The 57,671-nt window shown below is 70.4% G+C and carries 47 protein-coding genes (1 of these 47 running past the window's edge); 28 read left to right on the forward strand and 19 right to left on the reverse strand.

Annotated features, from left to right (window positions below; genetic code table 11):
• The coding region (locus ACT4N7_RS22310; protein WP_444830767.1) for a PA14 domain-containing protein at nt 1–2,890 on the reverse strand (2,890 nt) is incomplete at its 3' end.
• Nucleotides 2,891–3,555: 665 nt separating this feature from the next.
• On the opposite strand from ACT4N7_RS22310, the gene ACT4N7_RS22315 reads away from it, so the two are divergent.
• The 6 genes from ACT4N7_RS22315 (at nt 3,556) to ACT4N7_RS22340 (ending at nt 9,037) form a co-directional block, all read left to right on the forward strand.
• Nucleotides 3,556–4,119: a DUF5987 family protein gene (locus ACT4N7_RS22315; protein WP_444830768.1), complete on the forward strand. Its 564-nt coding sequence runs from the start codon at nt 3,556–3,558 to the stop codon at nt 4,117–4,119.
• A 5-nt stretch (nt 4,120–4,124) separates the two neighbouring features.
• Nucleotides 4,125–5,765 carry an FAD-dependent oxidoreductase gene (locus ACT4N7_RS22320; RefSeq protein WP_444830827.1) on the forward strand — a complete coding sequence of 547 codons (1,641 nt, stop codon included), beginning with the start codon at nt 4,125–4,127 and terminating at the stop codon, nt 5,763–5,765.
• A gap of 130 nt (nt 5,766–5,895) precedes the next feature.
• On the forward strand, nt 5,896–6,462 hold the full coding sequence (locus ACT4N7_RS22325) for a hypothetical protein (RefSeq protein ID WP_444830769.1): 567 nt from the start codon (nt 5,896–5,898) through the stop codon (nt 6,460–6,462).
• 50 nt (nt 6,463–6,512) lie between these two features.
• On the forward strand, nt 6,513–7,136 hold the full coding sequence (locus tag ACT4N7_RS22330) for a DUF6239 family natural product biosynthesis protein (protein ID WP_444830770.1): 624 nt from the start codon (nt 6,513–6,515) through the stop codon (nt 7,134–7,136).
• Between the two features lie 99 nt (nt 7,137–7,235).
• Entirely contained in the window at nt 7,236–8,324 is a 1,089-nt protein-coding gene (locus tag ACT4N7_RS22335; RefSeq protein ID WP_444830771.1) for a carboxymuconolactone decarboxylase family protein, read from the forward strand.
• A 107-nt stretch (nt 8,325–8,431) separates the two neighbouring features.
• Nucleotides 8,432–9,037, forward strand: a complete 606-nt coding sequence (locus ACT4N7_RS22340) for a response regulator transcription factor (RefSeq protein WP_444830772.1) — start codon at nt 8,432–8,434, stop codon at nt 9,035–9,037.
• A 3-nt stretch (nt 9,038–9,040) separates the two neighbouring features.
• Here ACT4N7_RS22340 and ACT4N7_RS22345 read toward each other — a convergent pair whose 3' ends face one another.
• From ACT4N7_RS22345 to ACT4N7_RS22360, 4 genes are all read right to left on the reverse strand, one after another.
• On the reverse strand, nt 9,041–11,368 hold the full coding sequence (locus tag ACT4N7_RS22345) for a sensor histidine kinase (RefSeq protein WP_444830773.1): 2,328 nt from the start codon (nt 11,366–11,368) through the stop codon (nt 9,041–9,043).
• Nucleotides 11,369–11,440: 72 nt separating this feature from the next.
• Nucleotides 11,441–12,961: a SagB family peptide dehydrogenase gene (locus tag ACT4N7_RS22350; protein ID WP_444830774.1), complete on the reverse strand. Its 1,521-nt coding sequence runs from the start codon at nt 12,959–12,961 to the stop codon at nt 11,441–11,443.
• Between the two features lie 36 nt (nt 12,962–12,997).
• A complete protein-coding gene (locus ACT4N7_RS22355; RefSeq protein ID WP_444830775.1) occupies nt 12,998–15,295 on the reverse strand; it encodes a TOMM precursor leader peptide-binding protein in 2,298 nt (765 codons plus the stop codon).
• Nucleotides 15,295–15,483: a hypothetical protein gene (locus ACT4N7_RS22360; RefSeq protein WP_444830776.1), complete on the reverse strand. Its 189-nt coding sequence runs from the start codon at nt 15,481–15,483 to the stop codon at nt 15,295–15,297. The genes ACT4N7_RS22355 and ACT4N7_RS22360 overlap by 1 nt, the downstream gene beginning before the upstream one ends.
• A 272-nt stretch (nt 15,484–15,755) precedes the next feature.
• On the opposite strand from ACT4N7_RS22360, the gene ACT4N7_RS22365 reads away from it, so the two are divergent.
• From ACT4N7_RS22365 to ACT4N7_RS22375, 3 genes are all read left to right on the forward strand, one after another.
• The gene (locus ACT4N7_RS22365) at nt 15,756–16,274 is read left to right on the forward strand and encodes a hypothetical protein (RefSeq protein ID WP_444830777.1); all 519 of its coding nucleotides are present in this window, start codon (nt 15,756–15,758) and stop codon (nt 16,272–16,274) included.
• A complete protein-coding gene (locus ACT4N7_RS22370) occupies nt 16,271–16,861 on the forward strand; it encodes a thiamine pyrophosphate-dependent enzyme (protein ID WP_444830778.1) in 591 nt (196 codons plus the stop codon). The genes ACT4N7_RS22365 and ACT4N7_RS22370 overlap by 4 nt, the downstream gene beginning before the upstream one ends.
• 219 nt (nt 16,862–17,080) lie before the next feature.
• Complete coding sequence (locus ACT4N7_RS22375) at nt 17,081–17,860, forward strand: helix-turn-helix domain-containing protein (protein WP_444830779.1); 780 nt, start codon at nt 17,081–17,083, stop codon at nt 17,858–17,860.
• A 133-nt stretch (nt 17,861–17,993) separates the two neighbouring features.
• Here ACT4N7_RS22375 and ACT4N7_RS22380 read toward each other — a convergent pair whose 3' ends face one another.
• Nucleotides 17,994–18,842 carry a winged helix-turn-helix transcriptional regulator gene (locus ACT4N7_RS22380; protein ID WP_444830780.1) on the reverse strand — a complete coding sequence of 283 codons (849 nt, stop codon included), beginning with the start codon at nt 18,840–18,842 and terminating at the stop codon, nt 17,994–17,996.
• 877 nt (nt 18,843–19,719) lie between these two features.
• Here ACT4N7_RS22380 and ACT4N7_RS22385 point away from each other — a divergent pair.
• From ACT4N7_RS22385 to ACT4N7_RS22400, 4 genes are all read left to right on the forward strand, one after another.
• Entirely contained in the window at nt 19,720–21,273 is a 1,554-nt protein-coding gene (locus tag ACT4N7_RS22385; protein ID WP_444830781.1) for a DUF4331 domain-containing protein, read from the forward strand.
• A 74-nt stretch (nt 21,274–21,347) separates the two neighbouring features.
• Entirely contained in the window at nt 21,348–22,664 is a 1,317-nt protein-coding gene (locus ACT4N7_RS22390; protein ID WP_444830782.1) for a tetratricopeptide repeat protein, read from the forward strand.
• Nucleotides 22,661–24,181, forward strand: a complete 1,521-nt coding sequence (locus tag ACT4N7_RS22395; RefSeq protein ID WP_444830783.1) for a High-affinity nickel-transporter — start codon at nt 22,661–22,663, stop codon at nt 24,179–24,181. Before ACT4N7_RS22390 ends, ACT4N7_RS22395 begins: the two co-directional genes overlap by 4 nt.
• A 9-nt stretch (nt 24,182–24,190) precedes the next feature.
• A complete protein-coding gene (locus ACT4N7_RS22400; protein ID WP_444830784.1) occupies nt 24,191–24,517 on the forward strand; it encodes a hypothetical protein in 327 nt (108 codons plus the stop codon).
• A gap of 126 nt (nt 24,518–24,643) precedes the next feature.
• On the opposite strand, the gene ACT4N7_RS22405 is transcribed toward ACT4N7_RS22400, so the two are convergent.
• Entirely contained in the window at nt 24,644–26,440 is a 1,797-nt protein-coding gene (locus ACT4N7_RS22405) for a beta strand repeat-containing protein (protein WP_444830785.1), read from the reverse strand.
• 62 nt (nt 26,441–26,502) lie between these two features.
• Complete coding sequence (locus ACT4N7_RS22410; protein WP_444830786.1) at nt 26,503–27,381, reverse strand: hypothetical protein; 879 nt, start codon at nt 27,379–27,381, stop codon at nt 26,503–26,505.
• A 446-nt stretch (nt 27,382–27,827) separates the two neighbouring features.
• On the opposite strand from ACT4N7_RS22410, the gene ACT4N7_RS22415 reads away from it, so the two are divergent.
• From ACT4N7_RS22415 to ACT4N7_RS22430, 4 genes are all read left to right on the forward strand, one after another.
• Nucleotides 27,828–29,807, forward strand: a complete 1,980-nt coding sequence (locus tag ACT4N7_RS22415) for an amino acid transporter (protein ID WP_444830787.1) — start codon at nt 27,828–27,830, stop codon at nt 29,805–29,807.
• 266 nt (nt 29,808–30,073) lie between these two features.
• The gene (locus ACT4N7_RS22420) at nt 30,074–30,421 is read left to right on the forward strand and encodes a hypothetical protein (protein WP_444830788.1); all 348 of its coding nucleotides are present in this window, start codon (nt 30,074–30,076) and stop codon (nt 30,419–30,421) included.
• 83 nt (nt 30,422–30,504) lie between these two features.
• Complete coding sequence (locus tag ACT4N7_RS22425; RefSeq protein WP_444830789.1) at nt 30,505–31,863, forward strand: hypothetical protein; 1,359 nt, start codon at nt 30,505–30,507, stop codon at nt 31,861–31,863.
• 25 nt (nt 31,864–31,888) lie between these two features.
• The gene (locus ACT4N7_RS22430; RefSeq protein ID WP_444830790.1) at nt 31,889–32,038 is read left to right on the forward strand and encodes a hypothetical protein; all 150 of its coding nucleotides are present in this window, start codon (nt 31,889–31,891) and stop codon (nt 32,036–32,038) included.
• A 526-nt stretch (nt 32,039–32,564) separates the two neighbouring features.
• Here the strand turns inward: ACT4N7_RS22430 and ACT4N7_RS22435 are convergent.
• Nucleotides 32,565–33,167, reverse strand: a complete 603-nt coding sequence (locus ACT4N7_RS22435) for a hypothetical protein (RefSeq protein ID WP_444830791.1) — start codon at nt 33,165–33,167, stop codon at nt 32,565–32,567.
• Between the two features lie 375 nt (nt 33,168–33,542).
• Between ACT4N7_RS22435 and ACT4N7_RS22440 the strand changes: the two genes are divergently transcribed.
• Nucleotides 33,543–34,043, forward strand: coding sequence for a hypothetical protein (locus ACT4N7_RS22440; protein WP_444830792.1), 501 nt, complete (start codon nt 33,543–33,545; stop codon nt 34,041–34,043).
• Nucleotides 34,044–34,294: 251 nt separating this feature from the next.
• On the opposite strand, the gene ACT4N7_RS22445 is transcribed toward ACT4N7_RS22440, so the two are convergent.
• The 4 genes from ACT4N7_RS22445 to ACT4N7_RS22460 all read right to left on the reverse strand — a co-directional run bounded on the left by ACT4N7_RS22445 (nt 34,295) and on the right by ACT4N7_RS22460 (nt 39,430).
• The gene (locus ACT4N7_RS22445) at nt 34,295–35,575 is read right to left on the reverse strand and encodes a TniQ family protein (protein ID WP_444830793.1); all 1,281 of its coding nucleotides are present in this window, start codon (nt 35,573–35,575) and stop codon (nt 34,295–34,297) included.
• On the reverse strand, nt 35,575–36,648 hold the full coding sequence (locus ACT4N7_RS22450; RefSeq protein ID WP_444830794.1) for an AAA family ATPase: 1,074 nt from the start codon (nt 36,646–36,648) through the stop codon (nt 35,575–35,577). Before ACT4N7_RS22450 ends, ACT4N7_RS22445 begins: the two co-directional genes overlap by 1 nt.
• Nucleotides 36,645–38,582 carry a Mu transposase C-terminal domain-containing protein gene (locus tag ACT4N7_RS22455; RefSeq protein WP_444830795.1) on the reverse strand — a complete coding sequence of 646 codons (1,938 nt, stop codon included), beginning with the start codon at nt 38,580–38,582 and terminating at the stop codon, nt 36,645–36,647. The genes ACT4N7_RS22450 and ACT4N7_RS22455 overlap by 4 nt, the downstream gene beginning before the upstream one ends.
• 86 nt (nt 38,583–38,668) lie before the next feature.
• Nucleotides 38,669–39,430, reverse strand: a complete 762-nt coding sequence (locus ACT4N7_RS22460) for a TnsA-like heteromeric transposase endonuclease subunit (RefSeq protein WP_444830796.1) — start codon at nt 39,428–39,430, stop codon at nt 38,669–38,671.
• Between the two features lie 272 nt (nt 39,431–39,702).
• Here ACT4N7_RS22460 and pulA point away from each other — a divergent pair, with 272 nt between their 5' ends.
• A complete protein-coding gene (pulA, locus tag ACT4N7_RS22465) occupies nt 39,703–45,447 on the forward strand; it encodes a pullulanase-type alpha-1,6-glucosidase (protein WP_444830797.1) in 5,745 nt (1,914 codons plus the stop codon).
• Between the two features lie 77 nt (nt 45,448–45,524).
• Here pulA and ACT4N7_RS22470 read toward each other — a convergent pair whose 3' ends face one another.
• From ACT4N7_RS22470 to ACT4N7_RS22480, 3 genes are all read right to left on the reverse strand, one after another.
• Nucleotides 45,525–46,400 carry an HD domain-containing protein gene (locus ACT4N7_RS22470; protein WP_444830798.1) on the reverse strand — a complete coding sequence of 292 codons (876 nt, stop codon included), beginning with the start codon at nt 46,398–46,400 and terminating at the stop codon, nt 45,525–45,527.
• A gap of 102 nt (nt 46,401–46,502) precedes the next feature.
• Complete coding sequence (locus tag ACT4N7_RS22475) at nt 46,503–46,871, reverse strand: DUF397 domain-containing protein (protein WP_444830799.1); 369 nt, start codon at nt 46,869–46,871, stop codon at nt 46,503–46,505.
• On the reverse strand, nt 46,868–47,734 hold the full coding sequence (locus tag ACT4N7_RS22480; protein ID WP_444830800.1) for a helix-turn-helix domain-containing protein: 867 nt from the start codon (nt 47,732–47,734) through the stop codon (nt 46,868–46,870). Before ACT4N7_RS22480 ends, ACT4N7_RS22475 begins: the two co-directional genes overlap by 4 nt.
• Nucleotides 47,735–48,086: 352 nt before the next feature.
• On the opposite strand from ACT4N7_RS22480, the gene ACT4N7_RS22485 reads away from it, so the two are divergent.
• The 5 genes from ACT4N7_RS22485 (at nt 48,087) to efeB (ending at nt 52,345) form a co-directional block, all read left to right on the forward strand.
• Complete coding sequence (locus ACT4N7_RS22485; protein ID WP_444830801.1) at nt 48,087–48,245, forward strand: hypothetical protein; 159 nt, start codon at nt 48,087–48,089, stop codon at nt 48,243–48,245.
• A 77-nt stretch (nt 48,246–48,322) separates the two neighbouring features.
• A complete protein-coding gene (locus tag ACT4N7_RS22490; RefSeq protein WP_444830802.1) occupies nt 48,323–48,748 on the forward strand; it encodes a hypothetical protein in 426 nt (141 codons plus the stop codon).
• 332 nt (nt 48,749–49,080) lie between these two features.
• On the forward strand, nt 49,081–49,935 hold the full coding sequence (gene efeU, locus ACT4N7_RS22495; protein WP_444830803.1) for an iron uptake transporter permease EfeU: 855 nt from the start codon (nt 49,081–49,083) through the stop codon (nt 49,933–49,935).
• Complete coding sequence (gene efeO / locus ACT4N7_RS22500) at nt 49,932–51,065, forward strand: iron uptake system protein EfeO (protein WP_444830804.1); 1,134 nt, start codon at nt 49,932–49,934, stop codon at nt 51,063–51,065. Before efeU ends, efeO begins: the two co-directional genes overlap by 4 nt.
• Nucleotides 51,062–52,345, forward strand: a complete 1,284-nt coding sequence (efeB, locus tag ACT4N7_RS22505; protein ID WP_444830805.1) for an iron uptake transporter deferrochelatase/peroxidase subunit — start codon at nt 51,062–51,064, stop codon at nt 52,343–52,345. The genes efeO and efeB overlap by 4 nt, the downstream gene beginning before the upstream one ends.
• Here the strand turns inward: efeB and ACT4N7_RS22510 are convergent.
• The gene (locus ACT4N7_RS22510; RefSeq protein WP_444830806.1) at nt 52,318–52,905 is read right to left on the reverse strand and encodes a TetR/AcrR family transcriptional regulator; all 588 of its coding nucleotides are present in this window, start codon (nt 52,903–52,905) and stop codon (nt 52,318–52,320) included. The two genes, efeB and ACT4N7_RS22510, sit on opposite strands and share 28 nt — an antisense overlap.
• 76 nt (nt 52,906–52,981) lie before the next feature.
• Between ACT4N7_RS22510 and ACT4N7_RS22515 the strand changes: the two genes are divergently transcribed.
• On the forward strand, nt 52,982–53,647 hold the full coding sequence (locus tag ACT4N7_RS22515; RefSeq protein ID WP_444830807.1) for an NADPH-dependent F420 reductase: 666 nt from the start codon (nt 52,982–52,984) through the stop codon (nt 53,645–53,647).
• Here ACT4N7_RS22515 and ACT4N7_RS22520 read toward each other — a convergent pair.
• Both ACT4N7_RS22520 and ACT4N7_RS22525 read right to left on the reverse strand, forming a co-directional pair.
• Nucleotides 53,631–54,485, reverse strand: coding sequence for a spermidine synthase (locus tag ACT4N7_RS22520; RefSeq protein WP_444830808.1), 855 nt, complete (start codon nt 54,483–54,485; stop codon nt 53,631–53,633). The genes ACT4N7_RS22515 and ACT4N7_RS22520 overlap by 17 nt on opposite strands.
• Nucleotides 54,482–54,814 carry a hypothetical protein gene (locus tag ACT4N7_RS22525; protein ID WP_444830809.1) on the reverse strand — a complete coding sequence of 111 codons (333 nt, stop codon included), beginning with the start codon at nt 54,812–54,814 and terminating at the stop codon, nt 54,482–54,484. Before ACT4N7_RS22525 ends, ACT4N7_RS22520 begins: the two co-directional genes overlap by 4 nt.
• A gap of 132 nt (nt 54,815–54,946) precedes the next feature.
• On the opposite strand from ACT4N7_RS22525, the gene ACT4N7_RS22530 reads away from it, so the two are divergent.
• From ACT4N7_RS22530 to ACT4N7_RS22540, 3 genes are all read left to right on the forward strand, one after another.
• On the forward strand, nt 54,947–55,426 hold the full coding sequence (locus ACT4N7_RS22530) for a DUF5994 family protein (RefSeq protein WP_444830810.1): 480 nt from the start codon (nt 54,947–54,949) through the stop codon (nt 55,424–55,426).
• A 26-nt stretch (nt 55,427–55,452) separates the two neighbouring features.
• Nucleotides 55,453–55,599: a DUF6307 family protein gene (locus tag ACT4N7_RS22535; RefSeq protein ID WP_444830811.1), complete on the forward strand. Its 147-nt coding sequence runs from the start codon at nt 55,453–55,455 to the stop codon at nt 55,597–55,599.
• Between the two features lie 210 nt (nt 55,600–55,809).
• Nucleotides 55,810–57,671, forward strand: partial view of a phosphodiester glycosidase family protein gene (locus ACT4N7_RS22540; protein ID WP_444830812.1) — the 5' portion only. 1,552 nt of this gene lie beyond the right edge of the window; the window shows 1,862 of its 3,414 coding nt (coding positions 1–1,862); the start codon lies at nt 55,810–55,812; the stop codon falls past the right edge of the window.

Genomic DNA, 57,671 nt, shown 5'->3' on the forward strand with positions numbered 1-57,671 from the left:
CCGTCGCATCCGCCGTGGACAACAAACGATCAGCATCGTCATAGGTGACCCTCGACGCGAAACCGATCGCCGGGGTCAACCCATCGACATCCACAAAGGACTGACGACTCGCCGGATCGTAACGATACGAGTGCTTCGACCGGGCAACGCCCTGCAATGACATCGGTGCCAGGACCTCGCTCACGACCGGCTTCGCGGCCAAGTGATCGACGTAGTGCACCACGGCGGTCGACTCGCTGGGTCCGCGGGTCGCCGGGTCGACCGCCACCCAGTCCGCCGCCAAGGAATTGCGGATGCCGTCGAGCAGGCCGTTGGCGGTGTAGCTGTAGTCGGTGATCTCCGAGCCAGGGTCCTCGATCCGATACAACCTGCCCTGGTAATACCACAGCCGGGTCTGCGAACCGTCCCAGTAGACGATCCGACACAACATCTGCGTGGGCGGCAGGGCATCGGCGCCGTAGGGCGCGGTGGACCCGCCGTAGCAGTCCTCACCAGGCCGGTTGTAATACAGGGCGTGCGCACGATCCGAGACCGGATCCTTGATCTGGGCCAGGCGTGATGGAATTCCGGTGTAGATGTTCTGCAGAGCGGCGGGCTTGCGCGAGTCCAACGCGTTCGCCTGGGTGTCGAGTTTCCCGTCAGCCCGGAAGACGTACACGTCGGCGCCTTCGTTGACAGTGACCCGGCCGGTGTTGTCCAGACCAAGGACGCCGTCTTGTCCCTCGGGCGGGCTGTAACCTCCGGCGCTCTTCTTCGTCCACGTGTGCTTGGCGCCAGTCGCGTCGGTCAGCACGATGCTCTGGTCGGCGATCTTCGCCTCGGTGTAGGTGGCGCCGGTACCGTCCAGATCCGCCGACAGCGTCCATCCCTTGGGCAACGGCGGAGAATCGACGCTGGCGAGCCAATCGGCGGGCACGATCTGAGCGGGGACCGTCGTGCCGTCTGTCGTGCGGGTGAACAACTTCATCCGGGCGGTACCGGTCGCCTCCTGCAACTCGATCTTGATCGGCACGGCTTGGCCCGCGGTAAGCGCGACTCCGGTCGCGGCAACCCAGTTCAGATCACTCGCGGCCGCGACGTCGTAGACCTTCTGGCCGTTGATCCAGATCACCGGGCCGTCGTCGTGTACTCCGGCGAACTGATAGATCCCGGTGACCGGCGGGATGAAATAGCCCTCCCACCGCACCAGCCACCAGTCAGGCCCCAACGCGGGCGCGAAGGGCGAGTCGGTTCCCCAATCGGCATTGACCTGAGGTTCGGTGCGCACCAGGACCGGCCGCTGGATGGCGTCGTTGATCAGCCCGGCACGGGACACGTCGTCGAAATAGGACGCCTTGAGTCCCTTTGACTCCGGCTGTTGCGAGTTGTAGGTCATCGTGACGCCCGCGGTGCCGCCCACGGTGGTGAACGTCGGCGACGATGCCGACGTCGTCACGTTTCCGTTGGCCAGATTCACCTGCATCGGCCCCACGGTGTCCACAGGAGACGGACCATGCTCGCCGATGCGCTGATCGACCTTGAAATGCCCCACCCAGGTCGACGGAACCAACGTATAACCGCTGTAGGTACTGGCCTTCCAAGTGTAGGCGACACCATCGGCGAGGACACCGGCCGGAATCGTCCAGTTCGGTGTGGACAGACACCCGGAGTCCACCACGGTGCCCGACTTCCCGTCCGAGCCGGTCGCCACAGTGAAGCAGTACTTGACCGCGTCCCCGTCTGCGTCGGCGACCGGATTAACCGACAGCGTCGGCGCCAGATTCGTCAACACACTGTTGTCCGCGGGCGCCACCAGCGTCGGGACGGGCGGAGCGGAACCGGTGTCCACATACAGCGTCGCGGCGAGGTTCTTGTAGGTGTACGTGGCAGCCTGCTCAGTGCCAAGGAGCATGAGATACGACCAGTTGTCACCCGCGTCGACCAACCCCTTGACGAACGCGGTCAACTCCGCACTCGCGAAACTGCCCACGTCACCCACCGGCGCGCCTGCCAAGTACGCGCCGACACCGTTGAAGTCGAAGGCCGTCGCGTCATGCAGGTTCGCTCCCCAGGCACGATGGAATGTGCCACCGCCGACCCGGGCCACATCGACCCTGGTGCCGACCACGGTTCGGCCGAACAACGGCGAGTAGTCGAACTTGAGCAGGCTGCGGTTGTACGTGTCGCCGCCACTCGGACCAGCTTGACTGTTCCCGATCCGCAAACCGCAGTTCTGACACACATAGCCATCGGACCGAAGCGCATAGGCATCCACCACGGCGTGCGAGAACGTCGGGTCCACGCTGACCGGATACACCCGCGCCGGATCACGCAACCACGCGTCGTCCACCGACACCGTGAGCGCCCAGCCGTCCACGACCCGCTCCAGGCCGTACGCACCACCCGTCCGCGCGGGCAACCCAGACTGACCGCCTGCGGAGTCCCACGTTTCCACCGGAGGCAGCACGATCTTCGGCACGCCCGCCCCATCCGCCAATACCACCGCACCGTCCTGGGCCACGGTCGGCGTGAGGCCACCGGTATCCAACCTGAACCGCCACGACGCCTTCCCCGGCGCGGGCGGCCTGCGCAGCACGATCGTCTCCTTCACCGACCCCGCCGACACCTCGTACCGCAGATCGGTGTCCGGCGCGACATCGACGTAGTCGACCGTCGAACCCTGCACCCGCGCCCGCTTTCCCCGCGCGGCGTTTTCCATCCCCAGCGAGATCTTCCGGCCTTCGACCTCCACGGACACCAACGCCGCGTCATCGGCCGCCCCAGCCAGCGACGGGCTCAGGGGGTGCCGTTTCGCTCGCGCCCGGCCGGTGCGCGAGTCCACCTCCAGCGCCGGATCGATCGGCTGCCACGCTCCCCGACCATCCCGGACGTTCAAGGGCTGCGTCGACATTCGCACCGTCCGTGACCCGTCCGGGTTCGCGAACTCGTCACCGAACATCGATCGCGACACCACCCGCGACCTCGCCGAATCGAAACCAGGACGTGCACTGCCCGCCGCTCCGCTCAACGGCTCGAAATCCGCCCCCGGGTCGGCGGGTGCTCGCACCGCGGCCTGTGCGGGCGGCCCGCTTAGCAGCGGCAGATCGCGCGGGTCAACCGCGGTCGACCGTGTGGGTTGAGCCGCGGCAGCCGAACCAGCGACTGGCTCGACCGATGACACCACCAAGGTCAGGCCCAAGATCGCCACAATTAATCTGGCAGCACGAGGTGAACTCACGAACAACCGCCCCCAAGAGCATCAACGCGACCTGGTCGAGTGCGCAACCGACCGATTCCCGCAGGCCACAATCCCTGAAGGCGCCACAACTGGCAATAGACCGAACAGGCGCATTCGACGCGCGTCGCCACGACCTGCCGGAGTGAGAAAATCACCCACCAATTCGTACGTGGTCATCGTCGCCGGGACTCAGTCGGCGGGTGAGCGGACGGCACGGCGGGAGATGCGTCGGTCCGGGCGCCGCGACGACGATGGTGCGTGAGCCGGAGCCGGACTCCGCGGGCGCGCAACCAGCGGCACACCGCGAGTTCCCGGGCCGACGACAGAGAGGAATCGTCGTGTCGGGCACCTCAGACGATCAGGTCAAGACGATCACGTTGGAAGCGTTCGCGGACACCATCGTGCCCGGCGAGAAACGGTCGCCGGATGACCGGGCGATCGCGGGGGTGTCGACCGGCGGCGGCGCGGTCCAGTCGGGCGCGCTGGAGTTGCTGCACCACCCGGCGACCGGGGTCACGGCGGGGTTGGAGTTCCTCGTGCCGATGCTCAACGGGCACGCGCAAGCCTACGCCGAGAAGCACGCCCTGGAGCTGGACGACTCCGTGCCCGCGTTCGTGGCGCTGGACTACGAGCAGCGCAGCGACATCGTGCGCACGCTGACCGCGCCCGGGCACCCGGAGAAGGACGGCTGGGTCCTGCTGTCCCTGTTCTGCAACATGGCCTTCGACAGCGCCGCGCACATGAGCACCGCCGACGCGCTCGCCGCCGGGCACCCGGGGCTGCTGGCGATCGGCTTCGCCAAGCCGGACGCGGACGGGCTGTGGCGGGCGCCCAAGTACACCTACGGCAAGCAGTTCGCCCAGACCCACCCCGACACGACGCCTTCAGGGAGCCCGGCGTGACGAGCATGGACAACACTGAGAGCACCGATGTCTTGATCGTCGGCAGCGGCTTCGGCGGCGCCATCGCGGCCTACCACCTCGCGGCGGGCGGCGCGCGGGTCGTCGTCCTCGAACGCGGTCCCTGGCTGGAGGCCGAGGACTTCGACCACGACTACTTACTCGGCTCCTCCTACACCCGGGTCTTCGACTTCGTCGCGGGCAACGGGATGAGCGTGCTCGGCGGCAACTGCGTGGGCGGTGGCAGCGTGGTCTACTTCGCCGCCCTGCCACGGGCTCCGGGGTTCGCGTTCGAGCGGCACGGCAGCATCGGCAGGCGGATGTGGCCCGCCGCGATCAGCCGCGACACGCTGGACCCTTGGTACGACAGGGTTTCGCAGGTGATGCCGGTGCGCCAACAGACCTGGGACGAGGTGACCTACGCGGGCGGGCTGTGGGCCGCGGCGTGTGATCACGCGGGCCGCACGGCGAACCCGGTGCCGGTCGGCATCGACGCGGCCAAATGCACCAACTGCAACTGGATGATGGCGGGCTGCCGGTTCGACGCCAAGCAGTCCCTGCTGACCAACTACCTGCCCGCCGCGATCTCGCACGGCGCGGAAATCCGTCCGCTGCACGAGGTCCAGCAGATCTCGCGCACCCACGACGGCGGCTACCGGGTGCACTACAACCTCGTCGACGACGAGGACTACCGCATCCACACCGGAACCGGCACGATCGAGGCGAAGATCGTCGTGCTGGCCGCGGGCGCGGGCGCCACCCCCGTGATCCTGCAACGGTCCGAGCCCGAACTGGGCAAGATGCCGCACGCGGTCGGGCGCTACTTCTCCGGCAACGGCGAGCGGCTCAACACCGCGATCATCAACGAGGACCGGGTGCGCGCGGTGCTCGGCCTCGACCGCGGCAACGGGATCGCCTACGAGGCCAACCAGATCGGCAAGGGCCCGGTCGTGGCGAACTGGGACAAACTGGACGCCTCGCTGCCCGAGTACTCGCGGTTCTCCTTGGAGCAGCTCTACTTCCCGCCCGGACTCGGCACGATCCTCGCGCAGGCGCACGGCGCGGACGGGCCCGCGTGGTTCGGCGTCGAGAAGAAGGAAATGCTGAAGCAGTGGCGTTCCTGGCTGACGATCTTCCAGATGACCGAGGACGACAACGAGGGCGTCTTCGGCCCGCCGCCGCCCACCGGCAACGCGTTCAGGATCTCCCAGCAGATGCTCGGCCGCGGCCCGCTGAACTACGACCCGACGCCCAACACGCTGCGCGGCTGGGCCGAGGCCGACGCCGAGGTGCGCGACATCCTCGAACGCGACGGCCTGGCCACGGTGCTGCCGTGGACCAACGACCTCGTCGGCGCCTACACCGTGCATCCGCTGGCATCGTGTCGCATCGGGGACGACCCGGCGACCTCCGCCCTGGACGACCGGCACGAGCTGCGCGACCACCCGGGGATCTTCGTGACCGACGGCTCGGCCGTGCCGGGCGCGCTGACGGTGAACCCGGCGCTGACCATCGCCGCGCTCGCCGAGCGGGCCATCCCCGGCATTGTGGCGGCCGCCCGGGAGCGCGGTGTCGACGTGGCCTACGGCGCGCCGCTGCCGAGCCCCGGCGCCAACGCGCGGCCGCTGACCGCGACCCGGGGCGGGTGACCACTGTGGACTTCCGACCGCGCGCCACATTGACCCACTCGGCCCTTGTCGGCCAGTGCGGCCGGACGGGAAGATCACGCGTCGACCGAGTCGAGGTCGTCCGCACCGGCATCGCGAAAGGCAGGACGTGATGACTTCTGGATTGGGCACCCAGGGCCAAGAGGGTGTGATCGGGGCGCTCAACACCCGCTGGCACAAGGGCGCGCTGGCGATATTCATGGCGATCGTGCTGGCCCACTGGGCGGAGCACATCACCCAGGCGGTCCAGGTGTTCATCCTGGACTGGCCGCGACCCAAGGCCGGTGGCGTGCTCGGCCTCTGGTTCCCGTGGCTGGTCTCCTCGGAGTGGATGCACTACGGCTACGCCATCATCATGCTGGTGGGCCTTGTCGTACTGCGCCACGGGTTCACCGGCCGCGCCCGCACGTGGTGGCTGATCTCGATGTGGGTGCAGGTCTGGCACCACCTGGAGCACCTGCTGCTGCTGGCGCAGGCACTCACCGGACAGAACCTGTTCGGTGAGGCCAAGCCCATCAGCATCATCCAACTCCTGGTGCCCCGGGTGGAGTTGCACCTGTTCTACAACGTCGTGGTGTTCGTGCCGATGGTGATCGCGATGATCTACCACCTGCGGCCGAACCGGACGGAGCGCGAGCAGATGACCTGCTCGTGCGTGGCTCCCGTCCCGGTCGGATGAGCATCCCGGTGCGCGGGCGCGGTTTTCCGCGCCTGCGCACCGTTTTGGCCGTGGTGACGCTGCTGATGGTCGCGGGCACACCCGCCGCGGCGCAGGACGGCCACGACGGCCACGGGATCTCCGTACCGATCAACATCGGCCCGCTCGGCCTTCGCGTCGCGCTGCTCTACGCGGTGCCCGCGGTGGCGGGATTCGCGGTGCTGCGGGGATTCCTGCCCGCGCCGAGCAAGCGCACGGCGGCGTTCGTCAGCGCCAGCGCCGCCCTCGCGGTGACCGTCGAGTTCATGCTCGCCGACAGCCTGGACATCCCGCGGCAGGTCGCGGTGCTGGCGATGGCGCTGGTGGCGTTGCCCACCTACCTGACCGCGGCCCGCTCCCCCGCCGCCGCGCCCGCGTTCCGGCTCGCCCAGCGCTGCGCGCCGTGGGTGATCGCGCCCGCCGCGGTCTTCGCCGCCGTCGAGTTCGCCCGCGTCTGGCTGGGCGACTGGGCGCCCGCGGACCAGGCCATGCTGCTCCACAGTGGAGTGATCATCGGCCTGGCCGGGCTGTCCTGGCTCACGCTGGGCGTGCCCCGCGGCCGGGTCGCCCGGATCGCGGTGCAGACCATCGCGGGCGTGGCGGCCACCGCCCTGCTCGGCGCGGCCGCGCAGGCCACCGTCCTAGGTGGACTCTGACACCGCGGTGATGATCTCCGCACGATGCGAGAAGCGTTCTCCTTCGCCCGCACCGTAGCGTTTTCGGTAGGTCTCCGAACCGATCTCGCAGGAGCGCACATGGGCGGAATGCTCGTCCGCACGGCGATGCGGCGTACCCTCGACCAGATCCGGCACGTCACCCCGGTCCGGCCGCGGCGGGCCCGCGACCTCGTCGCCCGGGTCTACCGCCAGGCCGAGCGCGACTTCGGGATGCTGGCCCCGCCGGTCGGCCTGCACTCCCCCGCGCCCGAGTCGCTCGCCGCGAGCTGGATGCTGCTGCGCGAATCGCTACTCGCGCGCGGACTGGTCGACCGGGCGGCCAAGGAGATCGTCGCCGCGGCGGTGTCGCTGGGCAACACCTGCCCGTACTGCGTCGAGGTGCACAGCGCGACGCTGGGCGGCCTGCGCGGCCCGGGTGCGGCGGCGCTGGCGGCCGCGGACATCGGCTCGATCACCGACCCCGCCGCGCGCGATCTCGCCGCCTGGGCCCGCGCCACCGGCACCCGAACGGGCGCCGCGCCGCCGTTCCCGGTCGAGCAGACCCCGGAGTTCGTCGGCGTGGCAGTCACCTTCCACTACCTCAACCGCATGGTCAACATCTTCCTCGACGACTCCCCGCTGCCGCCGGTCATGCCCGCGGCCATGCGCGGCCGCGCCCGCAAGGTGCTGGGCCGGGTCATGCGGCCCTCGGCGAGCCGCGACCACGAGCCGGGCACCTCGCTCGGCATGCTGCCCGCCGCGCCCGCCGCCCCGGACCTCGCGTGGACCACCGGGAACCCGACCATCGCCGAGGGCTTCACCCGGGCCTACGCCGCCATCGACGCCGCGGGCGAGCGCTCGGTGCCCGACGCCGTGCGCGGTCTCGTGGCGGCCGAACTGGACGGCTGGGACGGTCTGCCGGTCGGCCTCAGCCGCGGGTGGGTGGCCGACAAGGTGTCCGCCCTGGCGCGGGCGGATCGCCCCGCTGCCACCCTGGCCCTGCTCACCGCCATGGCGTCCTACCAGGTCGATCAAGCCGTGATCGACGACTTCCGGCGCGGCGCCCCCGCCGACCGGTCCCTGGTGGAGCTGACGTCGTGGGCCGCCCTGTCCGCCGCGAGACGGACCGCCGTCGGCGTCCTGACCGAGGTGCACGGGCCCGGATCGGCGCTCGATCCCCCGCGGTAGCCTGCCGGGCACCCATTCGCCGGTTCAGTGTGCTCCGGTCGGACGCGATTCGGACACCGGGAAAGTGGTACAAACAACATGAGTCGGGCTCGCGAGAGGTGCGTGAAGTGATCAGAGTGCTGATTGCTGAGGACATGCACATGGTTCGCGGCGCCCTGGTGGCCCTGCTGAACCTGGAACCCGACGTCGACGTGGTGGCCGAAGTGGCCTCCGGCGACGACATCCTGGCCAGCGCCCGTTCCTCGCGCGCCGACGTGGCGGTGATCGACATCGACCTCCCCGGCAAGGACGGCCTCACCGCGGCCACCGAGCTGCACGAGCACCTGCCCGAGTGCCGCACGCTCATCCTGACCAGCCTCGGCAGGCCCGGCACGCTGCGCAGGGCGCTGGCCGCGCGGGTCGGCGGCTTCCTGCTCAAGGACGCCCCCGCCGACAAGCTCGCCAACGCCATCCGCGGCGTGGCCGCGGGCCGCCGGGTCGTCGACGGCGACCTGGCCCTGGCCGCGTGGGACGGCGCGGACTGCCCGCTGACCAGCCGGGAGATCGAGGTCCTGCAGCTCGCCGCGGGCGGGGCCAACGCGGTGGACATCGCCGCCCGGCTCTACCTGTCCGCGGGCACCGTGCGCAACTACCTGACGACCATCGTCACCAAGCTCAACGCGCGCAACCGCGTCGACGCCATCCGCATCGCCAAGGAAGCGGGCTGGCTCTAGGGACTACGCGGGCACGCTCGCCCGGAGCCGGAACGTGCCGTCCGGGGTGACGCCCGCGGTCAGCTCGCCGCCCAGCTTCGCCACCCGGTCGGACAGGTTGCGGATGCCGGAGCCGCCGCCGGGGCAGTCGAGCACCTCGGGGGTGTCGACCATCCCGTCGTTGACGATCTCCAGCAGCACCATCTTGTCGTGCTGGCGCACGGTGATCTCGCAGTGCGCGCCCTTGCTGTGCCGCAGCACGTTCGTCACGCCCTCGCGCAGGACCGTGGCGAGCACGGTGCGCACCTCGGGGGGCAGCTCGCCGTAGTGCAGCTCCATCCGCACTTCGACGTCGGCGGCGGCCAGCACGGACTCGGCCGAGCGGGACTCCTCGTTGAGCGACAGCTCGCGGTAGCCGTTGGCGACCAGGCGGACGTCGGCCAGCGCGAGGCGGGAGATCGCCACGATCTCCATCAGCTCCTTACGCGCCCTGGCCGGGTCGGCGGCGAGCAGCCGGTGGGCGAGTTCGCTCTTGAGCGTGATCGCCGACAGGCTCAGACCGAGCAGGTCGTGCAGGTCGCGGGCGAACCGCATCCGCTCGTCGGCCACGGCGGCGTAGGCGAGCTGCAGCCGGGCGATCCTGAGCTGGGTGACCGAGCGGGCCATCCAGGTCAGCCCGTAGGTGACCAGCCCGGTGATCACGGTCGAGGCGAAGTAGTAGGCGATGTCGAGCGGGTCGCCGACGAACCCGGACTGCGCCCAGGCGACGGTCCCCACGACCACGACGAACCCGGTCCAGCCGTAGATCGGCCGCAGGACCAGCAGCATGGTTCCGGCCAGGAATCCCGGAATGCTGACCCACGTGGGGCCGAACTGGACCAGCGGCAGGTACACGAGCACCACCTGGACCGCCAGCACGGCGTAGTTCATCGGCCTGCGCAGCGTGCGGTCGGGCCTGCTCACGTACCCCAGTTGCAGTACCAGCAGCGCGAGCATGTAGCCGATGCTCGACACGAGCTGAACCGGCTCGTCGGTGACCAGCAGCAGGTGCAGCACGCCCGCGACGAAGAAGCCGACGAACACCACGTCCATCAGGCCGGACGCGAGGTAGGTGGCGCGCCTGCTGACGAGTTCGGCCGGGCCCGGCCGGGCGGGCCCGTCAGTGGATTCCAAGGCCACCGGGATGGTCAGGTGCAGGCGGTATCCGCCGTCGGGCTCGGGGCCCGCGGTCAGCTCGCCGCCCAGCGCGGCCACCCGGTCGGTCAGCACGCCGAACCCGTCGTCGTCCGGCGGGCCGTCGACCTGGCCGTCGTTGACCATGTCGAGCGACACCACCTCGCCGACCTGCCGCATGGTGATCTCGCAGCGGCCGACATCGTTGTGCCGCAACACGTTGGCCGCGCCCGTGCGCAGCACCGCGACCAGCACGGTGCGCAGGTGCACGGGCAACTCGCTGTGGTTGAGCTCCATCCGAACGTCCACATTGGACGCGGCGAGCAGCGACTGGACGGTCCGGGACTCCTCGTGCAGCGACTGTTCGCGGTAGCCGCTGGCGAGCAGCCGGACGTCGGCGAGCGCGTGCCGGGAGACGCTGAGGATCTCGGCCAGTTCCTGGCGGGCCCGCTCCGGTTCGTCCGCGACCGCTCGGCGGGCGATGGCGCCCTTGGGGCCGATGGTGGACAGGCTCAGGCCGAGCAGGTCGTGCAGGTCGCGGGCGAACCGCATGCGCTCCTGGGCGACGGCGGCCTTGCCGAGTTCGGCCCTGGCGTCGTGCAGGTCGGTGATCACCCGGGCGAGCCGGGTGAGGCCGTAGACCTCCAGCGCGGCGACCACGATGCCGAGCGCGAGGTAGACCACGCCGAGATTCCAGCCGGTCAGCATCGTCTGCGTCCAGGCGACGACGACCACGATGGCCGCGAACGCCGTCCACGCGGCGAACGCGGGCAGCACCAACAGCGCGGTGCCCGCGAGCAGGCTCGGCATGCCGACCCAGGACTGCCCGAACTCCGGCAGCGGAGCGAACACGAGAATGGCCTGGACCACCAGCGCCAGGTAGGTCAGCGGCGAGCGCAGCCGCGTGCTCGCCCTGCTGAAGTAGCCGACCTGCAACGCCAACAGCGCGACCAGGTAGGCCGCGGCCAGCAGCCGCTGCGCGACCGTGGTGTCCGAGTGCAGCACGAAGATGTACGCGACACCACAGATGCCGACGAAGACGGTCGCGACGATGCCCCGCGCGAGCTGCGGCGCGATCAGCGGGCCGCGGCCGTACTCCTCGGCGTCGAGAAAGTAGTCCCCCTCAGGTCTTCGCCCGCGGGGGCCGGGTAACTCGCCGCGATCGATGACTGAGAGCACTGATTCCCCCTCGACTCCCGGCGGACGACCACTCAGATCATGTAACGAGTGACGGGCTGACTTCGCACCGCATTATAGGCCGGCTTTCGGGCCTGGCGGCGAACCACGCCGGTATCCGAACACGAACTCGCCCACCCCGATCTCCTCTGGCCACCGCAGCCGCAGGGCGCTGTCGACGACGTCGCCCGGATCGATGGCGGGCACGCAGGCGGCGAGCCCCATGGCCGTGGCGGAGATGCACAACATCTGTTGCAGCGCACCGACGTGGGTCAGGGTGAGCGCGTAGGCGATCCCGCCGTACATCCACGACGAGCGGGCCACCCGGGCGGTCATGGTGACCATGGCGGGCGGCCACTGCGAGGTGCCGCTGCCCACCATCGCGTTGTCCAGCACCTCGTCCAGTTCCCGCTCGACATCGTTGACCAGGGTGAGGGCGTGCTCCTGCGGATCGAAGTGGTAGATCCCCCGCGGCAGCCCGGTGCACCGGTGCAGACACAGATACACCTCCAGTTCGTAGAGGCCGTTGATGCTGAGGTACGGCCGGTCGGAGATCTCGTAGACCACGTCGGCGCCCGCCGACGCGGGCGACACCGAGCGGATTCGCGCGGCCCGGAACAGCAGTTCGCCGATCTGGTCGGCGGTGACCGGCCGCTCGGACAACTCGGGGCACAGCCGGGTGTTCTCCACGACGTCGGTCAGCGGCGGGTCGCCGTCCACCAGCGTGGACAGCTCCGGCCGGTGCAGCGGGAACCTCGCCCCGGCGGACGCCGCCTTCACCAGCGGCGGCGGCGGCAGCATGTCTGCGTTGGGGAACACCACGCCGGACAGGCCGTCGTAGCGGCCCAGCCGGGTCTTGGCGTGGAACAGCAGATCGTGGTGTGACCACCGCACCAGGCTGGGGTCGGCGTCCTCGGCGAACCGCGGCGCCACCGCGCCGGGCCCGTCCGGCCACTCGCCCACCAGCACGATCCCAGTCGCGGCGAGGTAGGCCACCACGTCGGCCACCAGGGTCTGCGCGACGTCGAGGGTGCCCGCGACCTCGGCCACCGAGGTGGCGGAGCTGAGCGCGACCACCACCCGCGAGGCCGTGCGCCGGTGCAGCAGGACCTGGTACTGCGCCAACGGGGATTCCACCAGCAGCTCGCCGTCGCTGGTGCGGATGGCGGCGAACCGGGACAGCCGAACGGGTCGGTCCGGGTCCACGTCGCGCAGCGCGAACGCCGCGTTGCGGGCGATCGGGACCGCGGACAACACCGGCCCGTCGCCTCGCTGCGTGCCCAGCGAGTGCACCACCGAGCCGCTCAGCTGGTCGAGCACCCGGTCCAGCACGGCCCAGCCGCGGTCTCGGTCGCCCGCCCCGCCGATGTCCACATAGGACTCCATGGGCAGCACGTTCTCCAGCGAGATCGGGCCCATGCTCATCCGGCGCAGGGACTCGCGCACCATCGCGTCCGCGTCGTCGATCCTGGTCTCGCCCCAGCGGGTGACCACGACCAGCCGATCGTCCTCCGGGCCGCCCTCGACGAGGACATCCTCGCGCAGCGACCACAGCCGGATCCGCCCCCCGGACCGGCCGCCGGACTCGATGGACACAGTTGCACTCCTCCCCAGCAATGTTCTCTTCGACGGTCACAGGAACATGGGAACCGGATTCAGCTCGGCGTACGGCGTCGCCTCGGCGAGCCGACCGAGGCGCACCGGGACGTCGAAGAGCCGCCCTGGCGCGAACCGCGTCCAGAAGTGCCGCATCCCCGGGACCAGCACCTTCACCACCGGCAGCCCCACATCGGGCCGCGTCTGGTCGAGCACCAGCACCTGCATGCCGAGGTCGGCCACGCGCCCACACACGGTGGTGACGTCGTCGAGCAGGTCCGCGGTCGGCGTGTAGCCGTAGTCCGCGGGCACCCGGGGCCGCGCGGCCGGGTCCGGCAGCAGGTAGGGCTGGTTCGCCACGGTCGCGTGCCGCCACCAGCGCACCGCGTCGGGGTCGTCGCAGGCGTACTCGCCATCGGGGCCGACGCCGACCAGCACGGGCATGAGCTGGTTCAACTCGGTCAGCGCGCGGCGCAGGGCGACCCGGGGGTCCAGGTGCGCGCCGAAGCCGAGCATGACGTCCTCGGTCGGCTTGTCGATCCGCCGCGACAGCGCCACCATCGACGGGATGCCGAGGTCGGCGGTCAGGTCCAGGACCCAGACCTCGCGGCCGAGATCGGCGTAGACCTGGCGCATCTGCTCGATCCACTGGTCGCCGAACGCGTCGAGGTCGACCGCGGGCTGGCGGGTGCGGTTGTACCACCACAGCGCCACGGCGTCGCGCTCCACGACCTCCAGCAGGCCCTGCAGCACGGCGTCCTCCAGGCTGCTGCCCGCGGCGCTGCCGTTGGAGTCGGCGTGCACGTAGTCGGGGCCCGGCTCGGCGGGCGCGCCGTAGTAGAGCAGCCCGGTGGGCAGCAGCCGGTGGCGCCGCTCGGTCAGCGACCACACGGGGGTCCAGTCCACTTCCACGCGCTCGTCGAACTCCGCGCAGACGTAGGCGAACGGCGAGTGCGTGGCATTCCACCTGGCCCGGTCGGCGTACTGCCGTTCGTCGTAGAGCTGACAGGCGTTCGGGTGAATTGCTTGCTCCCCCAACGACTTCAGGCTCCCGCGGACGCGCTCCTCCTCGCCGTGGAAGTTGCCGGAGTGCCGCTCGACGGCCTCGCAGAGCGCGCTCACCTCCGCCTGCACCGCGGTGACTCCCTTGCCGCCGTTGGACACCCGCATCGCCGCGCGCAGCGTGCCGAGGTTCGTCGTGCGGGCGGCCACGTTCGTCCCCGAGCGGAACGCGTTGAGGAACACGGGGCCGCGCTCGTCGCGCCGGATCTCCTTGACCACCCCGGTGACCGGGCTGACCAGGTGCCGGAAGCGGTCGCGCATCTGCTCCGGGGTGATCGTGCGGTGTCCGCCGCCGCCGCCGTCGACCTTGTCCCGCGAGACCAGGATGATCGGCTCCCGGGTCCGGGCGCGCACCAGCTCAGGGTCGCCGCAGGCGGGGCACTGCGGGTAGACGGGCAGCTCGTGGTGCCTGCCCCCGAAGTCGAAGGTGTCGAAGGTCCACACCGTACGTTGGCCCGGATAGCGGTATCCCGCAAGCCATTTGGTCGCCTCCAGGGCCACCAGGTGCCACGCCGCGCCCGCCACCGGCGGTACCGACGCCGCGGGGCTGTGTGCGGGGCCGTCGTGGCCGAGGGCGGTCTGCGCGCACTTCTCGGCGTTGCGATGACCCCAGAGCCGGGTGGCCAGACAGTGCCAGCAGCCCGCCACGGCGGGCTGGAACACCGGGCCCAGCCACACCTTGGTGCCGTGCGGCTTCGCCAGCAGCCACGGCCGCCCGGCGGCGCGGTGCTCGGCGTCGATCTCGGCGAGCCGGGGTTCGAGGTAGTCGTCGCAGAGCACGATCGTCAGGTCGGCGCACGCGGTGTGCGCGCCTGCGCAGTCGGACTCGCCGGTGACCGCCAAACCCGCCGCCCGCAACGCCTTCGCCGCCGGACCGCGCTCGACCGCACCGACGGTGACCAGGTTCACCGTCGCGTTCGCGGTGCTCGCCACCGCGGCCGAGGAGTCGAGTTCGGCCGCCTCCCAGTAGGCGAGGGTGCACTCGTCGGCCGCCTGCTCGCAGGTGGTCCGCAAGGTCACCAGGCCCGCGGTGGCCAACGAGGCCAGCACACTGGCGGCCTGCTCACGGGTGACGCCCGCGGGCACGGCGCCGAGGATGGCGGCCACGTCGCGGGTTCCGTCCAACAGCGACACCACCGACTCCACATGGGAGCCCTTGAGCACCGTCATTCCCTGCTCGGAGAACAGGTACGCGCCCTCACCGGTCGCCACCTCGGCACGAAGGTGCCGCTTGAGCCCGACCAGCGGCCCCTTCGCGCCGTCGGTGGACATCAGACAGGGATTCCAGCAGCGGAGACAAAAGTGCCACACGGGGCACTGTAGGAGGCCAGCGACATGTCGGTCGCCGAGTTCATCCAGTAGTCGAACCGGTCGATCTCGATCTCGACTGCGGGCACGGAGCGTGCCGCGTCGAGGCCGAGGCCGGCTAAGAGGCTGATCATGTTCTCGGTGACCGTCATCGGGAACTCCTGGTGGCTGAGTGGGGACTCGTTGGGGTGACCAAATTCTGTGTTCCGTCTCACTGTCACGGCCAGTGCCCACCTCACCGGCCCGGTATGTCTTTTTCATACCCCAGGTGGACCTGTATTCATTCCCCTGGTCGTGGCCCGCTCACTGTCGCCTGACCAGGCGTTCTGCGAGGGTTTCCAGGGCGGACGAGGCGGTCCCCACCTGGCGGGCCGCGAGCCGCGCCGACGCCTGATCGGGCCGCACCACCGGCAGGGGAGACGTGATGACACCGTTCGCACAAAAGGTCGACGTGGCCGCAGACCTCGGCAGGGAACTGATCGCCGCGGACTTCGGCCCGTTCTACGGGACGCCCTGCGGAATTCTCTCGCCACTGCACCAGGCGCTCGACGAGCAGGCGGGCGTGCTGACCATCTCCCGCGAGGACAACGCCGTCGGCATCGCCGCGGGCGCCTCGCTCACCGGACGCAGCCCGGTCGTGCTGATGCAGAACGGCGGCCTGGGCCCCGCGGTCAGCGCGATCGCCTCACTCGTGGTGCCCTACCGGATCCCGCTGCTGCTCGTGGTGAGCCTGCGCGAGGCCGATCCTGACCAGGACTGCGAGCGCACGATCCTGCGCGAGCTGACCATGCCGCTGCTCGACGGGCTGGGCGTGCAGACCTTCGAGTTCCACGCCGACGCCCCGGTGGCGGTCCAGGTCGAGTCGGTGCGCGAGTCCGTGCGGGGCAGACACCGACCGGCCGCCCTGCTGATCCCGCCGACGTCCTTCGAGTTACCGGCATGAACAAGAACGCCGTGATCCGCGCGATCATCGCCGCCACCGAGGACCACCAGGTGATCCTGTTCACCACCGAGGCGGCGTGCCGGATCGCGCAGGAGTTGGCCGACCGGCCCAACCACTTCTACCTGACCGGCTCCGTGGGGCTCGCGCCGTCCATCGGGATCGGCATCGCCCTGGAGACCCGGCGCACGACGATCGTCGTGGACGGCTACGCCAACGTGGTGCGCAACCCCGCGGGCATGCTCACCGCGGGCGGCATGGCCGACCTCCCGCTCGTGCACGTCGTGCTCGACGACGGCCTGTTCGGGTCGGCGGGGAACGCGGCGACGCCGTCGGACCGGACCGACCTGTGCGCCCTGGCCAAGGCGTCCGGCTACGCCAACGTGACCACCACCGCGCGGCTGGACCGGTTCGCCAGCCTGGTGCGCGCCGAGATCGCCACGTGCTCGGCCCCGGTGCTGATCCGCTGCCTGCTGACCGAGCCCGATTTCCCGCTGCCCCGCAGCATCGACCAGGACCAGGAGACGCACGCGCGCCGATTCCAGGAGTACCTCGCCGTGCCCGAGTGGATGCCAGGACGGGCCGCCTGAACGCAGCCCCGCTTTCCGGCGTGACCGACGCACACAGCGCACCGTGATTTTTTCACACCGATTCCCGAAATTACTCATACATACCGGTGAGCACGACACTTGAGCGATCTCACCGGGCGCGGGAAAATCAAGGAGACCCCACCGCCCGGTGGCTTTCGAGTTCACCACAGTGCGCAACCGAGCGCGACCGCGGCCAACTCCAGCGAAAGGAACGTCGCAATGGACGAGATGGTCGTACGAGCAGTCGAACGGGCCGTCGAGACCATGCGCCGGGGGCTCGCCGAAAAAATCACGATCGACGATCTGGCGCGGTCGGCAATGTTCAGCAAGTTCCATTTCTCCCGAGTGTTCCAGCAGGTGACCGGCGTCTCCCCTGGGCGGTTCCTGTCCGCGATGCGGCTGGAGGAGGCGAAGCGGCTGCTGGTGTCGACCTCGCTCACCGTCGCCGACATCAGCCACCAGGTCGGCTACAACAGCGTCGGGACGTTCAGCTCGCGGTTCCGCAGCAGCGTCGGGGTCTCCCCCATCACCTACCGCCAGCTCGGCGGCGCCACGTCGGAGGAGCTGCCGGTCGACGAGCGCGTCGGCGCGGAGATCCGCACGACCGCCGTGCGCGGGCACGTCACCCCGCCGCGAACCGGGGTCGCCGGGATGGTGTTCGTCGGCCTGTTCCCCGGCCGGATGCTGCAGGGCTCCCCGGTCCGGTGCGTCGTGCTGGACCGGCCGGGCCCGTACGCGCTGCACGACGTCCCGCCAGGGACCTGGCACGTGCTGGCGCACTCGGTGCCGCCCGGCACGGAGACCAGCATGGACCCGACGCCGTTCGTCGGTTCGCACGGGCCGATCACCATCCGGGCCGACATCACCGCCCGGATCGCCGACGTCGAACTGCACCCGATGCGGGTGTTCGACCCGCCGGTGCTCTCCGCCCTGCTCGATGTGCGCTCGGCGGCCTTACGCAGGCTCGCGGCCCGCACCGAGGTCCGCAGGGCTGTCTGACCCCCTGCACCACGGCGCGCGATCCCCCCGGGGTCGCGCGCCTTTGCCGTCTCCGACCGGGACCCCTGGACAGGAAGGAGCCCGGTGGACGCCGACCGGTCCACCGGGCTCCGACACGCCGACGAACCGCCGATCAGGGGGAAAGGGCGGCGGTCACCGGCTGGATGTGGAAGATCCGCACGAACCGGTCGAGCAGCGCCGGGTCGCCCGCGAGCACAGTCAGTCCGCCGTCCTGGGCCGGGGTCACCTCGCCGGTCAGCAGCGCCTTGAGCGCCGTGCCCGCGTCGAGGACCAGGTCGGCGTCGGGCAGCGGGCCCACGCCGACGTTCGCGGCACCGTCGACGACCTGGGCGTATACGCGGGTGTCGACGCCCAGGCGCAGCTCGAAGCCGATCCGCGCGCCCGCGGCGGCCTCGGGGCGGAAGCACGCCCGCAGCGCCATGATCACCGAGTCGGCGGTGATGACGTCCTCCGGGCGCGGCCCGCGCAGGGCCAGCGCGCCCCAGCGGCCCAGGGCCAGCACGACTTCCTCCAGGGCGCGGCCGTAGTCGGTCAGCTCGTAGACCGTCTCGCCCGCCACCGGGCGCTCGCGCACGACGTCGAAGTGCACCAGCTCCCGCAGCCGCGCGCAGAGGATGTCGGCGGAGAGCCGCGGCAGGCCTGCGCGCAGCTCGGCGAACCGCTTCGGCCCGACAATCAGGTCGCGGATGACCAGCAGCGCCCAGCGCTCGCCGACCATCTCGGCTGCCTGCGAGAGCCCGCAGAACTGGCCGTAGGTCTGGCGGGTCATCGACTGCAACTCGGCGAGGGCGTTCGCCAGCTCACCCGCGTCCATCGCGGCGAGGACAGCGTCGTCGGGCCGGTCGTCGGGCAGGAGGTCCGCGGCGACCGGCGCCGGTCCGGTCGCGGTGAGCCGGAACCGGTCGCTCGCGATCGTCACGCCTTGGCGGTCCACTACCAGCTTCCATCGGTTTTCAGCCATTTACCGCGTCCAATCTGCTCGTCCCGCGGTCGATGATTTCGGTGGTCGAGCGGGCCGCCCGGCTATCGGGCTGCCGCAATCGAGCACGGTTTCGCGCCGCACGACCATAGTGCTGTCCGGTGCCCCCGCGCCGCATCTCCGGTAGTGCCCGGTATTCTTAATGCGCACCGGCACGGCGGACATACCCACGCCGTGCCGCTGCTTGCTCCAGGTTCGCAGATCGGGCCGGACAATAGCAGTGCACCGGCCACGCGCACCGGCCGCAGATTTCAATTCGGACACCTGCGAATTTCGCCCGATCGAGGGTGAGAAACACATTTCCCGGCCGGGTGGAAATCACCCGAAAATCGAATGAGCGCACACCGCGCCGCGCGCAATACGTCGGCGCGGGTGACCGACCGAGCACCCGGGGTGCCGCCGGGCGGCCCCAGTCGTCCCCCGCACGACCGCCACCGCGGAACCGGGGACGCAATCCTCTTGAACATCGAAGGCGAAGATGTTAATCACGGCACAGTACCCGGATGTCGACCGGCCGACGACCTCGCGCACTCGCGCTCGCCAGCATGTTTCCGCAGGTCAGCGACGGTACCAGCGGTGCGGCGCGGACTGGTGAGCAGTGCCCCGAAATTCGCTCGATCGTGTTATTCGATTGCCGCCCGCCCGCGTGTCGCGGGTAATTTAATGCCAGTAGTATGCAATAACGATCGCCGAAAGTCGGAGTGAACCAAGTCACTCGCGGCTCCGAATGCACGATGTCTGTCCGTGATTCGCGGGCAGGTGTCCGTCATTGCCCAGTTAGGGCCCGGCGCCGCACGGCGGCGGGCCACTGAAGGGATGGAGCATGTCATCACCGCCTCCCACCCGTCGCCGACGACGGGTGGCTGTCGCGTTGATCGCGGCAGGAAGCACGGTGCTCACCGGTGTCCTGGTAGGTCTAGTACCAGGCCCGGCGGTGGCCTCCAGCCACCGCGAGGCACCGCTGATCGCCGGTGACCCACCGGCAGACAACACCGATGTCTACGCGTTCACCAGCCCGGACAGCCCGGACACGGTCACGCTGATCGCCAACTGGTACCCCTTCCAGGAGCCCAACGGCGGTCCGAACTTCTACCCGTGGCCGAGCGACACCCGCTTCGACATCAACATCGACAACGACGGCGACGCCAAGTCGGACCTCACCTACCGGTGGACCTTCCGCACCGACGACCGGCGCGGCAAGTCGACGTTCCTCTACAACAACGGTCCCGTCACCTCGCTCGACGACGAGCACCTGCTGTTCCGGCAGACCTACACCCTGGAGGTCATCGACCGGTACGGCCACGGCAAGACCCTGATCCGCAAGGGCAAGGTGGCGCCGTCCAACACCGGCGCGGCGTCGATGCCCGACTACGGCATGCTCCGCGACCAGGCGATCACCGCTGTCCCGGGTGGCGGCAAGAGCTACGTCGGCCAGGCGGACGACTCGTTCTTCCTCGACCTGCGCGTGTTCGACCTGCTCTACGGCGGCAACCTGTCCGAGGTCGGCCAGGACACCCTGGCGGGCTTCAGCGTGAACACCATCGCGCTGCAGGTGCCCAAGTCGGTGCTCGCGCTCAAGGGCAACCCCGACCGCAACCCGGTCATCGGCGTCTGGAGCGACACCGAGCGCAAGTCGATGTTCCTCACGCCGGGCGCTGAGCGCACCTTCGGTCCGTACGTGCAGGTCTCGCGGCTGGGCAACCCGCTGGTCAACGAGGTCGTCGTACCCGCGGGCCTGAAGGACAAGTTCAACTCGCTCACCCCCGACCAGGACCGCAAGATCCCGGACCTGGTCAACCGGGTGACCGACCCGGAACTGCCCAAGCTCATCCAGGCGATCTACGGGATTCCCGCACCGCCCACCCCCCGCAACGACCTGGTGGAGATCTTCCTGACCGGGATCACCACCAAGGCGGGCGGGCCGATCCAGGCCGACCTCAACTCCCAGTTGAACAACGCCGACGTCGACCCGAAGCGGTTCAACCCCTCGGAGCAGCTCCGGTTGAACATGGCAGTCCCCGTCGCGGCGAACCCGAACCGGCTGGGCGTACTCGCCGGTGACTTCCAGGGTTACCCGAACGGGCGCAGGCTCACCGACGACGTGCTCGACATCGCCGTGCAGGCGGTCGAGGGCGCGGCCGTGTCCGGCATCGTCGCGCCGCTCGCGGCGGGCGACGGCGTGAACGCGAACGACAAGCCCTTCGGCGCGTCGTTCCCGTACGTCGCGCTGCCGGGCAACACCGCGGTGAACCAGTCCTCCGGTGGCGCCGCGGCGATGCCCCCGCCCGGTGGCTTCGGCGAGTTCCCCTTCCAGACGCTGCTCACCGGTCTGGTCGCCGCCGTTCTCATCGGCTCGGGCGTCGTGCTCTACCGGCGCCGTCCCGAGTGGACACCCGCGACCGCGGTCGCGTAGTTCCGCAGTACCCGGGGGCGCACACTTGTGGTGCGCCCCCGGGGCCCGCGCCTGAAGCCGGAGGTTCGCCAGCAATGTCTCCCACCGCAGGCCGCAGGCGGCTCGTCGCCGCGGTCGTGATCGTCGCGGGCGTCGGCCTGCTCGGCGTCAGCGTGTCGACGCTGTTCGTCCGCGACTCCGAACCCGCGCCCGCCGCGACGGCGGCCACCGAGCAGTCGAGCCTGAACCGCACCATCGACGCCGCGCAGGCCAAGCTGCGCCGCACACCGATGGACCCGGCCACCTGGGCGCTGCTCGGCACCGCCTACATCGAGCAGGCCCGCGTCGTGGGCGACCCGGCGTACTACGCCAAGGCGCAGGGCGCGCTGGAGAAGTCCCTTGAGCAGCAGGCCGACGGCAACGGGCCGGCGCTGATCGGGATGGGCGCGCTGGCCAACGCCCGGCACGACTTCGCCGAGGCCCGCGACTGGGGCGAGCGCGCCCGCGCGGCCGCACCGAACACCGCCGCCACCTACGGCGTCCTCGCCGACGCCTACACCCAGCTCGGCCTGACCGAGCAGGCCACCGACGCCGTGCAGCGCATGCTCGACATCGAGCCCGGCGTCCCCTCGTTCGCCCGCGCCTCCTACGACCTGGAGTTGCGCGGCCGGACCGAGCTGGCCCGCGAGGCGATGGGCCGCGCGCTGGACACCGCCGCCGGGCCTGCCGACGCCGCGTTCTGCAACTATCACCTCGGCGAACTCGCGTTCGACTCCGGCAAGTTCGCCGAGGCAGCCGAGCACTACGCGGACGGCCTGCGCGGCGACCCGGCGAACGCCGCGCTGCTGCAGGGCCGCGCGAAGGTCGACGCCGCCGAGGGCCGCACCGACGACGCGCTGGCGGGCTACCGCGATCTGGTGACCAGGGTGCCGCTGCCGCAGTACCTGCACGAGTACGCCGTCCTGTTGGCCTCGGCGGGCAAGCGGGCCGAGGCGGACGCGCAGTTCGCCCTGCTCGACAGGCAGCGCGAGCTGGCCGCGGCCTCGGGCGCCACCGACGACCTCGCCGACTCCGCCGTGGCCGCCGACCGCGGCGACGCGGCAGGCGCGCTGCGGCTGGCCGAGGCGGAGTGGGCGCGCAGGCAGAATGTGCTGGTCGCCGACGCATTGGCGTGGGCACTGCACCTCAACGGCCGCGACGCCGAGGCGCTGGGCTACGCCGACAAGGCCGCCGCCCTGGGCTGGCGCAACGCGACGTTCGACTTCCACCGCGGGATGATCCTGGCCGGGCTCGGCCGGGCCGACGAGGCGGCCGCGGCGCTCGACCGGGCGCTGGCGACCAACCCGCGGTTCTCGCCGCTGCACGCGCCGGTCGCCGAGCAGACCGTGGCCGCCCTGCGGGGTGGCCGGTGAGCCGGATCGCGCGGGCGTGGCTGCTGCTGGTGCTGTGCGCGGGCGCGCTGCTCGCCGCGCCCGCGGTGGCCGCCGCGCACCCGCTGGGCAACTTCACCGTCAACCACCACAACGCGCTGACCCTGCGGCCGGACGGGATCGCGCTGCGCGCCGTGGTCGACCTCGCCGAGATCCCGACCCTGCAGGAGCGCGCGGCCATCGACGCCCCCGGCTACGCCGAGGCCCAGTGCGCGGCGTTCGCCCGCGCGGCCACCGTGACCGTCGACGGCCGGACGCTGGCCTGGGGACCCGCCACCGTGGCCCTGGAGTTCCCGCCCGGTGAGGCCGGGCTCGCCACCACCCGGCTGACCTGCGAGTACCGCGCCCCCGCCGAGCTGGGGCAGGCGGCCACGGTCGGGTTCCGGGACACCTTCAGGACCGAGCGGGTCGGCTGGCACGAGCTGACCGCCCGCGGCGAGGGGGTGGCGCTGATCGACCCGGCGGTACCCGCGTCGAGCATCAGCGACGAGCTACGCGCCTACCCCGGCGATCTGCTGTCCGACCCGCTGGACGTGCGCGAGACCACGCTGCGGGTGCGGCCGGGCACCTCGGCCGCCGTGGTGTCCACAGTGGAACCCACGGTCGACTGGCTGGACTCGGCGATCGCCAAGGTCACCGGCGTGTTCACCGATCTCGCGGGCTCTCGCGAGCTGACCCCGGTCGTCGGCCTGCTGGCCATCCTGCTGTCGCTGGTGCTCGGCGCGTCGCACGCGGCCCTGCCCGGCCATGGCAAGACGGTGATCGCGGCCTACCTCGCGGGCAAGCAGGGGTCCACAAAGGACGCTCTGCTGGTCGGCGCGACGGTCACCGTCACACACACCGCCGGGGTGCTCGTGCTCGGCCTGTTGATCAGCGCGTCGAGCGCCATCGCGGGCGAGAGCGTGCTGCGCTGGCTGGGGGTGGCCAGCGGCGCGCTGGTCGCGGTCATCGGGGCCGCGCTGCTGTTGTCGGCCCTGCGCCGGCGCAGACAGCACGCGGTACCGGTTCGCGAGGCCGCGCTCGTCAGCGTCGGGGCGCCCAGCGCCCCAGCGCCCGCCACCGCGACCGGCCACGGCCACGGCCACGGCGACGGTCATGGACACGGACACGGACACGGACACGGACACGGCCATGGGCACGGGCACGGGCACGGGCATTCGCACGGGATCGGGCGGGCCGGGCTGATCGGCATGGGGGTGGCGGGCGGACTGGTACCCAGTCCCTCGGCGCTGATCGTGCTGCTGGGCGCGATCGGGCTCGGCCGCACATGGTTCGGCGTCCTGCTGGTGCTCGGCTACGGTCTCGGCATGGCGGGCACCCTGACCCTGGTCGGCCTGCTGCTGGTGCGCTTCCGCGACCGACTGGAGCGCCTCGACAGCCTCGGCAGGCTGCGGCAGCGGGCCGCCACACTGACCCGGATCATGCCGGTGCTCACCGCCCTGCTCGTCCTCGTCGTCGGCATCGGCCTGGCCGCGCGCGCGGCCGCCGGGATCGGATAGGAACCCTCGATGCGCAAGACCGCGCTGACGCTCGCCGTACTGCTGGCCTTGGCCGCCTGCTCGTCCACACCCGACCCCGGCCCCCGCTTCGACGACGAGGCCCAGAGCGACACCCTGACCTGCCTCAAGCACCAGCCCGCGGGCCCTGGACCCCGCTACACCGACACCGCGCAACGGCGTACCGACGAGACCCTGGCGGTCCTGCGCTACTACACCGCCCACGGCCGCAAGTCCTATTGCGACGGTCAGGGCCCGTCCGACACCGACCGGTCCTGGGCCCGGCTCTACGTCGACCTCGGGGCGGACCGGGCGAACGTGGCCGCACTGCTCGGCTGAACGCCGCTCGACTGAACAGACAAAAGAAGCCCCTGGGGGCACTGGTCGGAACCAGTGCCCCCAGGGGTACTTCCGGTCAACTGTCCTTATCGGATAGTTCTGTCCTCATCGGACAGTCTAGCCGAGTCAGACGGTCAGGGCCGCGCCGGAGTCGGCGGTGTTGGCACCGTCCGCGTGGGCCTGGGCGTCGCCGCCGTGGCCCGCGTGGCCGGAGTCGCCGCCCCGAGTGTGGCTGATGACGTCGGCGGCGCCGGAGTCACCGGTGGCACCGGTGGCACCGGAGTCGCCAGAGCCGACCGTGGTGGTCGACTCGGTGCGGTCAGCGGTGCGGTGGCCGCGGTGGTCACCGCGGTCGCCGGACCCGAACACCGACACGGCGGTGTTACCGCCGGTCGAACCGGAGTTCCCGGAGGTACCCGAGTTCCCGGTCGTGGCGGTGTTCGCGCTGGTCGCGTCCCCGGCCGAACCGGAGTCGCCACCCGCGCCGCCGACCGCGTGCGCGGTGGTGTCACCGAAAGCAGAAGCGTGACCCGAGCGGGCAACGCCCTCGCCGTGGCGGCCGCGTGATTCGGCGATGGTCTCGCCGGACCGCGCGGTGTTGGCACCGATCGCGTTCGCGGTGGCCGAGCCACCGTTGCCCGCGTCACCCGAGTTGCCGCCCTCGGTCCGACTGACGACGAACGCGTCGCCGGTCGACCCCGTGGACCCGGTGTCACCCGAGTTCCCGGAGTTCACCGAAGTCACCATCTCGGACGAGTCGCCACCGTGGTGACGGCCGTGCCGATTCCAGTCCCAGCCGAAGTCGCGGCCGCCGATGCTCAGCACGAGTGCCGAGTTGCCACCGGTCGAACCCGAGTCACCGGAGTCACCGGAGTTCCCGGTCCGCGCGTTGTTCGTGCTGGTCGCGTCGCCCGCGGGACCGGAGTCGCCGCCGGTGCCGCCGGTCGCCGCCGAGGAGGTGTCGCCATCGGCGAACGCGTCGCCGGAGCGGGAGCGGGACTCGCCCCGCCTGCCCTGCGACTCGCTGGTGGCGCTACCGGACATCGCGGAGTTCGACCCGGTCGCGACGGCGTCGGCGTTGCCGCCCGCGCCGCCGGTGCCGGAGTTCCCGCCGCGGGTGTCGCTGTCGATCACGGCGTCGCCGGTCGAGCCCGTGGACCCGGTGTCACCCGAGTCGCCGGAGTCGACCGTGGTGGTGCAGGTCGACAGCAGGCACAGCACGTAGGCGGAGTTGCCGCCCGTCGAGCCGGAGTTCCCGGAGTTGCCCGAGTTGCCCGACCGCGCCGTGTTGGAGCTGTCTGCGTTGCCCGCCGCACCGGAGTTGCCCCCGGAGCCCGCGGTCGCACCGGAAGTGGTGTCGCCACCGGAGGTGGCGGTACCCGAGGCCGACCGGCTGTCGCCGTGCCTGCCCCGCGTGCCGGTGCTCTCGCCGGACGCCGCCGAGTTGGACCCGGCGGCGTGGGAGTTCGCGCTGCCGCCGGTACCACCCGCGCCGGAGTTTCCACCCCGGGTGTCGCTGGTGATCACGGCGTCCCCGGTGTTGCCGGTGGACCCGGTGTTGCCCGAGTTCCCGGAGTCCACCGAGGTGGAACAGGTCGACAGCAGGCACAGCCCGAGGGCCGAGTTGCCGCCCGTCGAGCCGGAGTTCCCGGAGTTGCCCGAGTTCCCTGTCAGCGCCGTGTTGGCGCTGCTGGCGTTGCCCGCCGGGCCCGAGTTGCCGCCGTTGCCGCCGGTCGCACCAGAAGAGGTGTTCCCGCCGGAGTTGGCGCCACCCGAGACTGTCGAAACCACTGAGTCGAGCACGCCGCCGAGGACCGGGATTCCGGCCGGGGCGGTGTCGGCAGCGGCTACCGCTTGCCCGAGCAGGACGAACCCGCCGGACATGACGGCGGCCGCGATGCCGCGTCGCACATACCTGTGCATGACGTTCCTTTCCTTACCAGGTAATGAGAATCAGGACTGATCGCTCGTCACTGGCAGGCGGCTCAACTCGGATGGTGGCGGCCGTAGCGGTAGAGCCAGGCGCCATCGCGCCCGTCTGGCGACGGGCCGCGCCACAACACTTCGGATGGGTCCCAGGCGGGACCACCCGAGACGACCGCGTACGCCGGGCCGGACTGGCCGGACGTCGGGGTCGCCGAGGACATCCCGCCCGCGGCCGCGAACGGCGTGCCGGGCGGGTCGGCCGGGCTGGGCCGCTGGGCCCGTACCTGCCCGGTCACCTGTGTCGCCGTCGGCCCTCCGGCCGCGGCGGTTGCCCAGGCAGCCCCGATCACCCGATCCGGCGACTCCGGCCTGTCCGCGCGAAGCGTCGGACCGGAGCCGAGATCGAGCACCGGAACGGGCTCGGCCGAAGACGGCACCGCGTCTCCGCCTGCGGCGGGTTCGGCGGCAGGCGTCCGGCCGAGGCCGGTCACCCCGGTGACGACCGGGACTGCTGTGTCCACAACGGACTCGACGAGCCCGCCGACCGGCCGGGTCACCCCGGCCACGGTCTGCCCGAGCAGGCCGACAACCGGCTCGACAGTGCTGATCACTGCGTCGACGGTGTGGCTGACCGGGGTCAGCACGGTGCGCGTCGACCGATCGAGCGGGCCGACCAGGCCCGACACGGGAACCGCGCCGACGACCGGAGCCAGGGCCTCGGTCACCGGTGCGGACACTGTCCGTACCGACTGGGCGAGTTGATCGACCACCCCCGACACGACACCGCCCCGCGCCGTGTCGTCCGCCCGTGAATCGGGGGACAGCAGGCCGCCGAGCAGGCCGCGATCGGGTTCGTTCGCCGGATCGGCACTCGCCTGTCCCGCGGCCAACGCCCCGAGCAGGAAGAACCCCAGTACCGCACCCGCTCCGATCACCACCCGGCGCACCAGCACCATTACGGGCGAATCTCGGAGAATTCTTGTTGCAGTCGACTTCATTGCATCACCTCCCCTGTGCAGAGTCGATCACTGGTTCATTCGGTCCGGGGTCGCATGCGGTTCACCCAAGAGTGGAACCTGACCGTCCAGTGAGAACTTGCAGGTAGAGACTGTGCGCAGATCCCATATTGCGGGATTTTGTTGTTCGGCAGCCTCTTCGGCAATGGTGTACTATCGCCCGAGCTGACAAGCTTCACACTTTCGTCACATTTTCCGAAGATTTTCGTGACCCGCCGGAATCACCCAGGCGAACGGCAGCAAGCTCGACTGAAACCCGCGTCGGCCATCCCACTCCGACGACGCGCTGACGCGAGTCCCCCACCATCGCCGCACCGACTGGTGCATGCTGTCCGCGCACGTCGTTGCCGCAGGTCAAGGGGTCCGAAATGAGCAGTACGTCCGAATTCGTGATTCCCGCCAGGGTGGACTCGCCCGCGCAGGCCGGTCCGCCGCGGCGCAGGCTCTCCCGGTGGCTGCTGGCCAACCGGGTGCAGCCGGTCGGGCGGGCCAGCGAGGAGGAGCACGGCGAGCCGCAGGCGTGGTGGAAGGTCATGTGCCTGACCGGCGTCGACTACTTCTCCACGTTGTCCTACCTGCCCGCGATCGCGTTCGTCGCGGCCGGGGCGCTCTCGCCGCTGGCGACGCTGCTGATCGTCGGGCTGACCCTGCTCGGCATGCTGCCGATGTACCGGCGGGTTGCCAAGGAGAGCCCGCACGGGCAGGGCTCGGTGGCCATGCTGGAGAACGTGCTGCCGTTCTGGCGCGGCAAGCTGTTCGTGTTGGTACTGCTCGGTTTCGTCGCCACCTCGTGGATCATCACGATCACCCTGTCCTCGGCCGACGCGACCGTGCACATGGTGGAGAACCCGTTCTTCCCGGAGTTCCTGCACGGCAGGGAAGTCGCGGTCACCGTGGTGCTGCTGCTGATCCTGGGCGGGGTGTTCCTGCTCGGCTTCAGCGAGGCCGTCATCGTGGCGATCCCACTGGTGGCGATCTTCCTGGTGCTCAACGCGGTGATCGTGGTGGCGGGCGTGACCGACCTGGTCGCCAACCCGGCGCTGCTCACGGCCTGGACCGACGCGCTGACCTCGGGCGGCGGCGGCTTCGGCGACATCGTCGGGCCTGCCATCCTGGCGTTCCCGCTGCTGGTGCTGGGCCTGTCCGGGTTCGAGACCGGGGTCAGCATGATGCCGCTGGTCGCTGCCGACGGCAAGGACGCCGAGGAGCGGATGGCCGCGCGCGTGCGCAATACCCGCAAGCTGCTCACCGTCGCCGCGCTGATCATGTCGGTCTACCTGGTGGCCACGAGCTTCATCACCACCGTGCTGATCCCGGAGGAGGAGTTCGCCGCGGGCGGCGAGGCCAACGGCCGGGCGCTGGCCTACCTGGCGCACACCCAGTTCGGCGACGGCTTCGGCACGGTCTACGACGTCAGCAGCATCCTGATCCTGTGGTTCGCGGGCGCGTCGGCGATGGCGGGCCTGATCAACATCGTGCCGCGCTACCTGCCCGCCTACGGCATGGCCCCCGAGTGGGGCCGCGCGGTGCGGCCGGTCGTGCTCGTCTACACGCTGATCAGCATCGGCATCACCATCGCGTTCGGCGCCGACGTGAACGCCCAGGCGGGCGCCTACGCAACCGGCATCCTGGCGATGATGGTGTCCGGCGCGTTCGCGGTGACCGTCTCCGCGATCCGCAAGCGCCAGCGCGGCGCCACGATCGCGTTCACCGTGCTGACCCTGGTGCTGCTCTACGCGCTGGTCGCGAACGTCATCGAGAAGCCGGACGGCATCGCCATCTCCGCGGTGTTCATCGCGGGCATCGTTGTGGTGTCCCTGATCTCGCGGGTCGCCCGCACCACCGAACTGCGCGCCGACCACATCGAGTTCGACGACACCGCGCGCCAGTTCGTCACCGACTCGCTCAAGTTCGACGGCGCGCTGCACATCGTGGCCAACCGCCGCCAGGCGGGCGACCAGGACGAGTACGACGAGAAGGAGACCGCGCAGCGCGACCTGAACCCGGTGCCCGGGGCCGCGGACATCCTGTTCCTGGAGATCGATGTCGACGACCCGTCCGGCTTCAGCGACGTGCTGCGGGTGCGCGGGGTCGAGATCGGCGGCCACCGCGTCCTGCGCGCGCAGAGCCCGGCCGCGCCCAACGCCATCGCGGCCATCCTGCTCGCCCTGCGCGACGCCACCGGCGTGCGGCCGCACTGCCACTTCGAGTGGTCGGAGGGCAACCCGCTGGGCCACCTGCTCCGGTACCTCATCCTGGGCCGCGGCGACACCGCGCCGGTCGTGCGCGAGATCCTGCGGACCACCGAGCCCGACCCCGCCCGCCGCCCCGGCGTGCACGTCGGCTGAGGGGACATCCGCCCTGTCCTGTCCGTTCCGCTTGAACTTTTCGGCTGCGGACCCGTTGACCTGCGGTTCGAAACTAGGTCGGATCGATCATCCGCCGGATTGTTCGGACCTAGTTTTCGGATTGCATGTGTCAGCTATCGGAGGACCAGGGGCGCCGTACTGAGGTGTGCTGGGCGACAGCGTGCTGGACGTGAATCCGCCTGGTAACAGTTCTCCTGCAAGGGCGACAAGCCTCTGCGGGGGAACTGCGCCAGAATGGAGGTCTGATGATCGAAACCTACCTCGACAAGACCGACGATGAGCTGTACGAACTGCTCGGCGCTGCACTGCTTGGGGACGGACTGGGGATATCCCCGGAGGACAAGGACGAGCACCGCCGGTTCGGCAGGGGGTGGTTCGGCAACAAGCGGCGAGAGTTGCAACGCAGGATCTGCCACCACGACAAGCTCAAGGGGTTCCTCGGCAACTCGACCTCGGATCGTGCGATCGACGCCGCCGCGATCTACGAGCTGTTGCAGGATCTTGGCGAGGACAGTGTCAACGCCGGTGTGCTGGCGGTGCTCATCGCTCGTGTTGGCCTCGGCACCTTCTGTGCGAACGCCCCGGCCGTATGACCACGGGCGAGTCCATGGCAGAGCGTCGGATAAGAGTCCTCGCGCCGGACCGTGCAGCGCAAGCTGAGGACATTAGGGCAGGAATGGGCGAGCTGGGCATGGTGCGAGAGACGGTTGCCTTCGACTCGGCGATGTCCGAGTGGGCGACAACGGAGTGGGCCGCCGAGCATAGTGACCCGATCACTGCGATGCTCCGGCATGCCGCCGAAGAGTTGACCGGTGCGATGGTGGAGTTGGGCAGCGATCCGGCACGCTTGGCCACGGTCCGCGTGTGCGCAACGCTGCGAGAGGACGTCGCCGCGCAGATGCTGCCGTTTGCGGACGGCTCCGGGCTGGTGATGATCTCCGACGCGATCGTGTCCTTGACGGGCGTCTATGCAAGGTACGCGGGAGATGCGTTCGCCCGGGTCCTAGCGGGCGGGAAGGTCAGGGGACTATGGCGGGCCTTCCGGGCGACACGCAAGGGTGGGCTCGGTGAGGACCCGGCGATGCTGACCGGTCAGCTGCGCTACTACAACGTGAGCCAGCGCATCTACGGGTTGGCGGCCAAGCTGATAGAGCACCAGCGCCCCGACGCAGTCCCATTGACCGCGATGGTGCAGGCGATGGCCCTTGACTTCATCGTCGGGCACGAGATCGCGCACCATGCGCTCGGGCACGACTCGGCACCCAGCGGATTCTCCCCGGGGGAACACCTCCCGGTCTGTTCCGAGGACGCGCAGCGCGAACTCGACGCAGACCTGTTGGCCTACCGGGCGAGTGTGCTGGCGCTGCGGCGAGAGTCCGCCGCGAGCGGCGATGCGGACGCAGCCGAAGTGGTCGCCGGCGCCGGGGTCCTCGCCGCGCAGGGTGCGTTGATCGCGATGATGGCGGTGCACTCGACCGAGCACGCACTGTTCGTCCGCCGCGGCACTACCCACCCGGCGGCTTCAGTCCGAGCGTCGCTGCTGCTGGAGCAACTCCCGCCGGGCGACCAGGCGTTCGCCCGGCTCTACCTGGCCAACCTCCTGGCCGCCACCGAGGCGTCGTCCGTGTTTGAACCTGGCGCTACCCCCTTCGCTTGGGAGTGGTTTGCGAGTTCGTCGCGGCTTGACATACCGCATTCCGACGACTACTTACGCCTCATCTTTCAGCTGGACAATGGCCAGTGCCAGTCGACCGCCACACTGATCAGATGGTTGGGCAACGCAGGGTTCGACGAGTCCTCGATGGTGGGGCGCGGCGCCAGGCTTGCGGCTTCTGGTCAGGTCGAGGCCGCGTTCTCGGCCTGGTGTGTGCCCACGGAGTCGGCTGAGCGGATATGCGACCGCAGCAGGGCGTTGGCTTTTCACACCGTCCTGAAAAGCCTGCGATCGGCGTTCACCGAGCAAGACGTCGATGCTGACGCAACGCTGGCAGTCGCCGTCTGTGGAGCGACGATCGCGGCACGTGCGCTGGCCTGAGCCACGATCGGGAGGACGGAACCCGGTGCAGCGCCTGACGGTCGCTTTGGTCGTCGTCTACGCCGCTCGCGCGGCCGCTGTTCGGCGCCTGACGCTCGACGACCTGGACTTCACCCGCCGCCGCATCCGCATTGGCGGCGGCACCCACCCGATGCTCGACCTCGTTCATGGCTGAGAAGGCGACAGATCAGCCTGACCTGCCTGCCCGGGAGTTGTCCCCGGAGCTCTGGGTGGTGTTTAGGGAGGGGGCACTCCGACGAGGAGGGCAAGGACTACCAGGTCGCAGCCATGGTCGGCCTCGTCCTGGCACAGGCCAGGGGTTCCACGGTTACGGCGACGCCTCGGTCTCCTGGACGCTGACCGGGACTCCGCCAGAGGGGAGGACCCTGGAGGACGCCGTCGCCGACCTCGGGATCACGCTGCACGAGCGGTGGCTGGCCACATGGGTGTAACCACTCAAAGTCAGTCGCCGCCGGGTAGCGGGTCGGCGGGCAGCCAGCTGATCTCCCGAGACAACTTCTCGCAGGTTGTGGCGGTGATGCCGGCCATGGAGCTGTTGGCACCCCTGCGACTGGGGGGTACTCTCGACATCGAGAGCCAGGTGCCGTGGGTGCCGGGCGAGTCGCAAGGCCAGGTGCACCTGGGGCAGACCGGGACCCTGGCCTTACGCATGTCCTGGGGAAGTTCCTGCCTTCTGGTTGTCAGCAGTCGGTGTCGACGTCGATCTCGTAGAGGCAGTTGCCCAGCAGGTCGCGGCACACGGAGTCCCCGAGCTGCCGGTGCGAGCGAACCGCTCCGGCCACGATGTCGGCGGCCCACAACAGCGGCTGTTCGGCTCCGGCCTGGTGCTCGACCCGGAACGCGGTTCCTTTGGACAGGTTGTGGCGGGCACCGATCACCGTGGCCACGTCGCGAGCGTCCAGCGCCTTGGTACGGCTCTCCATCACCAGCTCGGTGACGCCGTAGCCGTGCAACTCATGGACCAGCAGCTGCAGGCATCGGACGCGGGCGCGTTCTTGTCGACGGCGAGGCACCGGCGCACCGACCGCGACGACGTGGAAGCCTCCCTGCTGGGCGACCGCGAGGGTGGCGGCCCGCTTCTGCAGGCGGTCCATCTCGTTCCAGTGCAGCTTCGAGGTGCTGCGTCCGGCCCGCAGCCCCACCATCGCGTACGTGGCGGCCTCGTGGGCGTCGGGCTCGAAGACCACGGCGGCCAGGACGTAGAAGCCCCCGCGGTCAGACTCGAGGAACGACTCGTCGACGAACGCGCGCAACCGCGGCGGGGTCGTCGAGTCCTGAGGCATCGGGCCAGCGTAGGGGGGCGGCGCCGTGACGGCGACGGCCCAACGTTCCGGCGGCGGCACGCCGGGGCGGGACGAGGACGGGGGACGCCTCATCGGTGTGGTTCTCCTCCTCCGAGATACGTCGCTCTGGCTGCCAGGGGATCCGGCTGACAGCCGAGCGGCGCACAAGTCACCGGTCCGAGCTCACTCAGGCCAGACGGCTCCATCTCGGGGCCGTACCGCCATCCTGACCTGCTCTTTTAGGTGCTGTTCATTGGCGAGACGACGGCGAGACCTCGCCGGAGACATCTCTCGGCAAGGCCAGTTAACGGCGTGGCTACCACAGTCAACAGCGTTGTATCCCTAGCATTCGCTGGACGATGGAGGGAGCCCGCGATGCCTCGCCCGTTCACCAAGCCCCAGAGCGTTCGCCCGGAGCGCCAGAACCTGGTCGACATCCTGTGGCGCTTCTACGTCGCCGCAGACCGCGCGTCGATGGCCCGCATCGCCGAGGCCATCCACACCCTCGACGACGACACGCGTGCGGGGACCGCCAACCACGAGACAGTGCGTCGAACCCTGCGCGGCGACGCGGTCGGCGCCTGGCAGACCGTCGAGGTGATCTTCCTGGCGTTGTGCGAACTCGCCGACGTCGACCCCGACGACAAAGAAGGCGACGAAGGCGACCGCTGGGACCCGCCGATCTCGCACCGCGAACGGCTGCGTCGCGCCTGGAACACGGCCAAAGATGGTGAGCCCACACCCACTCTGCCGAGAACCCGGGCCGAGCGAGCCCGCCAGGAAGCCGCCGAACGGCGAACACCGGTGCTGGTATCCGACGACCCGTGGGGTTCAGCGCCGCCGTCCAGCGCGTTCAACGATGAGCCGCCCTTCTAATCCCACTCGCGATGGAGGTTGACCGAGCGCTGTGAACACTTGGCTTCCGAGCGCGTCGCTACTCGTCGGCTAGGAAGTCGGCGAGCGTCGGCTTCGTGCACCGTCTTCAGCCACACTGAACACCTGGTGTCCGATCCGGATGAACCTAGCGGATGGTCAAGTCGCTGAGCTGCGGTCCGTCGTCGTCGTCCGTCCGCAAGGTAGGTCCGGACGGATGCCAGTCGAAGTGTTCGGACCTAGTTGTTTGCGGTTTATGGGAAGGCGCGTTTGCCGCCGGGTTCGCGGTGTCGCCGGGGTTGGATGCGCGCGCGGCGGGGTGATGGTGGTTCGACCCAGGGGACGGGTTCGGTCGCGGTGCTGAGGTAGTCGTCTGGTGCTGGGTCGGGTCGGATGAATTCGGTGTCAGGCTCGCTGGCGGTGCCGTCGCTGGTGATGTGTTGGCGGTGTTTGGTGCTGATGGTGCTGCTGGCGTGTAGGGCTCCGGTGAAGATGTCCATGTCGGGTGACCAGTCGCGGATGATGACGGGCTGGAGTGTGCGGTGGTGCAGCATCGGGTCGCCGCCGCATCGGTGTTTGCGGAGGAACCAGTAGGCCGTTTCGCGGCGGCTGTCCTCTTTGCCCATCCCGGTGCGGGGGAAGTTCTTGCCCGCGAAGGTGCGCAGGCGTCGGTAGTTGCTGCCGGGCAGGCTGGGTGGTTGCCAGCAGTCGGCTTCGATCCAGTGGGCGAGGGCGTCCTTGGTGACGGTGGGTCGGTAGTCGCGCAGGCCGAGGCGGCGGCCGAGTTCGGCGGTGAAGGCGCGTTGCTGCTCGGGTGCGCCCGCGGCGAGGCGTCGCCAGCGAAGTGGGCCGATGAGTTCGGCGACGGTGACGGCTTCGGGGTAGGTGGCGGCGAACAACCGTGAGGTGCTGAAGGTGTCGGTCTCGGTGCCGTGCGGGATGAGCAGGTCGGCGCGGGCGTGCCAGCGCAGCCAGGCGTCGCCGTCGAGGGTGAAGTCGGTGTGGTTCCAGCGGTGGGCGCAGATGAGGAACCCGGTGAGGAGCGCGTCGTAGGTGGCGGCCGGGCCGATGCGGCGCAGCAACCGCAAGTGCTTGTGTTGGGCGGCAACGATTTCGGGGAGCTCGGTGAGGTCGGGTTGGGGGTGGTCGATCTGGTCGGGCGGGCCGATCCAGACGCTGTGTCGGGTGCAGACGTAGTGGTGGTGGCCGAGCAGGTGCAGGACCGGACCGCCGGGGTGGCGGGCGTCGCAGCGGTGGCAGCCACGTTGGGGTTCGTGCCGCAGTGCCCACCAGTCGGTGCCTCGGCCGCGCAGTTCGATGATCGCCCGGTTGAGTCGTGCGCGTGGTTGGCCGGAGACCTCGGCGAGCTGGTCACCGTCGAGGGCGAGGGTCTTGCCGTGGGCGCGTCGTGGCCGGGCGACCTGCGCCCAGAGTTCGTCGAAGGGCATGGCGTGCAGGGCGGCCAGGCGGTTGAGGTAGGAGACGGCGAGTTCGTCGGCGGCGGGCCGGACCGGGATCGGCAGCCGAGAGCCCATCAGGCGCTGACCTCCGCCATGGCCTTGCCGGTGCCCGGGCGCTTGCGGCGCGGGGTGCTGCTGGCGGCGGCGTGGTCGACCGGGACCAGCTCCAGCAGCTCGCGGGTGATGTGTTCGTCCTCGCCGACGGCCAGGATCGCCGCGCCCCGGACGAGTTGGGAGAGACTGCCGATCATGCCGCCGGTGCGTTGATGGAGGTAGTCGGCCAGCGCGACCAGGGTGCCCGGCTGGTGCTGGTGCAGCCGCAGCGTGGACTCCAGCGTGGCGACCAGGGCGCGCCATTGCTCGCGCTGCTGCTCGGTGCCGTAGGCGAACGAGGTGGACCCGATCATGGTGAACCGACCGGCGATCTGCCGCCCGCGGACCCCGGCGAACAGGCCCTGGGACTCGACCTCGATCCCGGCGTAGGCGAACGTCGCCGGGAGCCGTTCGGCGAAGTACTTGAGCTGGTCGGAGACCTCCGCCCCGGTGCGGGTCGCGAGGTTGAGGTTGTGGATCTCGTCGACCAGCACCAGGTCCAGGTGCGTAGCGGCGGCGGTGGCGCAGACGGCGTTGACGATGTCGGGCATGTTCGCGCGGCTGCCGAAGTCCAGGCCGAAGAACCGGGCGAACTCGACGGCGAGCATGCGCGGTGTCGCGGCCGGGGGGACGGTGACGTAGGCGACCGGCAGCCGCGGGCTGTTGGGGTGGCGGCGACGCACCACCAGTTCGTGAGTGCGGCCAAGCTGGGTCAGCGCGGTGGTCTTCCCGGTGCCCGACGCGCCGGAGACGATCAGCCCGCGGCGGGCGGAGACCTGGCGGCGGTTGAGCTGGATCAGCAGCCGCCCGGTGCCCAACACCTGCTTGATCACCGGCGTATTCACCAACGGCAGCGCGGCGTGGTAGTCCCGCCGGGTGTCCTCCAGCTCGGTGCGTTGCCGTGCGGGCAGCGCTGGCAGCGCCGCGACGTCCGGGATTTCCGGTGGGTGCGGGTGGTGGTCGACGAACCGCCGCCAACCCTCCTTCGTGGTCAGCGGTTCGTCGGGGACCAGGCCGTCCGCGTCGGTGTCGGATGCGCTCGCGCGGCTGCTCATAGCCACCTCTCGGCTTCGGCGTCGGCGTCGAACACGCCGAACGGGATCACCTCGGCCCCGGCGGAGGCGGCCGGGGCGGGGGCGATGTCGACGGGCGCGGGGCTCGGCAGCACCGGTCGGTGCGTGGCGGCCGCGGCGCGGGTGCGCGCGGCGACCCGGGCGCCGACGCGGTCCGGTCCGTGTTCGGCGCGGGTCAGCAGCGCATCCAGTGCGCGGGCGATCTCGGTCTCGGTGACCTCCCGTCCCGCGGCTTGGCAGGTGTCGGCGGCCAGGCTGCGGGCGTGGCGCCAGGTGAAGTCGGCGAACGGCGCGCAGACCATCGCCGCGTGCGTCCAGGCCGCGGTGACCCAGCCCTCGGGGGTGCGGACGAAGACCTGGGAAAGGTCGTAGGGGTCGTAGTGGACCTCCCATAGCCCGCGCTTGCCGGTCAGCCCCGAGTGCTGCCGCCGCCAAGGCCCCAGCTCCGGGCTGTTGTAAGTGCGGTAGTCGATGCTGACCCCGTAGTCGTTGATCGCCCGCCACTTCACCGGCAGAAGTTCCAGGTAGTCGTTGCCGCTCAACGTCAGCGGCAGGTAACCGGCGACCGCGACCAGCGCGGCGTAGCGCTCGTTCGGCGTCAGCATCCGCCGGGGTGCGTGCGGGTCGCGCAGCGCATCGTGCGGGCGATGCGCCCAGCCGACGATCAGCCACTCATCAAGCAGATCCTGCAGCTCGTCCAGCGTCCACTCGGCCGCGACCGCCCGCCCGCGCATCTGGGTGTTCGCGCCCTTGAACCCGGCGACGTGCTGGGCGAACAGCGTCTTGATCGCCGCGAAGGTCGCCTCGACCACGCCTTTGTCGGTCGGTGTGCCCTTGCGCGCCGGTTGGATCGAGATCCCCAGACGTTCGCAGCCGCGAGTGAACGTCTCGGAGACGAACACCTTCCCGTGGTCGATCACCACCTGCTCGGGGACGATGACCGGCCGCGCCGCCGCCTCCCGCATCCGCGCGTCAACCTCCAGCAGCCGCTCGTAAGGCAGCCGCGACGCCGACATCCGCAGCGCGTCGGACCATCCCGGCCGCATCGGTTCCGGAACCAGCATCTTGGCCAGCAGCAGGGACGCGTCGACCGCCTTGGTGCCGACCGGGCGCAACACCGCCGCGCAGATCGTGCGCGTGGCGACGTCGACCGCAATCGTCAGATCCGCGCGGACCGGGACGCCGTCAGCGGCCAGCACCATCACGTCGATCGGGGTCGAGTCGATCTGGACCTGCTCGCCCGGCCGCGCCGCCAACGTCGCGGTGAACGCCCCCGCCGGGCGGTTCGCCGTCTGCCGCCGCGTCACGGCCGACCCGAACGTGTGCCGCCCGACCGCCAGCCGGTCCACCAAGGCGTAGAAGGCGGTCTTGCCCGGCATCGGGACCACCCCCGCCCCGTGCACCTGCTCCACCCGCTTCACCGCGCGGCGCATCAACCGCGACCGCGTGCCGGTCGAGGCGTCCGTCTCCGCGGCGATCAGTTCCCGCAACACCGCAACCAGCCGCGCGTCGGCCTGCCCGGCGACATCGAACGCGCGCGCCGCCCGCTGGTCGATCAGCCCCCAGAGACCCTGCGCGGAGTAGCGGGCCCGCTTGATCTCGACCGTGCGGACAGTCACCCCAAGCTCGGTGGCCTTGACCCGTTGTCGGTCGGTCAACGTGGTCGTCGACGGGTCGAAACCGGGCCGAGGCAGGGTTCCCGGCGCCGCCCCTGGCGGCAGACCTGTCTCGACCTCGACCACGTGGTCCCGCCAGCTTTCCGCAGCCGCCACTACCTCCTTGGGAAGCGAATCCAGCAGCCCGAACGGCTCGACCGCAGGCAACCCCGGGCTGTCCATGACGACGAAGTCCAGTGCCGACATCAGGTGCCCGGCCAGCACCACCTGGTCGGTCCCGGCGTCCGAGCGAAGCCTCACTACCGTGCCCGCAAGCCCGACCACCAGATGCTCGTCCCCATCGAAACCGACCCGATCCCCGACTCGCATCACCTGCCGAGCCGCGCTCATGCGACCGCTCCCGGCGTCGCAGTGACCACCGCATCCGGGTGCAGCGGACGGGACAGGTCGGTCCGCAGCTCGCCCCGCCAGAGCAGGTGGAACAGCACCGGCAACACCGCGATCGGGTCACCCACCCAGCCCGCCCCATCCATCAACCCCACCGGCACGACGAACACCGCCCGCAACGCGGCCGCGACCTCGGCCAGCTCATGGCGCGGATGCCGGTAGCCAGCCAGCCAGCGCACGTTGCCCAGCAGTGTCTCCGGAGGGCCGTCGACGACCTGGTAGTCCCAGCCCAACGCTTCGCAGGCCGCCCTGGTCGCCTCGAACGCGGCCTGGTCCCGCGGCTTGATCCGATGCGCTGGTCGGCAATCCAGCACCAGCGCCGACCCATCCGACCTACGAGCGAAGTAGTCGGGAGCGTGCGACCGTCGCCGCCCCTCAGGCGTGCTCCAAAACAGCCAGAACGGCTGCGAAGCGATGCCCACGACCTGCGGATCAAAGTCCAGCAGCACCAGCCGGTCGCGCTCCAGCCACGACTCGTAGCCCACCAGCGTGCCCGTCGTCGCCGTCCACCAGCTTCCCGCGTGGTGCCGCTGCCCCTTCCAACTCGGGAACCCGCGCACCGGCGAACACGACTCGAACAGCACCATCGCCGCCTCGGTCAGCGGAACCCGCTGTTCCTCGGCGTCATCAACGAACGCGACCTCGAACCCCTCCACCGTCGCGGCGGAGGCGCCACCAGACACAAGATCAAGTCGAGGCATCGGGACATTGTCCCGGACCTTCCCTGCCCACCCCCACCGACCCGAACGAAACCCCGAACACCCGAAGCCAGGCCCGAAGAGTTAGTGCGGAACCCGAAGGGTTCGGCCGGACAGGACATGTCCGATGACCGCGTCGTTGCCGCCGGGTAACAGCGTTGCGCAACCGACTGAAAGAGATTGCAGCCAAACGGGCCTTGTCCTGCCGGGACAGTCATGGTTTGGTGCGGTGGCCTGGTCTCTCTTGAGGCAAGTGGCGTGCAAATTCTTTCGACATGGAGGTCGTCATGGGTCGGCGCGCGAGATCCGCTCTCGCCTTGCTCGTCAGCGGGCTGTTGGCGGTGCCCCTCCTGCTGCCCGGGGTCTCCCCGGTGTCGGCGGGCAACGCCGACCAGGGCACCTGGTTCGCCGTCGGGGAGGTGACCGACCTGCCCGCCGGCGTGCGTCCCGGCGACCGCGCGCTCGCCAAGGACGCGCTGCGCGACGACCTGACCGGTGAGCGGTTCTACTTCGTCATGCCCGACCGGTTCGCCAACGGCGACCCGCGCAACGACCGCGGCGGCTCGGCCGAGACCGATCGGCTCAAGACCGGGTTCGACCCGACCGACAAGGGCTTCTACCACGGCGGCGACCTGCCGGGGCTGCGCGCGAAGCTGGACTACCTCGACGGCATGGGCGTCACCGCGATCTGGATGACGCCGATGTTCGCCAACCAGTGGGTGCAGGGCACCGGCGCGGACGTCTCCGCCGGCTACCACGGCTACTGGACCACCGACTTCACCAAGCTCGACCCGCACTTCGGCACCACCGCGGACATGCAGGCGCTGATCGCGGACGCGCACCGCAAGGACATCAAGGTCTTCTTCGACATCGTGGCCAACCACACGGCCAACGTGATCGAGTACGCCGAGAACGAGTACGACTACATCAGCACCGGCGCGCAGCCCTACCTCGACGCGCAGGGCAACCCGATCGATATCGCCGCCGCCGCGGGCAAGCCGGACTTCCCGAAGCTCGACCCGAAGACCTCCTTCCCCTACACGCCGGTCTTCCCGACCCCCGCGGGCGCGACCGCGAAGACCCCGGCCTGGCTCAACGACCCCGCGCTCTACCACAACCGGGGCGACTCGACCTTCAGCGGCGAGTCCAACGAGTACGGCGACTTCTTCGGTCTCGACGACCTGATGACCGAGAACCCGAAGGTCGTCGAGGGCATGAAGAAGATCTTCACGAGCTGGATCGACACCCTGGGCATCGACGGCTACCGCGTGGACACCGTCAAGCACGTCAACATGGCGTTCTGGCAGGCGCTCGCGCCACACGTGCAGGCGTACGCGAAGTCCAAGGGCAAGAAGGACTTCTTCGTCTTCGGCGAGGTGTTCAGCTCGGACACCACGCTCACCTCCTCCTACAGCACCACCGGCCGGATGCAGGCCATTTTGGACTTCCCGTTCCAGAGCGGCGCGCTGAACTTCCTGTCCGGCAAGGGTTCCGCCCGGCTCGCCGAGGTGCTGCTGGCCGACGACCAGTACACCGACGCCGACTCCAACGCGTCCTCGCTGCCGACGTTCCTCGGCAACCACGACATGGGCCGGATGGCCTGGATGCTGCGCCAAGAGCGGCCGGGCATCACCGAAGAGGAGCTGCTCAACCGGCTGCGGCTGGGCAACACGCTGATGTACCTGTGGCGCGGCAACCCGGTCGTCTACTACGGCGACGAGCAGGGCATGGCGGGCAGCGGCGGCGACAAGGTCGCCCGCCAGGACATGTTCGCCAGCAAGACCCCGGAGTTCATGGCCGAGAAGTTCGTCGGCACCGACCGCACCGGGGCGCAGGACAACTTCCAGACCGGACACCCGCTGTACCGCCAGCTCGCCGACCTCGCGTCCTTTGTGGACCGCGACCGGGTGTGGGCGGACGGCAACCAGGTGCTGCGTCTGGCGCAGAACGACGTGCTCGCGTTCAGCAGGATCACCAAGTGGGCCCAGCGGGAGAACCTCGTCGTCGCCAACGCGGGCGCCGCGCCCGCCACGGTCGACGTGCCGGTCGGCGCGCCCGGCCTGCGGTTCCGCACGGAACTGCCCGCCAGGGGCGACGGCCCGACCAGCGGCCAGGACGGCAAGGTGCGGGTGACCGTGCCCGCGTACTCCGTGCTGGTCCTGGCCTCGCACGACCGGTTGCAGGCGGCGACGCCGACCCCGACGCTGGTGGCACCCGCCGCGGGCACCGTGCTCGACGGCCGGGTCGAGCTCAAGGCGGACGGCATCACCTCGCCCTACGCGCAGGCCACCTTCGCGGCCCGGGTCGAGGGCACCGACAAGTGGACGATGCTCGGCACGGACGACGCCGCGCCCTACCGGGTGTTCGCCGACGTGTCTGGCCTGCGGGGCACCGCGGTCGGCAAGAAGATCGAGTTCCGCGTCGTGGCCAAGGACTCGCGCGGCACGCTGGGGGCGGACGGCGCGGCCGTGACGCTCGCCGCGGCACCGCCGCCGCCCGGCGGTCCCGGCGGCCAGAGCCCGGACTGGCTGGTCGTGCACTACAACCGGCCCGCGGGCGACTACGCGGGCTGGGGCCTGCACGTGTGGGGCGACGTCGAGCAGCCCACCGAGTGGACCTCGCCGCGGCCGTTCAGCGGCGAGACCCCGTTCGGCCGGTTCGCGTGGGTCAAGCTCAAGCCCGGCGCCAAGCAGGTCGGGATCATCACGCACAAGGGTGACGAGAAGGACGGCGGCGACCGGTTCGTCGACCCGTCGGTCACCCCGCAGACCTGGATCAACCAGGGCCAGGACGCGCTGCACCCGAGCGAGACCGCGGCCACCGGCAAGGTCACCGTGCACTTCCAGCGCCCGTCCGGCGACTACGCGGGCGCCGCGGTGCGGATCGCGGGTCAGCCGGACGTGCCGCTGACCGGCCGTGACGCGTTCGGCGCGTTCGCCGACGTGCCCGCGACAGCCACCCCGCTCGACTTCAGCGTGGTGCAGGGCTCGACCGCCGTGGTGTCCGGGACGCTGACCGGCGCCCGGGCCTGGACCCGCGAGGGCCAGACCAAGGTGTACGCCAGCCTGGCCGCCGCGGAGAACCGCGCGGTGATCCACTACTCGCGGCCGGACGGCGACTACACCGACTGGGTGCTCTACCACTGGACCGGCTCGCTGGTGCCGAGTCCCGGGTGGACCCAGTCGCGTCCGGCCGACGGCACCGACGGATTCGGCATCTATTGGTCGGTCGCGCTCGAACCGGGCGCGCCGGGGCTGAGCAACATCATCCACAAGGGCGACACCAAGGACCCGGGCGCCGACCAGTTCCTCGACGTCGGCGGCACGGGCTACGAGGTGTGGTTCGTCTCCGGGTCGGCCCGAGCGGACGGCGGCGCGTCGTACGTGCTGCCGCCGTCCACCGCGCCCGCCGCCGACGCCGACCTGAGCAAGGCCAAGGCCATCTGGGTCGACAAGGACCGGCTGGTGTGGGACGTCCCGGCGATCGCGTCGGACGGCTACCACGTGCGCTACGACGCCGAGGGCAAGATCACCCTCACCGACGGCCGGGTCCAGGGCGGCAAGTACCTGCGGCTCCAGGCGGACGGGGCGCTCACGGGCGAGCTCGCCGCGAAGTTCCCGCACCTGTCCGGGAAACCGGTGTTCAAGGTGCGCGCGTCCGACGCGGGCCGGATCGACGAGGCACTGCGGGCCCAGCAGGCCGCCGTGCACGTCGACTCGAACGGCGCGACCCGGCACGCCACGGGCACCCAGCTCGCGGGCGCGCTCGACGGCCGCTACGGCGTCGAGGCGGCGAAACTGGCCTATGGGCCGACATTCGACCGCGGGAAGGTGACCGCCCGGCTGTGGGCGCCGACCGCGAAGTCGGTGAAGCTGCGGCTGTTCGACACCGCCGTGCCCGCGCGGGACGCGCAGCCGCGCCAGGTCGTGGACCTGCGCCGCGACGACAAGTCCGGCTCGTGGTCGGCGGACGGGAACTGGAAGGACCGCTACTACCAGTTCGAGATCACCGGCTGGTCGTCGCCGGAGAACAAGTTCCGCACCGTCGTGGTCACCGACCCGTACTCGGTGTCGCTGTCGGTCGACTCGACGCACTCGCAGTTCGCCGATCTGCGCGACGGCGCCACCATGCCCGCCGACTGGGGCAGGCAGGTGGCCAAGGGGCTCGACGGCGACCCGACCGAGCACGGCATCACCGAACTGCACGTGCGGGACTTCTCCATCGCCGACGACAGCGTGCCCACGGCCGAGCGCGGCACGTACAAGGCGTTCACGCACCGCGACTCGGTGGGCATGAAGCACCTGAAGTCGTTGGCGGAGGCCGGGTTGGACACGGTGCACCTGCTGCCGACGTTCGACATCGCCAGCATCCCGGAGCGCCGGGCCGACCAGCAGCGCCCGAACTGCGACCTGCCCGCGCTGCCGCCGGACTCGCCGAGCCAGCAGGAGTGCACAGGTGCGGCCGCCGCGCGGGACGGCTTCAACTGGGGCTACGACCCGCTGCACTACGACGTGGTCGAGGGTTCCTACGCCACCGACGACGCCCAATCCGGCCACGCGCGGGCAAAGCAGTACCGCGAGATGGTGAAGTCGTTGCACGACAACGGGAACCGGGTCGTGGTGGACGTGGTCTACAACCACACCACCGCCTCCGGCGACGCGCCGAACTCGGTGCTCGACCGGGTCGTGCCCGGCTACTACCAGCGGCTCAACCTCGACGGCACGGTCGCGAACTCCACCTGCTGCGCCAACACCGCGACCGAGAACGCGATGATGGGCAAGCTCGTGGTCGACTCGGTGCTGCGGTGGGCCCGGACGTACAAAGTGGACGGTTTCCGATTCGACCTGATGGGCCACCACCCGAAGGCGAACATCCTCGCCGCGCGGGCCGCGCTCGACACGCTCACCGTGGCGCGCGACGGCGTGGACGGCACGAAGATCCGTATCTACGGTGAGGGCTGGGACTTCGGCGAGGTCGCGGGCAACGCGCGGTTCGTCCAGGCCACCCAGGCGAACATGGCGGGCACCGGCATCGCCACGTTCAGCGACCGCCAGCGCGACGCCGTGCGCGGCGGCGGCCCGTTCGACGACGACCCGCGGGTGCAGGGCCTGGCCTCCGGGCTGGCGGGCGACCCCAACGGCTCCCCCGCCAACGGCGACGCCGCCGCCCAGGCCGCGCGACTGGTCGAGTACAGCGACCTGACCAAGCTCGGCATGGCAGGCAACATGGCCGACTTCCGATTCCGCTCGACCGCGGGACCGGTGGTCACCGGCAGGCAGGTCTCCTACAACGGCTCCCCCGCGGGCTACACGGGCGCACCGAACGAGGTGATCACCTACTCCGACGCCCACGACAACGAGACCCTGTTCGACGCGCTCGCGCTCAAACTCCCCACGGGGACGTCGATGGCCGACCGGGTGCGCATGCAGAAGCTCGCGCACGCGCCGGTGCTCCTCGGCCAGGGCCAGCCGTTCCTGCTGGCGGGCAGCGAGTTCCTCCGGTCCAAGTCACTCGACCGCAACAGCTACGACTCCGGCGACTGGTTCAACCGCTACGACCCGTCCTTGCGCGACAACGGGTTCGGGCGGGGTCTGCCGCCCGCGGCGGACAACCGGGCGAAGTGGCCGTTCATGGGTCCCGTGCTCGCCACACCCACCATCAAGCCCTCGGCGGCCGACATGCGGGCGTCGGTGGACGGCACCCTGGAGTTGCTGCGCATCCGCCAGTCCTCCCCACTGTTCACCCTGAACGACGCCGCGCTGGTGCAGGCGAAACTGTCGTTCCCGGCGGCCGACTCCGGGCTGATCGTGGCCTACCTGGACGACACCGCTGGCGCGGACCTCGACCCGAACCGGCGCGGCCTGCTCGTGGTGATCAACCCGTTCCCGCAGGAGAAGACAGTCCCCCTCCCCGCCGACGGCTGGACACCGCACGCCACGAGCGCGGACGCGCAGCGCACCACGCTCACCGGCACCTCGGCAGCCGTCCCGGCGCGGTCGGTGGTGGTGCTCTCCCGCTAACACGCTGACGTAGCGCGAAAGGTGGCCACCGACCCCGTGTCGGTGGCCACCTTTCGTGTTGACAGGAGGGTTGACGGTCAATTCCGCCCCCCTTGACGTGCCCGAGTGCCTGCCCGTAGTTCGTGGTAGCTCGAAGCGAAGGCTGTCCACCAGCTTCGAGGATCGGTCGCGATGATCGCTTGCGCTAGTTGTTTGCCAGAGTCGGTCCACAGTGACTCGATCGAGGTGTCACGCCATGGTTTGGTGGCGTATCCGCGAGTTTCATACTCGGCAGCTTGCAGCAAGGTCTCTATCTTGTCCGCGTCATGGGCAACCCTCGACTCAAGCGTTTCTGTCGCCTCGTACTCCGCGGTGATTTCTTGGAAGACCTTCGCGATCTCGTCAGGCATACCTGAGGTTTGGTGAGCTGTCACGGCTTCTGGAACTGCCGTGGTGACGTAGGCGCGGCCAACAGAGGGGACATCCCCTATGCGCGTTTCATGGACGTCGTGCATTAGACATAGGGCGGCTGTTCGGCCAGGGTCGGCACCCTCCAGTCCCGCTAGAGCGATTCCGACGAGTCCGACCCGGAACGAGTGTTCTGCCACGGTTTCTGGCTGTGCAATGCCCAGTAGCAGCCAGCCAGAGCGCGGAATGTTCTTGAGGTGGCCAGTTTCGAACAGAAAGGCCGCCATGCCGGTCAGCGGGTGAGTCTCGCCGGGCGGGATTGGCAGGCTTGCCTGACCGCTTACATACACACCGCCTCCGGCTTGGCTGCGAACGAACCCCTCTTCACGCAGGATCCGTACTGCGGAACCGATCGTTGCCCGCGTCACGCCGAAGAACTTTGCCAGCTCGTCTCCGGTGGGCAACTGCGCCTCGGGCTCAAGCTCGCCAGAGAGGATCGCCGCCCGAATGGATGCGGCTATCTGGATGTACGGGCTTCGGGGGTCTTCAGGGTTGATCGGCTGCATGAACCAAGCGTACCTGCTTAGACAAGTTCGCCACCTGACTAAGCCAACCCTTGACATGATGCGTATGCAGCCTCACTACGTGCGGCAGCCGGCACGGCCGAATCAGGCGGTGAGTTGACCAGCGAAGTCGAATTCGCCGTCGGCGACTCCGGCGAGGAAGGCGGTCCACTCTCCTTCATCGAACCGCAACTCGACCGTGGTGGTGAGCGATGTGACGAGGGTATCGGTGCCGATCTTGGTGATGGTGGCGACCCCGTTCGTGCTGGTCAGACCGCCGTTGCGCGCGTCGCGAACGAACGTCGCCCACGCGGGGTGCCAGAAGGCGATCGTGCCGGCGGCGGGGTGCTTGCTGTGTCGGATGAACACGCTGTCGGCATCCGGTGCGACCTCGACGCAGTTGCCGGTGGCGGTGCTGTAGCTGCTCTTGCGCCATCCGGTGCGGGTGTGTTTTGTCGGGGAGTCGGTGTTCATCGCAGGTCCTTGATCACGTCGTGGATGAGATCCAATGATTCTCGCGGAGGCAGTGCCTTGCTTTGCACGGAGGCCACGGCGTGGAGGTAGCTGCGGATCACGCCGCCGCGCTCGTGCACTGTCCAGGATGTCATCCCGTCGACGTAGACGGCTTCGGGATCGGTCTCGTCCGGCCACTGGATGATCACGAATGAGTCACCGAGTGCGGCGTGGGCGTCGGCGGCGAACGGGACGACCTGCACTGTGACGTCGTGCTCGCGGACCACGCGGGTGATGTGGCGCAGTTGCTCGCACAGGATGGCGGGGCCGCCGATTTGCTGGTGGATGGCGGCTTCGCCGACGATCGCAGTCACCCGCAGGCCCTCGCTGAGCCGGCGCTTGCGGCGCATCCGCAGTTCCAGGTAGCGATCGATGTCGGCGACGCGCACATGTGGTGATCCTGCGGTGATGATCCGCTCGGCGTAGTCACGGGTCTGGAGCAGGCCGGGGATGACCGCGCCTTCGTAGGTGCGTATCCAGGAGGCGTCGGCTTCCAGTTCGATGAGCATCTGCACGGCTTCGGACAGGATGTCGCCGTAGTCCTGCCACCAGCCGGGTTCGTCGGCTTTGCGGCGCAGCGTGTCCAACTGGGCGGCCACCTCGGCTGGAATGCTCAGCACATCCACGGTCCGCGCCAGCACTCCCTGAGACACCTTGGCCTTGCCCGACTCGATCTTCGACCACGTGCCCTGATGGATGCCGACCTGGGCGGCCAACTCGGTGCCGGACAGGCCGCTGTGCTGCCGGTAGGTGCCCAGGCGGGTCCCGAGACGGCGACTGCGCACGGTTGGTCGCATCGTGTCCCTCCGCTCCCTCGTGTCCATGTTCCCTGCTGTTACGCACGGTGACCGACACGATCACCCGTTCGGACCACTTCCGCGCTGTACATAATGTCGAGCATTATGCCTAACATGGATGCCGTGCCGCAGAGCACAAGATAGCCCGCCTGGCGATCACCGTTCGCCAGGACCCCAGCCCCGGCGGAGCCGGGCCCGACCCCCGACCGGGCCCGGCTTCGCCGGTACCACCAACCGACCCGCACCGTGGGCCGGTGCGGCAAAGCGGAGAGCGGATATGTGGCGAACGCGACGCAAACCCGGACAGTGGGTCGCAGCATGCCGGGATGTCTCCGGCCGACGCCGGGAGATCCTCGTCCTGCCCACCGACGACGGTCGGGTGGCGCTGGTCTTCCCGCCGGGCGAGATCGCTGTCCTGGAGCCGTTGCAGGCCGGTCGCCTACGCGCCGCCCTAAGAGACGTGGTATTCGCGCTGGGCGACCCCGACACCCTCGATCAGCACCAGCAAGCCATCCCGACCGTACGGGCAAGCGCATGAGCGCCGCTGCGCAGGCAACCGACGGCTGGCCCGGTGGCCACCAGAACCCGAAGGAACCGCTACCGATGGAGCAACCCGTGACAACCGCACTCACGCGACCGGACCGGCCGCGCCAACTCGACGACCACGACCACGACCACGACCAGCGGACGCACCGCCACCCACTGGACGAGTTCGTGTCTGATCCCTCCGACTTGACGCCGATATGCGACGAGCGGAGATTCGCCGCGATCCTGGAGGAAATGGTGGCCGACGAGGCACCCCGACTGTTCGCGGTAGTGCAGGAATACGGCGACCGCGTCGACGGCCGTATCGCCGCGTGGGGCATGGCCTTCGCCGACCACGCCGAAGTCGTCTCGGTCACCCGCGGGCTGCGGATGAGCCTGCACGCCCCGGACGACGCGCTGCGCCTATACAAGTTCGGCAGCCACATCCGGGCTCGCCTCGTGTGGTTCAACCCGGATGCGGCCACGCCCATTGACGATGACGACGAGGCCGCCTGAACGGGGCACGCCCGGTGTCCGGGGATGGCGCGCCGTCGCTGCCGGGACTGTTCCGGCCGCTCCTGCACGCCATCCCAGACACCCAGCGCTACACCAACTTCGGCGGAGGATCGTGCGGTGCGCCCACGCTCAGACGGACCGGCAGCGCCCTGCCCCACCCACCCTGCCAAGACTGCGAACGGATCATCTGCCCCAACCCGCAACCCGGCGGTACCGCTCTGAGCGCCTACGACGTCGCGGTGGCCGGGTTCCCGTCGGACAGCGACTGGACAGGATGGTGAGCCTTACCTACCTTCAACTAAGGTTAGGCTCACATAGCCTGGGAGGTGACGATGGAGTACGTGTTCAGCAGCGCGCTGATCGGCCTCCGGGAGGGGCTGGAGGCCGCGCTGGTGGTCAGCATCCTCATCGCGTACCTCGTCAAGACCGGCAGGCGGGCCGAGTTGCGGTGGGTGTGGCTCGGGGTGGGCATCGCGGTCGCGCTGTCGGTCGGCGTCGGCGCGGTGATCACCTTCACCGCGGCGAACCTCAGCTTCGAGCAGCAGGAGATCTTCGGCGGCGTGATGTCGCTGGTCGCGGTGGCGTTCGTGACCGGGATGATCTTCTGGATGCGCCGCACGGGACGCCGGATCGCGAGTGAGCTGCGCGGCAAGCTGGACAGCGCGGTGGAGATCGGGGCGGTCGCGATCGTCGTGCTGGCGTTCCTGTCGGTCGGTCGGGAGGGCCTGGAGACCGCGGTGTTCTTCTACGCCGCGGCCGAGTCCGCCGGGAACAACGGCGGGCCGCTGGTCGGCTTCCTCATCGGGCTCGTGGTGGCCATCGCGCTCGGGTGGGCCATCTACCGGGGTGCCCTGCGCATCGATCTGGCCCGGTTCTTCACCGTGACCGGCGTGCTGCTGGTGTTCGTCGCCGCCGGGGTGCTCGGGTACGGCCTGCACGACCTGCAGGAGGCCGCCGTGCTGCCCGGACTGAACACCCTCGCCTTCGACCTGTCCGGCCCGATGCCCGAGGACTCCTGGTACGGCGCCCTGCTCAAGGGCATCTTCAACTACTCCGCGCGCACCACCGTCGTCCAGGCGGTCGCCTGGATCACCTACGTGGTCGTCGTGCTCGCCTTCTTCCTCCTGCCCGGGCGCACACCCGCGCGGGAGGCCGTCCCCGCTCGTTCCCGAGGAGAGAACCCGTGACCGGATCCACCATTCGCGCCGCCCTGACCGGGGTGGTCGGGCTCGCCGTGCTGGCGACCGCCTGCGGCACCACGGACACCTCGGCGGCGGGCGGGCCGATCGCCGTGGAGGCGAAGGACGACGCCTGCGGGGTCGCGCGCGCCGAGGCCGACGCGGGCACGATCACCTTCGAGGTGAGCAACAAGGGCAGCCGGGTGACCGAGTTCTACCTCTACGCCGAGGGCGACCGGATCATGGGCGAGGTGGAGAACATCACCCCCGGGCTGACCCGCAGGCTGATCGTCGAGGTGCCCGACGGCGGCAAGTACCAGACTGCGTGCAGGCCCGGCATGAAGGGCGACGGCATCCGCGCCGACTTCACCGTCAAGGGCGGCGCCGCCCGGCAGGCCGACACCGACGCCAAGCTGGGCGAGGCGACCCGCAGCTACCAGCGCTACGTCGGCTCCCAGGCCGACACGCTGCTGGTGAAGACCCGGGAGTTCGTCGACGCGGTCAAGGCGTCCAAAGTGGACGAGGCGAAGGCGCTGTTCCCGGTGTCGCGCACGTACTGGGAGCGGATCGAGCCGGTCGCGGAGAGCTTCGGCGACCTCGACCCGAAGATCGACGCCCGGGAGGCCGACCTGGAACCGGGCGCGGAGTTCACCGGCTTCCACCGGCTGGAGAAGGACCTGTGGGTCACCGGCCTGCAGGCCGACTCCCCCGCGATCGCCGACCGGCTGATGGCCGACGTCACCGAGCTGGTCGGGCTCGCGAAGACCGTCCAGCTCACCCCGCTGCAGCTCGCCAACGGCGCCAAGGAGCTGCTCGACGAGGTGGCCACCGGCAAGATCACCGGCGAGGAGGACATCTTCTCGCACACCGACCTGTGGGACTTCCGGGCCAATGTGGACGGATCGCAGGCGGCCGTCGCGGCGCTGCGCCCGGTGGTGCAGGAGCGCGACGCGGCGCTGGCGACGACGCTGGACGAGAAGTTCAAGGCGGTCGACCAACTCCTGGAGGCCCAGCGCAGTGGTGACGGCTTCAAGTCCTACACCGATCTGACCGACGCCGAGATCAAGGCGTTCGCCGCGGCCGTGGACGCGCTCGGCGAGCCGATCAGCAAGGTGGCCGAAGTGGTGGCGCAGCGATGACCGAGCAGGCGGCCGAGACGCCCGTGTCGCGCGAGCGGGTCTCCCGGCGCAGGGTGCTCGGTCTGGCGGGCGCCGGGGCCGCGGTGGCGGGGGTGGGCGCCGCGGTCGGCGTGCTCGCCACGCGCGACCCGCGGGTCCAGAACGCGGCGGCGAGCACGGCCGGGCCGGTGCCGTTCCACGGCGAGCACCAGGCGGGCATCGTCACCCCCGCGCAGGACCGGATGCACTTCGTGGCGTTCGACGTGACCACCACCAGGCGGGCCGAACTGGTGGCGCTGCTCAAGGAGTGGACCGCGGCGGCCGAGCGGATGACGGCCGGTCAGGAGGCCAGGGAGAACGGTGCCGTCGGCGGTCTGCCCGAGGCCCCGCCCGCGGACACGGGCGAGGCGTTGGATCTGTCCGCGTCGGCGCTCACGCTGACCATCGGCTTCGGCCCGTCACTGTTCGACGGCCGGTTCGGCCTGGCCGACAAGCGCCCGGCCGCGCTGATCGACTTCCCCCGCTTCCCCGGCGACGACCTGGACCCGAACCGCTCGGGCGGCGACGTCTGCGTCCAGGCGTGTGCCAACGATCCGCAGGTCGCGGTGCACGCGATCCGCAACCTGGCCCGGATCGGCTTCGGCAAGGTCGCGGTGCGCTGGTCGCAGCTCGGGTTCGGCCGGACGTCGTCCACCTCGACCACGCAGGTCACCCCGCGCAACCTGTTCGGCTTCAAGGACGGCACGAACAACCTCAAGGCGGAAGACCCCGCCGCCCTGGCCCAGCACGTCTGGGTGGACGCCGCCGGGAGTCCACAGTGGATGGTCGGCGGCACTTACCTGGTGGCGCGCCGGATTCGGATGCACATCGAGATCTGGGACCGCACGTCGCTGACCGAGCAGGAGGCCATCGTCGGGCGCGCCAAGGGAACCGGCGCCCCACTGGGCCAGCGCGACGAGTTCGACCAGGTCGACATGCACGTCCTCGGCCGCGGCGGCGAGCCGCTGGTGCTGCCCGAGTCACACATCCGTCTGGCCGCCGCCGACAACCTCAACGGCGCCAAGGTCCTGCGCCGCGGCTACAACTTCACCGACGGCTCCGACGGCTACGGCCACCTCGACGCCGGCCTGTTCTTCGTGTGCTTCAACCGGGATTCGCGCACGCAGTTCGTGCCGATGCAGCAGGCACTGTCCAGTAAGGACGTGATGATGGAGTACCTGGAACACACAGGTTCTGGCCACTTCGCCTGCCCCGCGGGCACCCGACCAGGCGGCTACTGGGGCGAAACGCTGTTCACCTGAGTCACCAGCAGTCGCGCGGCCGCCTTGGCCGCGTCCGGCACCCCCGGCGCCGCCTCCAACGCGCCATCGGCCAACCCACCGTCCAGCAGCAGGGTGAGCCCCAACGCCACGGCGTCCGGGTTCGACGCGCCCGCCCGCTCGGCGAGGTCACGCACCCACGCGCGCACCGCACGCTTGTGCCGCACGGTCCGCCGGTGCACGGGACTGCCCGCGGCCGATTCGGCGGCGGCGTTGAGGAACGCGCAGCCGCGGTAGCCCTCGCGTGCGCACGCGGTGCGCAGCGCGTCGAACAGGCCGACGAGTTGGTCGGCGGGGGCGGGGCCCGCGGCCTCGGCGGCGGCGCGCAGCTGGCCCTGCCAGACGGTGTCGACCTTGTCCAGGTAGGCCAGGACGAGGTCGTCCTTGCGCGGAAAGTGCTTGTAGAACGTCGCTTTGGCCACGTCGGACTCGGCGATGATGGTGTCCACCCCGACGGCCCGCAGGCCGTGCGCGTAGAACAGCCGGAACGCGGTCTCCGTGATGCGGTCCCGCGCGCTCCCCCGCGCCGTCTCGGTCGTCATCCGCTCAGTGAAGCAGACAGACCTGTCTGCTACGTTGGCGACGAAATAGACAGACCTGTCTGTGAGGGAGAGTTCGATGAAGATCGGCGTACTCGGCACCGGGATGGTCGGCAGGGCGATCGCCGGACGGTCGGCCGAACTCGGCCACGACGTCCGAGTCGGCACCCGGGACGTGGCGGCCACTCTCGCCCGCACCGAGTCGGACGGCTACGCGGCCTGGGCGCGCGACCACGGCGCGGTCACCCTGACCACTTTCGCCGACGCGGCCGCGCACGCCGACCTGGTGGTCAACGCGAGCGGCGGCGGCGTCAGCCTGGAGGTGCTGGCCCAGGCGGGCGCGGCCAACCTCGACGGCAAGGTGCTGCTCGACGTCGCCAACCCGCTCGACTTCTCCGCGGGCTTCCCGCCCACCCTGTCGGTCAAGGACACCGACTCGCTCGGCGAGCAGATCCAGCGGTCGTTCCCCGGCGCGCGGGTCGTCAAGTCGCTCAACACGCTCACCGCCGACCTCATGGTGCGCCCCGCCGACCTCGCCGAGGCCGACCACACGATCTTCGTCGCGGGCGACGACGCGGCCGCCAAGGCCGTCGTCACCGGCCTGCTGACCGAGTTCGGCCACCGCGACGTGATCGACCTCGGCGACCTCGCGGGCGCCCGGGGCACGGAGATGCTGCTGCCGGTCTGGCTGCGGCTGATGGGCGTGCTCGGGACCGGGCAGTTCAACTTCAAGATCGTCCGCTAGCGAACGGGTCGGCGGGCGGGGTCGGCGCGGCCATCGGGGCCGCGTCGGTCAGGGGCTCGACGTTGCCGCGCAGGTCGGACAGGGCGGCGGAGGTGACGCAGCGGGCCGGGAACACCGCGCCCGCCGCCCGCCCCCGCACCGCCTCGACCGGCAGTTCCACCGCCGACGCGGCGAACACCAGGTTGCCGAACCGCCGCCCGCGCAGCACGCCCGGCTCGGCGAGCAGCAGCACGTGCGGGAACACCGCGGACAGGGTCGCGAGCACCCGCCGGGCGAAGTGCAGGCCGCGGCCGTCGGAAACGTTGACGAGGTAGGTGCCCCACGGCCGCAGCACCCGCGCGACGTCGCGGGTGAACTCGACGGTGGCCAGGCCGCCGGGCACGACGGCCCGCTCGAACGCGTCGAGCACGATCAGGTCGGTGCCCGCGTCCGGCTGCTCGCGCACACCGGCCCGCCCGTCGCCCACCCGGACCGCCAGCCCCGGTACGCCGTCCAGGTCGAGTTGGGTGCGCACCAGGTCGATCAGCTCGCCGTCGGCGTCGATCGCGAGTTGACGCGAGCCGGGGCGGGTCGCGGCGATGTAGCGGGGCAGGGTGCACGCGCCGCCGCCGATGTGCAGGGCGTCGAGCGGGGTACCCGGGGCGGCGACGCAGTCGATCACGTCGCCGATCCGCCGGACGTAGTCGAACTCCAGGTGCGTCGGGTCGTCCAGGTCCACATAGGACTGTGCGATCCCGTCGACGCTCAGCAGCCAGCCGTTGGCCCGGTCGAGGTCGGCCAGCAGCTCGGCCACGCCGAACCGCACGGGCCGCGACCCGGGCAGCGGACGGCGGATCATCGGGCGGGCCGCGGGATGGCGCCGTCGCGGGCAGGCGTGGGGACGTCGACCGGCCACGGGTACTTGATCCCCGCTCGGTTGTTGAGCACGACCACCCGCTCGTCGCCCCGCAACCGGCCGGAGTCGCGCGGCGCCGCGAAACACGCCGCGCCCTCCGGGCACCCGAACGCACCCTCGGCGGCGGCCAGTTCTCGATGCGCCGCCGCCCGGGCGAGGTCGTAGCGGGCGAACAGCGGCGACCCGCAACGGCACGTCCCCCGCACCACGCCCGCGTCGAAGGTGGCGGCGCACCGCGGGCACTCCAGAGGCGAGAGCACCGAGTAGGACACGCCGCCTCCTGCTGTCGTCGACCTGGAACCCCGGAAGTATCCCCGCTGGTCACCCGGACGGATCGCCGGACCGGTACCGAATCGGCGTAGGGTTGGGGATACCAACGATCGGGCCGGGACAGGAGCACCGACATGACGTCCGGTGATCCCCGCCGCGTGCACGACACCGCACGGACCTTCCTCGATTACCTCGTCGCGCCGCCGCGGGTGTCGCTCAAGCCCCCGGGTGCCGCGAAGGGACATTTCGACGGCGGCTGGTGGCCGCGCTCGCGGGAACCGGTGGCGGAGTTCTCCGCGCTCGTAGACCGACTGAGCGACCGGTTCGGCCCGGTCGACCGGATCGGCTACAACCCCGTCTCGTGGGACCTGGCCCCCGCGCGGCTCGTCGTGGCGGCCGACACGGTGCGGCTCGCGGGCTTCCGCGGCCTCAACCGGCACACCGTCATCCTGATCGGCCCCGACCTGCCCCGGCTGACCCTGCTCGTGGTGCCCGCGACCGTCGCCAAGGCCGTCGCGGACGCGACGCTCGCCCTGGTCGCGTCGGCGGCGAACACCGACGACGCTGCCGCGCTGTTCGCCGCGGGTGGCGTCGCCACCACCGTCTTACAGTGATCGACTTACGATGAGGACACCTACTCATGAGTCAGACCTACAACCAGCGACTGGCCACAGTGGAACGCGCGCTCGCCGCCGAGAACATCAAGCCCGGCAAGGGAAAGAACCTGTCCGAACTGGCGACCAAGGTGCTTGCCGCGCTTGACGGCATCCGTGAGGACGTGCGCTGACCCATCGGGTACCGCGACGCCGGACCGCCCTGGGCGGTCCGGCGTCGGGGTGTCCGCGGTCGCGGGCCGGGGCGCTTGCCGGGACGATCATTCACGAACCGGTCGGGCGGACTACACCGAAAGGCGGTATCGCCGGCAACTCCCGACGGGGTTGAGTGGCAGTTCGTCAATCACTGACGACCTGGCCCTGCGGATGCTTCTGGAGTTCCCGTGTCGCGTAGTCGCCGCGTGGCGTTGTTCGCCCTGGCACCCGTGGTGGTGCTCGGGCTCGCCGCCCCCGCCGCCGCCCAGCCCGTCACCCCGCCGCCCGCTCCGGTCGTCGTGCTCGACCTGCCCGACGCCGAAGCGGCGTCGCGGTCGGCGGTGGACCCGGCGCGGCGGATCGAGACCGTCCGCACGACCCGGCCGGTCGCCCCGGGCGTCACCCTGAGCTCGTTCGACTGGTACGAGCCCGGCGACGCGGGCGGCTGGGTGCGCGGCGACGCGCTCACCGTCGACCTCACCAAGGGCACCAGGGTCGACTACCTCGACCCTGGCCAGGTGTCCGCAGCCGCACCACTGTCCACACAGGCCACCGCGACCCGCGCGGTGGCCGCGGTGAACGGCGATTTCTTCGACATCAACAACTCCTCCGCGCCCGAGGGCGTGGGCATCCGCAACGGCACGCTGGTGAAGTCGGCCAACACCGGGCACCACCGGGCGGTCGGCGTCGACGCGGCCGGGATCGGCCGGGTCATGGAGGTCTTCTTCGACGGGACGCTGTCGCTGCCCGACGACCGGACCGCGCGGCTCACCCAGCTCAACAGCTCACGGATCGACTCCGGCGGCATCGGTGTGTTCAACCCCCTGTGGGGCAGCTATTCCCGCGGCCGGGCGGTGCTGGGCGCCCCGCGGGTGGCCGAGGTCGTGGTGCGGGCCGATGTCGTCGCCGAGGTCCGCCCGACCCCCGGCGCCGACCAGATCCCGGCCGACGGCTACGTGCTCGTCGGCCGCGAGGCGGGCGCCGACACGCTCGCCGCGCTCCGCCCCGGCGACCGAATCGGGGTCACCTACGCGTCGCGGACGAACGACGGCAGCGCCCCGAAGGCGGCCATCGGCGGCAACCAGCTCCTGATCCGCGACGGCGAGATCGTCGCCCCGGCCGACCCATTGCACCCGCGCACGGCGGTCGGGTTCTCCGCCGACGGCAAGAAGATGTTCCTGCTGACCGTGGACGGCCGCCAGGCGCCCTACCAGCTCGGCCTGAACCTGCGCGACATCGCCGCGATGCTCAAGGAGATGGGCGCGCACAACGCGCTCAACCTCGACGGCGGCGGCTCCTCGACGATGCTCGCGCGCGAACCGGGCACCGAGGCGGTGCGGGTCGAGAACCAGCCCTCCGACGGCGGCGAGCGCCCGGTGCCCAACGGGCTCGCGCTGTACGCGCCCGCGGGCAGCGGCACGCTCACCGGGTTCTGGGTGCGCACCGCGAGCGATCCCGCTGCCGCGCCGGGCACCGCGACTGTCCCAGGTGGACGGCCGGACCGCGTCTTCCCCGGCCTGTCCCGCGCCCTGGTGGCTCATGGCCACGACGAGACTTTCGGGCCCGCCGCGACGGGTCCGCAGGCATGGCAGGTAACCGGCGCGGCGGGCACGATCGGCGCGGACGGCGTCTTCCGCGCCACGCGGCCCGGAACCGCGAAGGTCACCGTGCGGCGCGGCGCCGTGCGCGGCGAGATCGACCTGACCGTCCTGGGCCCGCTGGCCCGCCTCACCCCCACCACCGCCCGGCTGAGCCTGCCCGCTCAGGACGCGACGGCCGCCGTGGGCATCGTGGGCTACGACGACAATGGCTTCACCGCGCCGATCGACCCCGCCGACCTGACCCTGGACTACGACCGCGGCCTGATCGACGTCGTCCCGACCGCGGCCGGAACCCTTGCGGTGCGGGCGATCGCGCCACTGGGCGCCGCGATCATCACCGCGCGCGTGGGTGATCGCGTCACCAAGATCCCGGTGACGGTCGGCCTGGCGGAGCGGACCATCGCGAGTCTGGACGACGGCGCGTCGTGGCGGTTCGGCTCGGCGCGAGC

It is taken from the genome of Actinokineospora sp. (assembly GCF_052390155.1).
Lineage (GTDB): Bacteria > Actinomycetota > Actinomycetes > Mycobacteriales > Pseudonocardiaceae > Actinokineospora.

Bases quoted from the DNA above. Each gene is read 5' to 3' on its own strand.
- ACT4N7_RS22320 (WP_444830827.1), top strand. From the start codon at position 4,125: ATGGACAACACTGAGAGCACCGATGTCTTGATCGTCGGCAGCGGCTTC.
- ACT4N7_RS22325 (WP_444830769.1), top strand. From the start codon at position 5,896: ATGACTTCTGGATTGGGCACCCAGGGCCAAGAGGGTGTGATCGGGGCG.
- ACT4N7_RS22335 (WP_444830771.1), top strand. From the start codon at position 7,236: ATGGGCGGAATGCTCGTCCGCACGGCGATGCGGCGTACCCTCGACCAG.
- ACT4N7_RS22355 (WP_444830775.1), bottom strand. From the start codon at position 15,295: ATGTCCACCGACGGCGCGAAGGGGCCGCTGGTCGGGCTCAAGCGGCAC.
- ACT4N7_RS22360 (WP_444830776.1), bottom strand. From the start codon at position 15,483: ATGACGGTCACCGAGAACATGATCAGCCTCTTAGCCGGCCTCGGCCTC.
- ACT4N7_RS22365 (WP_444830777.1), top strand. From the start codon at position 15,756: ATGACACCGTTCGCACAAAAGGTCGACGTGGCCGCAGACCTCGGCAGG.
- ACT4N7_RS22370 (WP_444830778.1), top strand. From the start codon at position 16,271: ATGAACAAGAACGCCGTGATCCGCGCGATCATCGCCGCCACCGAGGAC.
- ACT4N7_RS22375 (WP_444830779.1), top strand. From the start codon at position 17,081: ATGGACGAGATGGTCGTACGAGCAGTCGAACGGGCCGTCGAGACCATG.
- ACT4N7_RS22380 (WP_444830780.1), bottom strand. From the start codon at position 18,842: ATGGCTGAAAACCGATGGAAGCTGGTAGTGGACCGCCAAGGCGTGACG.
- ACT4N7_RS22390 (WP_444830782.1), top strand. From the start codon at position 21,348: ATGTCTCCCACCGCAGGCCGCAGGCGGCTCGTCGCCGCGGTCGTGATC.
- ACT4N7_RS22400 (WP_444830784.1), top strand. From the start codon at position 24,191: ATGCGCAAGACCGCGCTGACGCTCGCCGTACTGCTGGCCTTGGCCGCC.
- ACT4N7_RS22405 (WP_444830785.1), bottom strand. From the start codon at position 26,440: ATGCACAGGTATGTGCGACGCGGCATCGCGGCCGCCGTCATGTCCGGC.
- ACT4N7_RS22415 (WP_444830787.1), top strand. From the start codon at position 27,828: ATGAGCAGTACGTCCGAATTCGTGATTCCCGCCAGGGTGGACTCGCCC.
- ACT4N7_RS22420 (WP_444830788.1), top strand. From the start codon at position 30,074: ATGATCGAAACCTACCTCGACAAGACCGACGATGAGCTGTACGAACTG.
- ACT4N7_RS22425 (WP_444830789.1), top strand. From the start codon at position 30,505: ATGGGCGAGCTGGGCATGGTGCGAGAGACGGTTGCCTTCGACTCGGCG.
- ACT4N7_RS22435 (WP_444830791.1), bottom strand. From the start codon at position 33,167: ATGCCTCAGGACTCGACGACCCCGCCGCGGTTGCGCGCGTTCGTCGAC.
- ACT4N7_RS22440 (WP_444830792.1), top strand. From the start codon at position 33,543: ATGCCTCGCCCGTTCACCAAGCCCCAGAGCGTTCGCCCGGAGCGCCAG.
- ACT4N7_RS22445 (WP_444830793.1), bottom strand. From the start codon at position 35,575: ATGGGCTCTCGGCTGCCGATCCCGGTCCGGCCCGCCGCCGACGAACTC.
- ACT4N7_RS22450 (WP_444830794.1), bottom strand. From the start codon at position 36,648: ATGAGCAGCCGCGCGAGCGCATCCGACACCGACGCGGACGGCCTGGTC.
- ACT4N7_RS22460 (WP_444830796.1), bottom strand. From the start codon at position 39,430: ATGCCTCGACTTGATCTTGTGTCTGGTGGCGCCTCCGCCGCGACGGTG.
- pulA (WP_444830797.1), top strand. From the start codon at position 39,703: ATGGAGGTCGTCATGGGTCGGCGCGCGAGATCCGCTCTCGCCTTGCTC.
- ACT4N7_RS22470 (WP_444830798.1), bottom strand. From the start codon at position 46,400: ATGCAGCCGATCAACCCTGAAGACCCCCGAAGCCCGTACATCCAGATA.
- ACT4N7_RS22475 (WP_444830799.1), bottom strand. From the start codon at position 46,871: ATGAACACCGACTCCCCGACAAAACACACCCGCACCGGATGGCGCAAG.
- ACT4N7_RS22480 (WP_444830800.1), bottom strand. From the start codon at position 47,734: ATGGACACGAGGGAGCGGAGGGACACGATGCGACCAACCGTGCGCAGT.
- efeU (WP_444830803.1), top strand. From the start codon at position 49,081: ATGGAGTACGTGTTCAGCAGCGCGCTGATCGGCCTCCGGGAGGGGCTG.
- efeB (WP_444830805.1), top strand. From the start codon at position 51,062: ATGACCGAGCAGGCGGCCGAGACGCCCGTGTCGCGCGAGCGGGTCTCC.
- ACT4N7_RS22510 (WP_444830806.1), bottom strand. From the start codon at position 52,905: ATGACGACCGAGACGGCGCGGGGGAGCGCGCGGGACCGCATCACGGAG.
- ACT4N7_RS22515 (WP_444830807.1), top strand. From the start codon at position 52,982: ATGAAGATCGGCGTACTCGGCACCGGGATGGTCGGCAGGGCGATCGCC.
- ACT4N7_RS22520 (WP_444830808.1), bottom strand. From the start codon at position 54,485: ATGATCCGCCGTCCGCTGCCCGGGTCGCGGCCCGTGCGGTTCGGCGTG.
- ACT4N7_RS22530 (WP_444830810.1), top strand. From the start codon at position 54,947: ATGACGTCCGGTGATCCCCGCCGCGTGCACGACACCGCACGGACCTTC.
- ACT4N7_RS22535 (WP_444830811.1), top strand. From the start codon at position 55,453: ATGAGTCAGACCTACAACCAGCGACTGGCCACAGTGGAACGCGCGCTC.